The 56,079-nt window shown below is 50.8% G+C and carries 59 protein-coding genes and 1 tRNA gene (1 of these 60 only partly in view); 23 read left to right on the top strand and 37 right to left on the bottom strand.

All coding sequences use genetic code 11. The annotated features are described in order from the left end of the window. Window positions 1-123 carry the 3' portion of a pilus assembly protein PilZ gene (locus AXA67_11720; GenBank protein ID KXJ39725.1) on the top strand. Its footprint begins 228 nt before the window's first position, so only the last 123 of its 351 coding nucleotides appear in the window; the start codon falls outside the window, past its left edge; its stop codon occupies window positions 121-123. Window positions 124-152: 29 nt separating this feature from the next. Continuing rightward, window positions 153-941, top strand: coding sequence for a deoxyribonuclease (locus AXA67_11725; GenBank protein ID KXJ39726.1), 789 nt, complete (start codon window positions 153-155; stop codon window positions 939-941). Here the strand turns inward: AXA67_11725 and AXA67_11730 are convergent. The 4 genes from AXA67_11730 to AXA67_11745 all read right to left on the bottom strand — a co-directional run bounded on the left by AXA67_11730 (window position 916) and on the right by AXA67_11745 (window position 4,741). Further along, window positions 916-2,052, bottom strand: coding sequence for a class V aminotransferase (locus AXA67_11730; GenBank protein KXJ39727.1), 1,137 nt, complete (start codon window positions 2,050-2,052; stop codon window positions 916-918). The genes AXA67_11725 and AXA67_11730 overlap by 26 nt on opposite strands. After that, a complete protein-coding gene (locus AXA67_11735; protein ID KXJ39728.1) occupies window positions 2,049-3,551 on the bottom strand; it encodes a transporter in 1,503 nt (500 codons plus the stop codon). Before AXA67_11735 ends, AXA67_11730 begins: the two co-directional genes overlap by 4 nt. A gap of 196 nt (window positions 3,552-3,747) precedes the next feature. After that, a complete protein-coding gene (locus tag AXA67_11740; GenBank protein ID KXJ39729.1) occupies window positions 3,748-4,563 on the bottom strand; it encodes a hypothetical protein in 816 nt (271 codons plus the stop codon). Continuing rightward, entirely contained in the window at window positions 4,553-4,741 is a 189-nt protein-coding gene (locus AXA67_11745) for a hypothetical protein (protein KXJ39730.1), read from the bottom strand. Before AXA67_11745 ends, AXA67_11740 begins: the two co-directional genes overlap by 11 nt. Before the next feature lie 390 nt (window positions 4,742-5,131). Here AXA67_11745 and AXA67_11750 point away from each other — a divergent pair, with 390 nt between their 5' ends. The 4 genes from AXA67_11750 (at window position 5,132) to AXA67_11765 (ending at window position 7,445) form a co-directional block, all read left to right on the top strand. Then, on the top strand, window positions 5,132-5,374 hold the full coding sequence (locus AXA67_11750; protein ID KXJ39731.1) for a GTP-binding protein: 243 nt from the start codon (window positions 5,132-5,134) through the stop codon (window positions 5,372-5,374). A 113-nt stretch (window positions 5,375-5,487) separates the two neighbouring features. Next, complete coding sequence (locus tag AXA67_11755) at window positions 5,488-6,069, top strand: superoxide dismutase (GenBank protein ID KXJ39732.1); 582 nt, start codon at window positions 5,488-5,490, stop codon at window positions 6,067-6,069. A gap of 232 nt (window positions 6,070-6,301) precedes the next feature. Further along, the gene (locus tag AXA67_11760) at window positions 6,302-6,997 is read left to right on the top strand and encodes a short-chain dehydrogenase (GenBank protein KXJ40174.1); all 696 of its coding nucleotides are present in this window, start codon (window positions 6,302-6,304) and stop codon (window positions 6,995-6,997) included. A 64-nt stretch (window positions 6,998-7,061) separates the two neighbouring features. Further along, entirely contained in the window at window positions 7,062-7,445 is a 384-nt protein-coding gene (locus AXA67_11765) for a hypothetical protein (GenBank protein KXJ39733.1), read from the top strand. A gap of 27 nt (window positions 7,446-7,472) precedes the next feature. On the opposite strand, the gene AXA67_11770 is transcribed toward AXA67_11765, so the two are convergent. The 3 genes from AXA67_11770 to AXA67_11780 are packed head-to-tail and all read right to left on the bottom strand — an operon-like array spanning window position 7,473 to window position 10,412. Next, window positions 7,473-8,777 carry a hypothetical protein gene (locus AXA67_11770; GenBank protein KXJ39734.1) on the bottom strand — a complete coding sequence of 435 codons (1,305 nt, stop codon included), beginning with the start codon at window positions 8,775-8,777 and terminating at the stop codon, window positions 7,473-7,475. An 8-nt stretch (window positions 8,778-8,785) separates the two neighbouring features. Continuing rightward, window positions 8,786-9,409 (bottom strand): hypothetical protein, encoded by a 624-nt coding sequence (locus tag AXA67_11775; protein KXJ39735.1) that lies wholly within the window; start codon window positions 9,407-9,409, stop codon window positions 8,786-8,788. Then, window positions 9,348-10,412, bottom strand: a complete 1,065-nt coding sequence (locus tag AXA67_11780) for a hypothetical protein (protein KXJ39736.1) — start codon at window positions 10,410-10,412, stop codon at window positions 9,348-9,350. Before AXA67_11780 ends, AXA67_11775 begins: the two co-directional genes overlap by 62 nt. Before the next feature lie 376 nt (window positions 10,413-10,788). Here AXA67_11780 and AXA67_11785 point away from each other — a divergent pair, with 376 nt between their 5' ends. Genes AXA67_11785 through AXA67_11795 form a run of 3 tightly spaced genes read left to right on the top strand, consistent with a single transcriptional unit; the run spans window position 10,789 to window position 12,784 of the window. Next, window positions 10,789-11,544 carry a 5'/3'-nucleotidase SurE gene (locus AXA67_11785; protein ID KXJ39737.1) on the top strand — a complete coding sequence of 252 codons (756 nt, stop codon included), beginning with the start codon at window positions 10,789-10,791 and terminating at the stop codon, window positions 11,542-11,544. Continuing rightward, window positions 11,541-12,200: a protein-L-isoaspartate O-methyltransferase gene (gene pcm, locus AXA67_11790; protein ID KXJ39738.1), complete on the top strand. Its 660-nt coding sequence runs from the start codon at window positions 11,541-11,543 to the stop codon at window positions 12,198-12,200. Before AXA67_11785 ends, pcm begins: the two co-directional genes overlap by 4 nt. After that, window positions 12,200-12,784, top strand: a complete 585-nt coding sequence (locus AXA67_11795) for a hypothetical protein (GenBank protein ID KXJ39739.1) — start codon at window positions 12,200-12,202, stop codon at window positions 12,782-12,784. The genes pcm and AXA67_11795 overlap by 1 nt, the downstream gene beginning before the upstream one ends. On the opposite strand, the gene AXA67_11800 is transcribed toward AXA67_11795, so the two are convergent. From AXA67_11800 to AXA67_11820, 5 genes are read right to left on the bottom strand one after another with little or no spacing between them, the layout of a single operon-like run. After that, on the bottom strand, window positions 12,767-13,618 hold the full coding sequence (locus tag AXA67_11800) for a hypothetical protein (GenBank protein ID KXJ39740.1): 852 nt from the start codon (window positions 13,616-13,618) through the stop codon (window positions 12,767-12,769). The genes AXA67_11795 and AXA67_11800 overlap by 18 nt on opposite strands. A 17-nt stretch (window positions 13,619-13,635) precedes the next feature. Then, the gene (locus tag AXA67_11805) at window positions 13,636-14,682 is read right to left on the bottom strand and encodes a hydrogenase expression/formation protein HypE (GenBank protein ID KXJ39741.1); all 1,047 of its coding nucleotides are present in this window, start codon (window positions 14,680-14,682) and stop codon (window positions 13,636-13,638) included. Next, window positions 14,679-15,851, bottom strand: a complete 1,173-nt coding sequence (locus AXA67_11810; protein KXJ39742.1) for a hydrogenase formation protein HypD — start codon at window positions 15,849-15,851, stop codon at window positions 14,679-14,681. The genes AXA67_11805 and AXA67_11810 overlap by 4 nt, the downstream gene beginning before the upstream one ends. A 15-nt stretch (window positions 15,852-15,866) precedes the next feature. Then, the gene (locus AXA67_11815) at window positions 15,867-16,163 is read right to left on the bottom strand and encodes a hypothetical protein (protein ID KXJ39743.1); all 297 of its coding nucleotides are present in this window, start codon (window positions 16,161-16,163) and stop codon (window positions 15,867-15,869) included. Then, window positions 16,154-18,826: a hypothetical protein gene (locus AXA67_11820; GenBank protein ID KXJ39744.1), complete on the bottom strand. Its 2,673-nt coding sequence runs from the start codon at window positions 18,824-18,826 to the stop codon at window positions 16,154-16,156. Before AXA67_11820 ends, AXA67_11815 begins: the two co-directional genes overlap by 10 nt. Before the next feature lie 160 nt (window positions 18,827-18,986). Between AXA67_11820 and AXA67_11825 the strand changes: the two genes are divergently transcribed. The 4 genes from AXA67_11825 (at window position 18,987) to AXA67_11840 (ending at window position 21,871) form a co-directional block, all read left to right on the top strand. Then, entirely contained in the window at window positions 18,987-19,202 is a 216-nt protein-coding gene (locus AXA67_11825; protein ID KXJ39745.1) for a hypothetical protein, read from the top strand. A 111-nt stretch (window positions 19,203-19,313) separates the two neighbouring features. Next, window positions 19,314-21,215 (top strand): molecular chaperone HtpG, encoded by a 1,902-nt coding sequence (locus AXA67_11830; GenBank protein ID KXJ39746.1) that lies wholly within the window; start codon window positions 19,314-19,316, stop codon window positions 21,213-21,215. 268 nt (window positions 21,216-21,483) lie between these two features. Then, complete coding sequence (locus AXA67_11835) at window positions 21,484-21,699, top strand: hypothetical protein (GenBank protein ID KXJ39747.1); 216 nt, start codon at window positions 21,484-21,486, stop codon at window positions 21,697-21,699. 97 nt (window positions 21,700-21,796) lie between these two features. Beyond that, window positions 21,797-21,871 (top strand) — tRNA-Val (locus AXA67_11840). On the opposite strand, the gene AXA67_11845 is transcribed toward AXA67_11840, so the two are convergent. The 9 genes from AXA67_11845 to AXA67_11885 form a co-directional block, all read right to left on the bottom strand. After that, window positions 21,866-23,077: a hypothetical protein gene (locus tag AXA67_11845; protein ID KXJ39748.1), complete on the bottom strand. Its 1,212-nt coding sequence runs from the start codon at window positions 23,075-23,077 to the stop codon at window positions 21,866-21,868. The two genes, AXA67_11840 and AXA67_11845, sit on opposite strands and share 6 nt — an antisense overlap. A gap of 352 nt (window positions 23,078-23,429) precedes the next feature. Further along, window positions 23,430-23,633, bottom strand: a complete 204-nt coding sequence (locus AXA67_11850) for a hypothetical protein (protein KXJ39749.1) — start codon at window positions 23,631-23,633, stop codon at window positions 23,430-23,432. A 34-nt stretch (window positions 23,634-23,667) separates the two neighbouring features. Beyond that, window positions 23,668-24,105: a peptidoglycan-binding protein LysM gene (locus AXA67_11855; protein KXJ39750.1), complete on the bottom strand. Its 438-nt coding sequence runs from the start codon at window positions 24,103-24,105 to the stop codon at window positions 23,668-23,670. A 14-nt stretch (window positions 24,106-24,119) separates the two neighbouring features. Then, window positions 24,120-24,677: a hypothetical protein gene (locus AXA67_11860; GenBank protein ID KXJ39751.1), complete on the bottom strand. Its 558-nt coding sequence runs from the start codon at window positions 24,675-24,677 to the stop codon at window positions 24,120-24,122. A gap of 11 nt (window positions 24,678-24,688) precedes the next feature. Further along, window positions 24,689-25,096, bottom strand: a complete 408-nt coding sequence (locus AXA67_11865; protein KXJ39752.1) for a ferredoxin — start codon at window positions 25,094-25,096, stop codon at window positions 24,689-24,691. 39 nt (window positions 25,097-25,135) lie between these two features. Then, on the bottom strand, window positions 25,136-25,567 hold the full coding sequence (locus tag AXA67_11870) for a mechanosensitive ion channel protein MscL (protein KXJ39753.1): 432 nt from the start codon (window positions 25,565-25,567) through the stop codon (window positions 25,136-25,138). 100 nt (window positions 25,568-25,667) lie between these two features. Continuing rightward, window positions 25,668-29,567 carry a phosphoribosylformylglycinamidine synthase gene (locus AXA67_11875; protein ID KXJ39754.1) on the bottom strand — a complete coding sequence of 1,300 codons (3,900 nt, stop codon included), beginning with the start codon at window positions 29,565-29,567 and terminating at the stop codon, window positions 25,668-25,670. Window positions 29,568-29,569: 2 nt separating this feature from the next. Next, window positions 29,570-30,169: a hypothetical protein gene (locus tag AXA67_11880; protein ID KXJ39755.1), complete on the bottom strand. Its 600-nt coding sequence runs from the start codon at window positions 30,167-30,169 to the stop codon at window positions 29,570-29,572. A 6-nt stretch (window positions 30,170-30,175) separates the two neighbouring features. Next, window positions 30,176-31,054: a 4-hydroxy-tetrahydrodipicolinate synthase gene (locus AXA67_11885; protein ID KXJ39756.1), complete on the bottom strand. Its 879-nt coding sequence runs from the start codon at window positions 31,052-31,054 to the stop codon at window positions 30,176-30,178. Between the two features lie 163 nt (window positions 31,055-31,217). Here AXA67_11885 and AXA67_11890 point away from each other — a divergent pair, with 163 nt between their 5' ends. Genes AXA67_11890 through AXA67_11900 form a run of 3 tightly spaced genes read left to right on the top strand, consistent with a single transcriptional unit; the run spans window position 31,218 to window position 32,804 of the window. After that, on the top strand, window positions 31,218-31,538 hold the full coding sequence (locus AXA67_11890; protein ID KXJ39757.1) for a hypothetical protein: 321 nt from the start codon (window positions 31,218-31,220) through the stop codon (window positions 31,536-31,538). Further along, entirely contained in the window at window positions 31,535-31,960 is a 426-nt protein-coding gene (locus AXA67_11895) for a hypothetical protein (GenBank protein ID KXJ39758.1), read from the top strand. The genes AXA67_11890 and AXA67_11895 overlap by 4 nt, the downstream gene beginning before the upstream one ends. 31 nt (window positions 31,961-31,991) lie before the next feature. Further along, entirely contained in the window at window positions 31,992-32,804 is an 813-nt protein-coding gene (locus AXA67_11900; GenBank protein KXJ40175.1) for an S-adenosylmethionine decarboxylase proenzyme, read from the top strand. Here the strand turns inward: AXA67_11900 and AXA67_11905 are convergent. The 3 genes from AXA67_11905 to AXA67_11915 form a co-directional block, all read right to left on the bottom strand. Continuing rightward, the gene (locus tag AXA67_11905) at window positions 32,768-34,507 is read right to left on the bottom strand and encodes a hypothetical protein (protein KXJ39759.1); all 1,740 of its coding nucleotides are present in this window, start codon (window positions 34,505-34,507) and stop codon (window positions 32,768-32,770) included. The two genes, AXA67_11900 and AXA67_11905, sit on opposite strands and share 37 nt — an antisense overlap. Window positions 34,508-34,556: 49 nt before the next feature. Next, window positions 34,557-35,816 carry a glycosyl transferase family 1 gene (locus AXA67_11910; protein KXJ39760.1) on the bottom strand — a complete coding sequence of 420 codons (1,260 nt, stop codon included), beginning with the start codon at window positions 35,814-35,816 and terminating at the stop codon, window positions 34,557-34,559. Between the two features lie 315 nt (window positions 35,817-36,131). After that, window positions 36,132-36,797: a hypothetical protein gene (locus AXA67_11915; GenBank protein KXJ39761.1), complete on the bottom strand. Its 666-nt coding sequence runs from the start codon at window positions 36,795-36,797 to the stop codon at window positions 36,132-36,134. 420 nt (window positions 36,798-37,217) lie between these two features. On the opposite strand from AXA67_11915, the gene AXA67_11920 reads away from it, so the two are divergent. From AXA67_11920 to purH, 5 genes are all read left to right on the top strand, one after another. Beyond that, window positions 37,218-38,657, top strand: coding sequence for a hypothetical protein (locus tag AXA67_11920; protein KXJ39762.1), 1,440 nt, complete (start codon window positions 37,218-37,220; stop codon window positions 38,655-38,657). A gap of 70 nt (window positions 38,658-38,727) precedes the next feature. Continuing rightward, window positions 38,728-39,591: a hypothetical protein gene (locus AXA67_11925; protein KXJ39763.1), complete on the top strand. Its 864-nt coding sequence runs from the start codon at window positions 38,728-38,730 to the stop codon at window positions 39,589-39,591. A gap of 357 nt (window positions 39,592-39,948) precedes the next feature. Then, on the top strand, window positions 39,949-40,917 hold the full coding sequence (locus tag AXA67_11930; GenBank protein ID KXJ39764.1) for a tRNA dihydrouridine synthase DusB: 969 nt from the start codon (window positions 39,949-39,951) through the stop codon (window positions 40,915-40,917). 83 nt (window positions 40,918-41,000) lie between these two features. After that, window positions 41,001-41,261, top strand: coding sequence for a Fis family transcriptional regulator (locus AXA67_11935; protein KXJ39765.1), 261 nt, complete (start codon window positions 41,001-41,003; stop codon window positions 41,259-41,261). Between the two features lies 1 nt (window position 41,262). Further along, window positions 41,263-42,822 (top strand): bifunctional phosphoribosylaminoimidazolecarboxamide formyltransferase/inosine monophosphate cyclohydrolase, encoded by a 1,560-nt coding sequence (gene purH / locus AXA67_11940; GenBank protein KXJ39766.1) that lies wholly within the window; start codon window positions 41,263-41,265, stop codon window positions 42,820-42,822. Between the two features lie 71 nt (window positions 42,823-42,893). Here the strand turns inward: purH and AXA67_11945 are convergent, their stop codons facing one another. The 7 genes from AXA67_11945 to AXA67_11975 form a co-directional block, all read right to left on the bottom strand. Then, on the bottom strand, window positions 42,894-43,241 hold the full coding sequence (locus AXA67_11945; GenBank protein ID KXJ39767.1) for a histidine triad nucleotide-binding protein: 348 nt from the start codon (window positions 43,239-43,241) through the stop codon (window positions 42,894-42,896). Continuing rightward, complete coding sequence (locus AXA67_11950; protein KXJ39768.1) at window positions 43,238-44,320, bottom strand: methionine sulfoxide reductase; 1,083 nt, start codon at window positions 44,318-44,320, stop codon at window positions 43,238-43,240. The genes AXA67_11945 and AXA67_11950 overlap by 4 nt, the downstream gene beginning before the upstream one ends. A 108-nt stretch (window positions 44,321-44,428) precedes the next feature. Continuing rightward, the gene (locus AXA67_11955; protein ID KXJ39769.1) at window positions 44,429-45,301 is read right to left on the bottom strand and encodes an RNase adaptor protein RapZ; all 873 of its coding nucleotides are present in this window, start codon (window positions 45,299-45,301) and stop codon (window positions 44,429-44,431) included. Beyond that, window positions 45,301-46,725 (bottom strand): RNA polymerase factor sigma-54, encoded by a 1,425-nt coding sequence (locus tag AXA67_11960; protein ID KXJ39770.1) that lies wholly within the window; start codon window positions 46,723-46,725, stop codon window positions 45,301-45,303. The genes AXA67_11955 and AXA67_11960 overlap by 1 nt, the downstream gene beginning before the upstream one ends. Before the next feature lie 149 nt (window positions 46,726-46,874). Continuing rightward, complete coding sequence (locus AXA67_11965; GenBank protein ID KXJ39771.1) at window positions 46,875-47,690, bottom strand: hypothetical protein; 816 nt, start codon at window positions 47,688-47,690, stop codon at window positions 46,875-46,877. A gap of 557 nt (window positions 47,691-48,247) precedes the next feature. Continuing rightward, window positions 48,248-48,913 (bottom strand): hypothetical protein, encoded by a 666-nt coding sequence (locus tag AXA67_11970; protein KXJ39772.1) that lies wholly within the window; start codon window positions 48,911-48,913, stop codon window positions 48,248-48,250. 24 nt (window positions 48,914-48,937) lie between these two features. After that, window positions 48,938-49,468, bottom strand: a complete 531-nt coding sequence (locus AXA67_11975; protein KXJ39773.1) for a hypothetical protein — start codon at window positions 49,466-49,468, stop codon at window positions 48,938-48,940. Window positions 49,469-49,645: 177 nt separating this feature from the next. On the opposite strand from AXA67_11975, the gene AXA67_11980 reads away from it, so the two are divergent. Beyond that, entirely contained in the window at window positions 49,646-50,779 is a 1,134-nt protein-coding gene (locus AXA67_11980) for a glycosyl transferase (protein KXJ39774.1), read from the top strand. Between the two features lie 11 nt (window positions 50,780-50,790). Next, window positions 50,791-51,747 (top strand): glycosidase, encoded by a 957-nt coding sequence (locus AXA67_11985; GenBank protein KXJ39775.1) that lies wholly within the window; start codon window positions 50,791-50,793, stop codon window positions 51,745-51,747. A gap of 218 nt (window positions 51,748-51,965) precedes the next feature. On the opposite strand, the gene AXA67_11990 is transcribed toward AXA67_11985, so the two are convergent. The 6 genes from AXA67_11990 to AXA67_12015 form a co-directional block, all read right to left on the bottom strand. Next, window positions 51,966-52,352: a hypothetical protein gene (locus AXA67_11990; protein ID KXJ39776.1), complete on the bottom strand. Its 387-nt coding sequence runs from the start codon at window positions 52,350-52,352 to the stop codon at window positions 51,966-51,968. 609 nt (window positions 52,353-52,961) lie between these two features. Beyond that, a complete protein-coding gene (locus AXA67_11995; GenBank protein KXJ39777.1) occupies window positions 52,962-53,405 on the bottom strand; it encodes a hypothetical protein in 444 nt (147 codons plus the stop codon). Window positions 53,406-53,525: 120 nt separating this feature from the next. Next, window positions 53,526-53,927 (bottom strand): hypothetical protein, encoded by a 402-nt coding sequence (locus AXA67_12000; protein KXJ39778.1) that lies wholly within the window; start codon window positions 53,925-53,927, stop codon window positions 53,526-53,528. Between the two features lie 72 nt (window positions 53,928-53,999). Then, entirely contained in the window at window positions 54,000-54,410 is a 411-nt protein-coding gene (locus AXA67_12005) for a hypothetical protein (GenBank protein KXJ39779.1), read from the bottom strand. A 179-nt stretch (window positions 54,411-54,589) separates the two neighbouring features. Further along, entirely contained in the window at window positions 54,590-55,204 is a 615-nt protein-coding gene (locus tag AXA67_12010) for a hypothetical protein (GenBank protein ID KXJ39780.1), read from the bottom strand. A 38-nt stretch (window positions 55,205-55,242) separates the two neighbouring features. Next, window positions 55,243-56,013, bottom strand: coding sequence for a hypothetical protein (locus AXA67_12015; GenBank protein ID KXJ39781.1), 771 nt, complete (start codon window positions 56,011-56,013; stop codon window positions 55,243-55,245). Window positions 56,014-56,079 lie beyond the last annotated feature (66 nt).

A 56,079-nucleotide genomic window follows, 5' to 3' on the forward strand; every position in this document is an offset into this window, starting at 1 on the left:
GGCTACCGCGCGGCTGGCGTGGGGGTGGAATTTACCGATGAAGATCAAGGGAAAACCCGCAGCAAAATCGAAACTCATCTGGCCGGGGCATTGAAATCCGACCGTCCAACCCATACCATGTAGGGAGTTTTTTCCTTACTTGGTATTTCTAGATGCTGATTGATTCCCACTGCCACCTGGATCGTCTCGATCTGAAACCCTACGACAACCATTTCCATGCTTACATGGAACATGCCCGAAAAGAAGGGTTGGAACACATGCTTTGTGTATGCATCAACCTGGAAACCTATGGCCGGATGCGAACGCTTGTCGATCCCTACTGGCCGGAGATTTCCGTTTCCGTGGGCGTGCATCCCAATGATTGCCGGGGGATGGATATTCCAGCGGAAAAGCTGCTGGAACTGGGACAGGATGACCACGTGGTTGCCATTGGCGAAACTGGGTTGGATTATTACCGCACGGAAGAAAACCAGGATTGGCAGCATCGCCGCTTTAGGCAGCATGTTCAAGTGGCCAAAAACCTCAAAAAACCTTTAATTATTCATAGCCGGGCGGCCAAGGAAGATACCTTGCGGATCCTGCAGGAAGAAAATGCCGGCGAAGTGGGGGGTGTGCTCCATTGCTTTGCCGAAGACTGGGATATGGCAAAGCGGGCGTTGGATTTGAATTTCTATATTTCCTTTTCCGGCATTGTCACCTTCAAAAATGCCCAGGTGTTGCAGAATGTGGCCAAAAAGGTGCCGGAAGATCGTTTTCTGATTGAAACGGACTCTCCTTATTTAGCGCCTATTCCTCATCGTGGTAAACCCAATTATCCCCATTATGTCCGCCATGTGGCGGAGGCGATCGCCCAGCTTCGCGGTACGACTTTCGATCAGGTTGCCGAGCGCAGCAGCCGCAATTTTTATGATCTCTTTAGTTTAGTGCCTGAAACTGTCTGACAGCTTCCATAGCGCGCTCCAGCGCTTCTTTTTGGGTATAAAAATGGGGCGAAAAGCGTATCCCCCCGCCGCGATGGGCGCAGATGATGTTTTGCCGGCGTAAAGTTTGAAACAATGCCTGAGTGTCGGCATTAACAGGTTTGAAAGTCACAATGCCCGAGCGCTGTGCTGGATAAACAGGAGACAGTAGCGTTAAATCAGGGGCCGCCAGGATGGCTTCAATCAAATAATGGGTGTTGTCCAAAACCCGTTTCTCGATGGATTCCAGGCCCACTTCCAATAACAATGACAGGCTGGCACTTAGGGCGTGGATCCCCAGCATATTGGGGCTGCCGCATTCAAAGCGGCGCGCGCTTTTGGCAATTTCCCAGGCTGGATTGTCGTAATCACCCGCGTTTTCCACCATATGCCAGCCATATTGGCTAAGGGAAAGCCTATCCCTGGCATCAGGCGTTGAGTAAAACACCCCCAACCCTTCCGGGCCCAGCAGCCATTTGTGGCCGTCCGCCATGACGTAATCGGCTTGCCAGCGTTGAACATCCGATTGCAGCGCCCCCAGGCTCTGAATGGCGTCAACGCAGAAGAGCACGCTCTGTTTACGGCAAAATTCCCCGATTTGTTCCAAATTCATACGCCTGCCACTGGCATACTGTACCGAACTAACGGTAATCAGACGGGTATGATTATCCACGTGCTGGAAAAGCGCCTGTTCGGGATTGTCCGTATGGATAGCCGCCTGACGCAATTCCACGCCTTTTGTGCTGAGAGACTCCCAAGGAATGCGATTGGATGGGAACTCTTCCGAGCTGGTGACAATGTTATCCCCGGTTTTCCAATCCAGGCCATAGGCGACAAAGGAAAGGGCTTCCGAAGTATTTTTCACCAGGGCGATATCGTCGCTGGATGGTGCATTTAATACTTCTTTGAATTGCTCTCGCAATTCCCGCTCTTTTTGTTGCCAACGGGGGTAATGGGTAGCGCCCACCCGGCAATTTTCCTCGGCAAACTGTATCACCGCCTCTTTGGTGCGTTTGGGCCAAGGGGCAACCGCGGCATGATTGAGGTAGACAATTTCAGGCTCAAGCTCAAATTCCTGCGCCAGGAGGGTCATTGAAAGTCACTCCTGCCAGGCAGCTTATGGTTGTGGGTGCGCCAGGGACGATTGGCAAGAAAGAAGGCCATGATTAATGTCAGTAGCAGCCAGTCCCGGCCGATCAGAATGATGGCGGTCCAACTATAGTCACCGTAAGGTTGCCGCAGGTCCTTATAAAGATCGCCCACCAAAATAATCATCAGAACCAAGGGCACAAATCCTTTGATAAGGTATTCCCAAATTTTTCCCAGGCGCACGCTGGAGATCCGGTTAAGATGATGCCGCAGCCGGCCGATATCAAACAGCCAACCCACCACCAGACATTCAAAAATCCCCACCAGTACCAATCCGTAATGGGTAATGAAGTGATCGACAATATCCAGCCATAAAAGTCCGGCCTGGCTGGTAAACAAAATCGAGCCGAAAAATCCTACAAGGCACACCACGGTCACCAGGGTTTTGCGGGGGAAGTCGAATTTGTCCACTGCGGCGGAGACAAACGCTTCGATAATGGAAATGGCGGAAGAAAATCCGGCTACCACCAGGCACAAAAAGAATACCGCGCCAAAAAAATTGCCGCCAGGCATCAGGCTCATGGCTTTGGGGTAGACCACAAAGGCCAGGCCGATGCTTTGGCTGACCACATCGCCGATTTCCTTTTGTTCCGCCTGGGCCATGAATCCCAACACGGAAAAAACCGCAATCCCGGCAAACAGGGAATAGCCACTGTTGATAAAAGCGGTCATCAAGGCGGTGCCGGTGATATTGGCTTTCTCGGGCAAATAGCTGGCATAGACAATCATGATGCCAAACCCCAAGCTCAGGGTGAAAAAGATCTGGCTGTAGGCGTCAATCCATACTTTGGGTTCATTCAACTTGGAAAAATCCGGGGTGACATAGGCTTTCAGGCCAGCCATGGCGCCGTCCAAAGTAAGCGCCCAAAACACCAAGATGACCGTCAAGACCAGCAACATGGGCATCAGGATTTTGTTGGCCAGTTCAATCCCCTTTTGCACCCCGGAAAAGACCACCCACCAGTTGACCAGCCAGATAAAGCAAAGGCTGAAAAGAATCGGGGTGCGGATGGCGCCAATGTCCCCCGGGGAATCGGAAACCTGCAAGAATTTTTTAAAAAAATAGTGATCCGGGTCCTGGCCCCAGGTTAAGTCGAAGGCATAGACAAAGTAATCCAGACACCAGGCAATGACCACGCTGTAATACAGCACAATGCCGAACATCACAAGGCAAACCGCCCACCAGCCCAGCCATTCCCAGTGGGGGCTGATTTTCCGGTAGGCCAGCGGCGCGGAGCCAATACGTTCGTGGCCAATGGCATATTCCAGAATCAAAAGGGGGATGCCGGCGGTTAAAAGCGCTATCAAATAGGGGACAAGAAAAGCCCCGCCGCCGTGTTCGTAAGCCAAATAACTAAATCGCCAAATATTCCCAAGCCCGATGGCCGACCCCACCGCGGCGAGCAAGAAACCGAATTCACTTTTCCATTGCTCTCTAGCCATAACGAAAATCCCCCAATATTATTTGGTGCAGGGATAGACTAAGAGAGAAAGGCGGGAAAGGGCAAGTTTATGTTAGCGCGGTAAATAAAGGAGAGGATTGGGGCAGCTTTTTTGAGAGTCGGTTAAATCCACCGTAGAGCAGATTGCGGTTGGCAATCTGCTCCTAATAGGTGGTGTCGTCCAGATTTTGCAGTGATTAGGCGTGGGTGTACCGGTGACGCTTGCCAAGGCCAAATATCATCATAAATGCGCTTCCAAACAGCCATATAGCTGCCGGGACAGGTACCGCGTGGACGGTTTGCAAGGTAATGGATTCCCCTGGTGCTAATCGGATATCCCACTGGAAAGCAAATTCAACATCGCCTGAAAGTTCGTTTGGCGAAGAATCCAGGGTAGTAATGCCATCATCATCCAATTGATCCAGCAAATCTGGGGCGGTGGCAATGTCCCAGGCGCTGGGTTGAATGCCCTGGATCTTGACAGTCACCGTGGTGCCTTCTTCATCGCTTTGCTCAATGGTGCCTGGCCCAAGGTAACGGGCGGTATCATTGTCAGGAAAAAAATTCACATCCAGGTCGGTGTACTGGAAGAGGGTGAAGCTTGAAGCACCTGCCCCATTATTGGTAAGGGTAAAGTCTTGGATAAACTTGGATTGTCCGCTTGCCGGCGCGCCTCCTTTAAGCCGATAGCGGAGGATTCCCGAGAGATTTCCTGCCTTGTAGGTAAAAGTCGCAGTGTTGTCCGTCGAACCTGAAAATGACATGGCATTAGGGAGAAAAGACTCTCTTGTATCGCCTGGAAAACGAATCCACCAAGTCATTTCATTCAGGTGATTTTCCGTGGTGTCAATTTCCCCATTATCACCATCAACCCACCAGCCGGTTACCCAGCCATCGGGTGGATCACCATCAATTTCAAGTGCCGAGTTTCCATCAGCAAGGGTTATGGCGGCGTGAGCCGGGATTGAAAAGAGCAGAAACATCGAGGTCAAAAGATATAGATTATTGCGCACGGGCACTCTCCTCATTGTTGTTCAAAGCATACGAACGTCCCGGTTCAATTAGCTGGGGTAACTTATTATGGCGGTTTTGGCCTGGTGTTGAGAAATCGGTCAATTTCGTTTGCCGGAGATCATCCTTCAGGGCACTGCGCTGGATCATAAAAATCACTTCTGGAGTTGCAGATTTCATTGCAATCAACACTGGCGCCACTGTGCTTTACATAAAAATTTGGTGCAAAGGCACTGGATTTTCCTTCCGGGACATTATCCCGGGGGAAACCATAGAGCACAATTTTATCATCGGTTCTACTGGATAATTTCCCGTGGTGGTGCCAATCCAGGCTAGTACATGTCCTCCATGGCAATATTGCACAAAGGATAAATATACTTGGGCGCAACTGAATGGCTCCTGAGCAATTCTTGGAATACGTAGGAAGCGGATGTATGACCTATTTTCCTGAAAGGCTAAGCCAATATAACGTAAAAACAATGGCTTGAATTTGATGTGGATCAACTTCAGCGGAGACTCAATGCAGTAAAATTAGCTTTTGATTAAATAATGAATTGAGGTTTTTTTATAATGTATGGCGAACATCATGATTTATTGCACGAGTTTCCGGAACATAAAGACCGTATTCACGCGTTGAAGATCTCGGATCATCACTTCGCCCGCCTGTTTGACGAGTATCATGAAGTTGATAAAGAGATCCGCCGTATTGAACAACAGATTGAAACCCCACCGGATCATTATGTAGAAACCTTGAAGAGGAAACGCCTCCGTCTCAAGGACGAGCTTTACGAGATGATCCAGGCTTGTGCCTGAATCTCCTCTTTATTCCAATTCAGAGCGATGCTAAAGTAGTCCTTTCTCCTAGTGCAGGACTAGGTTTTTCTGGCGAATTATTGTGGAATAACAAATTAAAAGGAGTCGCTCACATGAAACACGAATTACCCCCTTTACCCTATGCGATGGATGCTCTGGAGCCTCATATTTCCAGAGAAACCCTGGAATACCACTACGGCAAGCACCATCAAACCTATGTGACCAATATCAACAATCTGATTGCGGGCACTGAATTTGAGAATATGTCCTTGGAAGAAATCATCTGTAAAGCTTCCGGGCCTATCTTTAACAACGCCGCTCAAGTTTGGAACCACACCTTCTACTGGAATAGCCTGTCACCCAATGGCGGTGGATCGGCCACAGGGGCTGTTGGGGATGCCATCAACCGGGATTTTGGCTCGTTTGACAGCTTCAAAGAGGCCTTTACCAAAGCCGCAGTGACTTTATTCGGTTCCGGCTGGGCCTGGCTGGTAAAGACCCCTGAAGGTAAATTGGAAATCGTCCAGACCAGCAATGCGGGCAACCCCCTCACTGAAGGCAAGACCCCGATTTTGACCTGCGATGTGTGGGAACATGCCTATTACATCGATTACCGCAATGCCCGGCCTAAATATCTGGAAGCCTTTTGGAATTTGGTGAATTGGGATTTCGCCAACCAGAATCTAGGCGCCTGATTTTCTGATTGTAACTGTTCGCCCATGCCGGAAGAAGGCCCCATGGGAGGTTTGGGCAGGACTTTTTTGCAAAGCAGGATTGCGCAGCAAGAAAGTATTCACGGCGTCTTCCGGAACTGACCACCATGGGATCCGTGCAGTTACTTCTGATTTTGTTTTATGCGCCTTCAGGGGGAACCTTGAAGGCGTTTTTCTTTGCCTGAGATTTTGCTTGTTCATGAAAATTGAGGGTATGAAAACGGTATTGGTGACAGGTGCAAATCGGGGTATCGGGCTGGAGTTCGTTCGGCAATATCTTGCGGATCATTGGCAAGTCATCGCTTGCTGCCGTCAGCCGCAACAGGCCGCGGAACTCCAGGCGTTGGCCCGGCAATTTTCAGCCTTGCAAATCCATGCCCTGGATGTGGCCAATCATGCCAGGATAGACGGGTTGGCTGAAGAACTGAGGCAGGAATCCATTGATGTGCTGATTAATAATGCTGGCGTCTATGGTGATCAATCCGGCCGGGGTTTCGGTTCTCTGGATTATCAGCGCTGGCTTGAAGTATTTCGCATCAATACCCAAGGACCGGTAAAGATGAGTGAAGCCTTTCTGCCCCATGTCACGCGGAGCCGGAAAAAATTGATTATCGCGCTAAGTAGCAAAATGGGGAGTATCGGCGATAATACCAGCGGCGGCTGTATCCTTTATCGCTCCACCAAGGCGGCATTGAACGCGGCGTTGAAAAGTATCAGCATTGACCTTCGTCCCCAAGGCGTTGGCGTGTTAATCCTTCATCCCGGTTGGGTGAAGACCGATATGGGCGGTCCCAATGCCTTGATTACCGTGGAAGAGAGTGTCAGCGGCATGCGCCGGATTATTGACCGGTTTCAACTGCCGGATAGCGGTCATTTCCTGGATTATACTGGCAAATTGATTCCTTGGTAGTTGTAAAGCGCTGAAGGTTGACTATGTTTAAAAAAGTATTCCATAGAAGCATAGGGAGAAAATTATGACGCGTTGGTTCCGGATTCTTCTCTTGGCAAGCGTAATGGCAGTGGCATCGGGCAATGCGCATGCGGGAGACAATTATGGCGTAAAAATAGGTAAGAAGCTGGGGATTGGACTGGCTAATATCGCCACCAGTTGGCTGGAAGTCCCAAAATCCATGATTAATACCTATAACCAGGCCAATTTAGTCTTCGGTTTGACGGGGGGCTTGGCGAAGGGCCTGGTCAATATGGGCGGGAGAATTGTTACCGGCGCCATTGATGTGGCCACCTTTCCCTTGCCCACCAAGCCGATCCCACAACCTGCCTTGATTTGGAAGGATTTTGACCAGGATACCCATTATGGAGAAGCGTTCCGGCTGGATTTGAACGATGACGATGAATGAGTTTTGTATCCATCTTTTTCATCAGAGCTAAGAACCGGCCAGTTGGATATTTTGATCGACCTGTAAAATCTTAGCCTTAAGCTCCAATTCCCGGCGCAGCCTCAATTGTTCACGATGGGAGTTGCGCCGTTTTTGATAGGGCCCTATGACTACCCGGTAATATCCTTGGCGCTGTATGATATGTGCCGGAAATGGCGGGCCTTGATGGTGGAGCATGGCTACCATTCGCCGGGCGCTTTCCCGAGATAACTTCTGATCCAAGACCAAATACCATCCCTGGTCCAGCGGTGGAGGGTGATAAGCATGCTGAAATGATTGGGGATGAAGAACCCAAGGTGAATCGGCCAAAAATTGTTTTAAGCCCAAGGCGTCTTTCAGAATCGGCACTGGGATGCCAAGGGCTTGTGCGATGGCCAGATTGACCTTTTCCCAGTCAACAGCCTTTCCCGAGATTTTTTCTTCCTGTTGCAGCCGTTTTTTCAGGGACTTCCATAATTTCAATAATTTATCTCGGCCCTTGGACACGGGCTTGTGGATTTGCAGGAACAATTGCCCGTCACGCCAACCGGTCAAATAGGGTTGATCGACAATGGTCACCGGTGTTCCCACTGCCACTTTGGGGAAAAGCATCGCGATATCCTCCGGATATAACCTGACGCAGCCGTGGCTGATACGCAGTCCCACCCCGTAAGGCTTGTTGGTGCCGTGAATCAAGTAACCTGGGATATTTAAGCGCAATGCATACCGGCCCAAGGGGTTGCCAGGGCCGGGTTTTACTACAGATGGAAGCGGGTCGCCTTTTAATGCGTGCTCCCGGCGAATGGAGGCGGGGACATACCAATTTGGCAGCACCTTCTTTTGAATGATTCTGGTGCGGCCATGGGGAGTTTCCCAGCCCGCACGGCCAATTCCGATGGGGAAGGAAAAAACCTGCCCCGGCGTTTCTGCTGGAAAGTAGAACGAGCGCATGGCGGCAAGGTTTAAAACCATGCCGTTTCTGGGTGCGTCGGGGAGAATAAAAGACAACGGCAAAACGATGGATTGGCCAGGTTGAGGCAGCCATGGATCAATTTCTGGGTTGGCGTCTCTGATGGCTTGAAAACCGATCCCGAAATGACGGGCCACATCTGCCAGGGTATCTCCCGGTTGAAGGGTAAGGCGGACCAGTCTCCCGATCACTGCTTGTTGTTTCGCCAGGGAAAACCTGCGGGTTTCAAGGTCCTGTTCTGGAATGGCGTTGCCATGAAACCAGAGGGGTAATGTTTGGCAGCCGCCCAATAAAAACACTATCCCCAAAACAGGCCAGACATGGAAAAAGGTTCGGATTTTCATAAGCTAAATTATTTGCCTGTTTCCAGTCTTTTCTCAATCACGAATAACCGGGGCGGGTGGCGGCGGTTAATCGGAATTTCACACTGCCAGTGAAATTGCCGGGTATTTAAAGCGTTTAACCAACTGCCGATTTGTTCGGCTTCTTCCTCGCCCCCCGGATGCCCGGTATAAGCGATAATGGTGATGCGGCCCCCTGAGGCCAATACCTGGCAGCTTTGCGCCAAGGCCGAGCGGGTGGTTTCAGGTTGGGTGATGATGCGTTTATCCCCGCCGGGGAGATATCCCAAATTAAACATGATGGCCTTGACCTTTCCATGCCATTGCCTGGGCAGCCATTGCGCCATGGTTTCATGACCCGCCAGGATCCATTCGATGGGGGCGGTATTTTTTTCCATTTCAAGACGTTGTTGGGCGGATTGCAGGGCATTGGGTTGAATATCGGCGGCGAATACCCGTCCATTGGGCGCAGTCAATTTTGCCAAAAACAAGGTGTCGTATCCATTCCCCGCTGTGGCATCGATGGCGCAGTCATCAATACCTGCGACTTCACGAATCCATTGGTGCGCGCGCTTAGTGAGCGAGCCGGTCATGGTAGCGTTCGATATCAACGTGGGTGGGTAAAGGTTGATCATGAAGAAAGAAGTCCCGCAAGCATTGGCTGTAGTAGGGTATTTGCAGCCCGCCTTTGGAGCCGAATCCATTAAATAGGACAAGCTGAGGAAAACCGGGGTGACATCCCATGATGGGTTGTTGGTCCAAGGTATTGGGGCGAATGCCGGTTTTTTGCTCGATACAATCAACCTGGATAGGTTTTTGGAACATTTGCTTTAGTTGACTGAGTAAATAATTTTTTCCGGTTTGGCTGGGCTTCTCATCCAGGGGGTGCCATTGATAGGTGGCGCCGATTCTGAATATTCCCGCCTGCAAGGGCAATAACCAGATGCCGCGACTGACGGTGAAAGGAGGGAGGGGATCGAAGCTTTGACAGGTAATAATGTCTCCCTGGCTTGGTTGCCAGGGTAGTGATTGAAACCACGGGTTTTGAGCCACCCGCCAGCCTTCGCAAAAAATAATCTTTTTGGCTTTATAAGCGTTCCATTGCACTTGATCGTGATCCTTTTTGAGCTGGTTGAATGCCAATTTTTCCCGTACCAACAGGTTTCGTTCCACAAGCCAGTGTTGCACAGCCTCACATAGTAGATGACTGGCAATATAACCGGTTTGCCTGATCCAGAGACCGCCGACATTGTCGTTCAATCCGTATCCGGCGCTGCCTGGGGGCTGAAAATCGCCGAGATAGGCGGAATAAGCTGGGTCTTGCTGCCGCTTCAATGCCTTGTTTTTATCCGATTCATCCTGGAATAACCGCAATAATGGCTTTGTAATATAAAGCTGGCGGTTTAATTGGTCGCCGAGATTTTGATAGAAGCCACAGGCGAAAGGTAATAAAGTGTCCATATGGCTGGTTTTAACCCACCGTTTCCCCGTCACCGGCGTAATCAATCCCGCCGCCACGCGGGAAGCACTGCTTAATTGCCCGTCCACCACCAAAACTTTCGCGCCAGCCTGATACAATTGCCAGGCCAAAATACTGCCTGCCAACCCTTGGCCTACAATCAGAAAATCATAAATCAAAAGTACTTCCCGTACAGAGTCAAAGTGTGCGCGAATCCATAAGCGTTAAGCCGTATTGGCAATTGTATAATAATCAGGACGATGCGATTTACATCTGGATTTTGTGTATCATTTGCAAATTTGTTCTTTTGTGATCAAAATCCTATGAGAATTAACGGGTCAGCTATCTCTAAGAACGCATTCCAATAGGCATTGTTTAGGGAGGGACATGGACCGGCTTTTGGGAATGTTGGCGGCCTGGATGGCCGCCATCAAGCCCTCAAGGATGAGTTTACGGCGTTTCCCAAAAGCCGGTCCATGTCCCGGTTGAGATGGACTCGAAGTGTCAGAGCATGCTTTTGCGTCAAGACGAAAGCTTTGAACAGGAAAATCATTGATGCAAATATTATTAAGTAATGACGACGGCTACACCGCCAAGGGATTGGTTTATCTGGCGGAGGCGCTGAGCAACCGTGCATCGGTGGTGGTCGTGGCGCCGGACAGGAATCGGAGTGGCGCCAGCAACTCGCTCACCCTGGACCGGCCCTTGCGGGCCAGCATCACTGAAAACGGGTTTATTCGCGTGGACGGCACGCCCACCGATTGCGTGCATCTGGCCATTACCGGCCTGTTGGAAGAAGAGCCGGCCATGGTTTTCGCAGGTATAAATCACGGTGCGAACCTGGGTGATGACGTCCTATATTCGGGCACGGTAGCCGCAGCGACCGAAGGCCGCTTTTTAGGATTGCCGGCGGTCGCCATATCCCTGGCGGGAGAAGACCCCAGCCATTTTGATACCGCGGCGGCGGTGGCAGTGCGGTTGTTTGACCGGATTCAGGAAAAACCCTTGCCCCGGGATACGATTTTGAATGTCAATGTGCCCGATATCCCGCTATCCATGCTCAAGGGTTTTCAATCCACTCGCCTAGGGCAAAGGCATAAGGCCGAACCTGTGATTAAAGACCAAGATCCCCGTGGCCGCACCATTTATTGGGTGGGGCCTGCCGGTCCCGAGCAAGATGCAGGTCCGGGCACGGATTTTTATGCTATCCGCGCCAATTATGTGTCGGTAACCCCACTGCAAATTGATTTGACCCGCTATGACGCCATTGACGCGATTGCTTCCTGGCTGCCAAAAGAGGAAGCGTTATGATCCAGGCGCGGCAAGGCTTTGGCATGACATCACGCCGCACCCGGGAGCGGATGATCCGGCGGCTGAAACAACAAGGAATTATGAATCCCGCAGTACTGGAGGCCATGGCCCAGGTTCCCCGCCATTTATTTGTGGAAGAAGCCCTCGCCAGCCGCGCCTATGAAGATACCGCCTTGCCCATTGGCTTCGGCCAGACCATTTCCCAGCCGTTTACCGTCGCCCGTATGACGGAATTGGCCATTGGCGGCCGTCGACCCGCCAAAGTGCTGGAGGTGGGGACGGGTTCCGGTTATCAAACCGCGGTGCTGGCCCACTTGGCGACAACCGTTTATACCGTGGAAAGAATTGAGGCGTTACAGAAAAAAGCCCGTTTCCGGCTTTATGAATTAAAAATCTACAACGTCAAATATGACCACAGCGATGGCGGATGGGGGTGGCCCAGACACGCTCCTTTTGACGCCATTGTGGTGACCGCGGCGGCGCCGGAAATTCCCGAAGCCCTGTTACAGCAGATGGCGCTGGGCGGGGTCATGGTGATTCCCGTGGGAGAAGGCCGGGATCAAGTCTTAAAGCGCATCGTCAGGAGCGCCAAGGGTTGTGAAGTGGAGGACATCGAGCGAGTCAAGTTCGTGCCCCTGATGGCAGGCAGGGGCTGATGTTTGACCGCATTTACCGCAAGGCCATGGCATGGGCCCGTCACCACCGGGCGCCTTGGTTTCTGGCCGGGTTGAGTTTTGCCGAATCTTCTTTTTTCCCCATTCCACCTGATATCATGCTCGTCCCCATGGCCTTGGCCGAGCCCAAAAAAGCCTGGCGGCTGGCGCTGCTGACCACTATTTTTTCTGTATTGGGGGGGATGCTGGGTTATGGGATTGGCTATTTCGCCATGGAAATCGTCACCCCCTGGATCCACCAATTAGGCTATTGGGAAGCGTACAGCACCGCCCGCCAATGGTTCCAGCGCTGGGGATTCTGGGCGGTGTTTTTGGCAGGTTTTTCTCCCATTCCTTACAAGGTATTCACGATTGCCGCCGGCGCGATGGCGATGAATCCCGTGCTGTTTTTACTGGCTTCCTTGATAGGCAGGGGTGGCCGGTTTTTTCTGGTCGCTGGTTTGGTGGCTTGGGGCGGAGAGCGTTTGGAACAGGGGCTCTACCGCCATATCAACCGCATAGGCTGGATCGCTGTCATAGTCGTGGCGGTTGGTTTGCTGGGCTACCGCCTACTCGCGCGCGGCTGATTGGTTTCCGGTTATTTGCTTTCGGATCCACTTATACCACTTGTCTAAACCCTCTCCTTTGGTGGCGGAAACCAGCAGAACCTGTATATCGGGATTGACCGAGCGGGCATATTGAATACATTGCGCCACATCGAAATCGACATAAGGAAGCAGGTCGATTTTATTGATGAGCATTAACCTGGCAGCCCGGAACATATGGGGGTACTTGATGGGTTTATCTTCGCCCTCCGTCACTGACAGAATCACCACCTTGCTTTGCTCGCCCAGGTCAAACAGGGCGGGGCATACTAGGTTGCCCACATTTTCAATCATCACGATGGATTTGGCAGGGGGAGCCAATTTTTCGAGAGCATTGGCAATCATTTCTGCATCCAAATGACAACCCGCGCCGGTGTTGATTTGAATCACCCGGCAACCCGTTGACCGTATCCGCTGCGCATCGTTGGCGGTTTCCTGGTCGCCTTCAATAACACTCAAGGAAAGTGTGTCGCCCAAATCCCGGAGCGTGCGCTCCAGTAACGTGGTCTTACCGGCACCCGGGGAGCTGACTAAATTCAGCGCCAGAATATGCTGTTCCTGGAGCCAGTCGCGGTTTTGCCTGGCCAACTGATCGTTTTTTGCCAGTAGCGCTGCTTCCAAATTGATGGTGCGTTCCTGGGGCGGTGAATGATGATGGTTATGTCCGGACGGATGGCAGTGGTGATGGTGGTGTTCATGTCCATGACCATGACTTATCTTCGGTGAGGCAGTCAGATAGATAGTCGCCGTATTGGCGTTATCCAGGCGGGCTATCCTGACATTGTTATGATCGCTGCATCCGCAAGTGGCGCACATGATAATACCTCCTCAATTTAACAGATTCTGGGCAACGGATCGCCTACCATCATATCCACAATTCTGTCCCCTCCGAACCGGGTAGTCAAAATTACTGTGGCTTTGGGCGAGGCTTTCACTTCCCCGATGATGGCACTGTGACGGCCTGCTGGGTGACGTTGCATGACGTTTAGCACCTCGGCTGATTTTTCCGCCGGCACCACCGCAACAATTTTCCCTTCATTCGCCAAGTATAAAGGGTCCAGGCCAAGAATTTCACAAAGACCGCGGACTTCTTGCCGCACCGGAATCACGCTTTCATCCAGGTGGATACCCACTTCGCTGGCTTGGGCGAATTCATTCAAAACGGTGGCGATCCCTCCCCGGGTGGCGTCGCGCAGGCAGTGAATATCGGGGCAGGCTTTAAGCATGGCGGCAATCAAGTCATTGAGAGGGCGGCAATCAGAAGCGATGGTATATTCCAGAGCCATTTCACCCCGGGCATCGGCAATGGCGGCGCCATGATCCCCGACAAAACCATTGATAAGCACTTTATCGCCAGGTTGGGCGCGATTGGCGCCGATTTGAAACCGGGAAGGAATAATTCCGATGCCGGTGGTATTGATAAAAAGCTTATCCGCGGCGCCGCGGTTGACTACCTTGGTATCACCGGTGACGATGGCCACCCCGGCTTCGTCGGCGGTGGCCTTCATGGAATCGGCAATCCGTTTGAGATCGCTTACCGACATCCCTTCCTCAATAATCATGCCGCAGCTCAAATACAGGGGTTTCGCACCGCCGACGGCCAGGTCATTGACGGTGCCGGCCACAGCCAATCGGCCGATATCGCCACCGGGAAAAAACAGGGGATCCACCACATAAGAATCCGTGGTCAAAGCCAGCTTATCGCCTTCATCCATGGGTTTGGCCAGCAATAATCGGGCTTGGTCTTCCATCTGGGATAAATATGGGTTGGCAAAGCTGGCGACAAAAATTCCACTGATTAATTCCCGCATGGCCCGGCCGCCACTGCCGTGGGCCAGGGTAACGGTGTCGGCGTGGATTGCGGTGTTTTTGGGCTTCATGATGCTTTACCCATCAAGGAGATGCTGGGCTGAACGGTTTTTTCCCGGCGGTCGATTTTTTCCCGTCGGCCAAAATTATAAAAAGCCGCGCAAGCCCCTTCGGAGGATACCATCAGCGCGCCTTGGGGGGTTTCTGGCGTACACTGGCGCCCAAACAAGGGGCATTGCCACGGGTGGAGAACGCCTTTGAGTACATCTGCGCACTGATGAGGTTCCTCTGAAACCGGTTTCAGGACGGCGAGGGGAAATTTGCGCTCGGCGTCGAAAGCGGCATATTTTTCCCTTATGCGAACCCCGGAATTTTGAATCATGCCAAGCCCGCGTAGGGCAGCGTGTACATTCGCTTCGAATACCTCCGCCATGGCTTTCAGCCCGGTCGGATTGCCTTGCTCGCTGACGACCCGGGTATATTGATTTTCCACCGCTGCGCGCCCTTCATGGAATTGCTTGAGCAGCATCCAAAGGGACTGGAGGATATCCAGGGGTTCAAAGCCGGTAATGACAATGGGTTTTTGGTAACGGTTGGCAACGATGTCAAAAGGCCTTTCGCCAATCACCATGCTGACGTGGCCCGGGGCGATAAAACCGTCGATCTCGAAATCTTCCGAGTCCAACAGGGTTTTGAGCGTGGGGATGGTGGTCACGTGGTTGCAAAACAGGGAGAAATTACCAATATTTTCAGCCCTCGCCTGCAACACCGTCAGAGCTGTGCTGGGCATGGTGGTTTCAAACCCAAGGGCAAAGAATATCACTTCCCGGTTTGGGTGCTTTCTTGCCAGAGTCAATGCATCGAGAGGCGAGTACACCATGCGGATGTCCGCGCCTTCGGCTTTGGCCTGAAGCAAGCTTTTCTCACTGCCCGGTACCCGCATGGCGTCGCCAAAGGTGGTGAAAATTACTTCCGGGCGTTGGGCAAGCGCAATACAGGCATCCACCCGATCCCTAGGCAAAATACAAACCGGGCAGCCGGGTCCGTGAATGAGTTCGATTGAATCGGGGAGCATGGGTTCGATCCCATAGCGGAAAATAGTATGGGTATGCCCGCCGCAAAATTCCATCAAGCGGATGGGACGAGTTTGACCGTGGGATAGTTGTTCGGCCAGGCGATGAATTTCCCGGATCAGGGCCTTGGCTTTTTGGGGCTCCCGGAATTCGTCAATGTATTTCATGCCGCAGCCTTGCAATTATTGTCTGCCGGGAATTGGAGAAGTTGGGGCGGTAATGTTATCCGCTTCTGCTTGAAATTCCCCCAGCTCATCGAGCAATCTCAAGGTGGATTGTGCCTCCACTTCGTCAATCCGGCTCATGGCGAAGCCGACATGAACCAATACCCAATCACCGAGACACGCTTCCACAGGATGATCTTCATCGACGATACAGGCGATGTTGACGGGTCTTTTCACACCGCCGATATTGACCGTGGCAAGGTTGTTTTCTTTATCGATGATGGCGACGATTTGACCGGGGATGCCTAGACACATGTTTTGTCCTCCGCGCCAGATAAATTACGAGCCGCGCCAATGACAGCTTGCCCCAGCGCAATGCCACCGTCATTGGCGGGAATTTGCCGGTGGGTAAAAACTTTATAATGCGCTTGTTTGAGGCGCGCCACAACCTGTTCCAGCAAATGTTTATTTTGAAAAACTCCGCCGCTAAGGACAACTTTTTCGAATAATGATGGCTGGACTACGTCATCTAAACACGTAAAGGATTGATTGAAGGGGCGGGTGGTCTGATTCGAAAGCCTCGCCGGCAGGGAGGCCGGCGTGGAGCCTACAGGGGCGAGCCGGACCAAAAGTCCAGTGGACTTTCGCAGCCGGGCGAGCGCCCAAACAGGGATATTTGGGCTGGACTTTCTTGCACAGCAGGATTGCGCAGCAAGAAAGTATTCACGGCGTTTTTCGAAACAGACCACCCGCCCCGGAATGAATAGATCACGGAGCCCTGATAATGATGGGTGATGACCGGCCAGGGTTTCCACCATGGTGACGATAGCCATGGCCAATCCTTTGTGGAAACGCGCGGCAATGACGGGAGCGGGCAGGTTGGATTTGAGATCTTGCAGCAATTGCCGCCACATCGGGTGAGGATCAATATGGGGAAGGGTATCAGGTGGGGTCAGGATGGCAAAAGGATAGGCGTGGGTATCTGCTTCCTCCCATAACACCTTTCTATCAGTGATCGCTTCCAATTCCATGGCCGCTTGGCCTTCATAACTAATGTTTTCCCGGCAAATACCAAGGGCAGCAGCCACCGCATCAAACCAGCGCCCGCAAGAGGAAGTCAGCGGCGAATAAGCAGGGGTGTCGAGCACGGTCTGATAGGTTGCCAAGGGTTTGGTCAAAAGATACCGGGTAAGTTCGAGATCGCGGTATTTGCTGACATAAGCCGCCCAATCCATCCCCGCCAGCAAATGGGCGTAGGTGTTACGCCAGGGTTGGCGGATAGCCTGAATGCCGCCCATCAAGGGGAAGGGCTTGAAGATGCCCAAGCGCCGGGCGTTGCAATAATCGGCGAGTAAAAATTCTCCTCCCCATAAAGTATTGTCTTCGCCATACCCCAGCCCGTCCAAAACGATGCCCAGCACTGGCTTTGCCGATAACGGCACCTGATGTTCAGCAAGACACGCGGCAATGTGGGCATGATGATGCTGTACTTTGCGTAACGGAATATCTTCGCTCTGAGCCAGCTGCTCTCCCACTTTGCTGGAAAGATATTCAGGGTGGGCGTCCACGATGATTTGAACGGGATGATGCTGGTAAAGCTGTTGGTAGAGGGCAAGTTGGCGTTGATAATCGGCTAGGGTTGCCGCGTTTTCCAGGTCACCAATATGTTGGGACAAAATCGCTTGACCCTTCTTCACCACGCAAAATGTGTTTTTGAGCTCGCTACCCATGGCTAATAGATCGGGACAGGGCTCAAATCCTTCCGGCAATGTCAGAGAAGTAGGCGCGTAACCCCTTGCCCGCCGCAGTACCCGGGGTTCCCCATCCATCACACGGACGACTGAATCATCCACCCGGTTGATGATTTCCCGGTTGTGATGCAGAAAATGGGATGCAATTCTCTTAAGGCTAGTAGTTGCTTCATCATTATCGATACACTGAGGCTCATTACTCATGTTCCCCGAAGTGAGTACGATTGGACTATCCAAGGGTTTGAGCAGGAGATGATGCAGTGGAGAATAGGGAAGCATGAAGCCCAGGGTGGTTTGTCCGGGCGCAATGGTATCTGGCAACAGCCCTGGCCTGGCTTCCAGAAGCACGATGGGCGCTGCCGGGCTGGTCAGCAACTGTGCTTCTGCTTCCGAAACCAAGCAATAGCGGCGAATGACATCCAGATCCCGGGCCATCAGGGCGAAAGGTTTGGCGTCTCGATGCTTGTGTCGCCTGAGCCAGGAAATGGCCACAGGGTTGGTGGCGTCACAAGCCAGGTGATAGCCGCCAATGCCTTTGATAGCGACGATTTCTCCTTGGCGTAACAAGGTGCGGGCAAGTTCGATGGCCTCATAGTGATTGCTGGAAATCACCTTTTCCGGCTTTTCCAACCAAACTCTGGGGCCACATTCCGGGCAAGCATTGGGTTGGGCATGGTAACGGCGGTCCGCCGGGTTGTCATATTCTTGTTGACAGGACGGGCACAGGGTAAAAGCCGCCATGCTGGTATTGGCCCGGTCATAAGGAATGGCTTTGATAATGGAGAGGCGCGGGCCGCATTGAGTGCAATTGGTGAAAGGATAATGGAAGTGCCGGTTATGGGGATCGAACACTTCTTCAAGACAAGCCGGGCAAGTGGCGGCATCGGGTGTGATGCCGGTTAAGGCAGCTTCGCTTTGGCTGGCGACAATCTGGAAGTCATCCGGATGATTGGTACTATTAAGCTTTTGGCTTTCTATTGCCTCAATGTTTGCCAGCAAAGGTTTTTCCATCAACAGCCGCTGAATTAAAACATCGATTGCGCGCTGGCCTGCCCAAGCCTGAATCACCACGCCTTCGCCGTCGTTGAACACCCGGCCTTTGATGCCAATTTCCTTGGCCAATCGCCAAACCAGGGGACGGAAACCGACGCCTTGCACCGTGCCCCGGATTCTGATTTGTTCGCCTGCCAAGGAAGTGGTTGAACTTGGAGCTGAATAATCAATCATAAACCTAGATTACCGGAAAAAGTGAAATGAGGTCTAACTGGCTAGGACTACCTCCCCCGGCTTGAGTAGATGACGGGGCCCTGTCTAACCGGCCTATTTGACTTAAATGGTAAGCAAGCGTAAATTTTAAAAGTCAATGGCTGAAAATAGGTAAATACCCATGTTTGAGTTCTTTGATGCCTTCAATGCCTATGCCGCGACCCACCCAGAGGTGCTTAAGGTCATGCACATTTTGTTCTGGCTGCGTTGGTGGGTATTCGTGATTATGATGGGCGTGTTTGTGTATATGATTTTTCAATACAACCGACCCATGGTGGCGATTCGTAAAAAGGAAGAAGCGCTGAAAAAAGCAAGGCGGCATCGATTTATCGCTTGAAAAAGCCCTTTCCAGTCCCCATTTAGCCGGAAGTATTCAGTGGAGTATTTCCGGCTTTTTCGTGATTCCATTTTTGAACGTCGACAATAACATACCAAGATTTGACCGAAAATGAGTACGAATTCTTCATCCAGACAAACCATTGGCTTTCAGGCCGAAGTCAAACAACTGCTGCAATTAATGATCCACTCCTTATACAGCAATAAGGAGATTTTTCTGCGGGAGTTGATTTCCAACGCCGCCGACGCCGCCGAGAAACTGCGGTTCCAGTCATTGTCCGATGAAACCCTGCTGGAAGGGGATAGCGATCTGAAAATCCGGGTGGATTATGACAAAGCGGCCCGTATCCTTACCGTCAGTGACAATGGCATCGGCATGAGCCGGGAGGAAGTGATCGAGAATATCGGCACCATAGCCCGCTCGGGCACCCGGCAGTTTTTCGAATCCATGACCGGTGATACGGCCAAAGACAGCCAATTGATTGGCCAATTCGGGGTGGGGTTCTATTCTTCTTTTATCGTCGCCGACCGGGTGACGCTCGAGACTCGCAGGGCAGGCGTGCCGCCTTCGGAAGGCGTGCGCTGGGAATCCGCCGGGGAAGGTGAATTTACGCTTGAGGCGATTGAAAGGCCCCAGCGCGGGACAAGCGTTACGCTTCATTTGCGGGAAGGGGAGGATGAATTCCTCGATGGTTTCCGGTTGCGGCAAATCATCAAAAAGTTCTCAGACCACATTGCCTTGCCCATTGTCATGAAAAAAGAGGGGCCAGATGGCAAGAAGCTCGATGAAGACGAGGTGGTCAACAGTGCTTCTGCCCTTTGGGCGAGATCCAAGGAAGAAATTTCCAATCAGGATTACGAAGAATTCTATAAGCACGTCGCCCACGATTTTCAGCCGCCGCTGGCCCATGTCCATAGCCGGGTGGAAGGCACCAACGAATACACCTTGTTGCTATATATTCCCTCCCATGCCCCATTTGATCTTTGGGACCGCGAGCCCCGGCATGGGGTCAAGCTCTATGTGCGGCGGGTCTTCATTATGGAAGATCCCAAACTGATGCCCCGTTACCTGCGTTTTGTCCGTGGGGTGATTGATTCCGACAGTTTGCCGCTGAATGTTTCCCGGGAAATCCTTCAGGAAAACAAAGCCTTGGATCGGATTCGCGCCGGCGCGGTGAAAAAGGTGCTCGGTCTTTTGGAAGATCTGGTCCGCAATCATCCGGAAAAATTCCGTACCTTCTGGCAAGCATTTGGTACGGTCTTGAAGGAAGGGGTTATTGAGGATGTCCAAAACCAGGGCAGAATTGCCAAGCTCCTGCGTTTTGCTTCCACCTATGATGAATCGGAAGAGCAAAATGTGTCTTTGGCCGACTATGTTTCGCGAATGAAAGAAGGCCAGGAGAAGATCTATTATCTGGTGGCGGAAAATCCTCAAGCCGCCAAAAACAGTCCTCATTTGGAGGTTTTTCGGGAAAAAGACATCGAGGTGCTGTTGCTCTGGGAACCCGTGGATGAGTGGCTGGTGGCCCATCTGACGGAGTTTGACGGCAAGCCATTGCAATCGGTTGCCAAGGGCGAACTGGATTTGGGCAAGCTCAGCGATGAAGGGGAGAAAAAGGCCCACGAGTTGGTGGAACAGGCGTTTGCTTCCACCCTGGAGAAAATCAAGAAGGTGTTGGGCGACAAGGTGGCCGAGGTCAAGCTCAGCCAACGTTTGAAAGATTCTCCGGCTTGTCTGGTACTGGATGCTTACGGTTTAAGCCGGCGCATGGAAACCATTCTCAAATCCTCCGGTCAGCCGGGATTGCCTACGAGTAAACCTATTTTTGAAATCAATGCGAAACATCCCTTGGTCAAGCAATTGCAAGATGAAGTAGATTCAAGCCGGTTTGAGGATTTGGTATGGCTTTTGTATGACCAGGCTATACTGGCGGAAGGCGGGCAACTGGATGATCCGGCCGCCTTTGTTAAACGGCTGAACCAAATTCTTCAGCAAACATTAGAAAAGCACTGAACAATTTATTATGTAAATTCCCATCGTACAAGAAACGAAAATTCCATTTTTCGTTTCTTGTACGAAATCAATTGATTGACGTAACTGATTTTAGCGGTACATCTCTGTAGCTCACAGGGTTGAGAATGAATCGAGATTCTTCTGAGAAAATTGAAGAATCGAATCTTTCCTTAGCAAATCTTAATGAATTGGGTGATAATCTCTATTGCCACTCGCTGCAAATTTGCGGCGAGCCATTCAATAATAAGGCAAAAAGAGGAGGTTTATTATGCTTAAACTGCAACCGAATATCGGTAAGACCGACCGGATGATCAGAATTTTCGCCGGCGTGGTTATCGTCGGCTTGGGTCTTTATTTTAAAAGCTGGTGGGGGGTTGTAGGACTCATCCCCATTGCTACTGCGGTGCTGCGCTGGTGTCCAGCTTATGAACCGTTGAAAATTAGCACAGTGGAAGACGAAGAAAAGGCGGAACAAAGCAGCTAATTGCTTCGAGCCAACAGGGAAATTGCAGAAAGCCGTTTCCCTGTTGGTTATTTTTTCTTGCAGTCTCTCTGAAAACGAATACAATATCCCTTCCCTCAGGCGCGTAGCTCAGTGGGAGAGCGCTGCCTTCACACGGCAGAGGTCGGCAGTTCAATCCTGCCCGCGCCTACCAATTCCAATCCTTCAGCATTTTTTTCCAATAAAGCCCCATCAAAAGACTGCGCAGGGTCATGAAGGTTGTAAAAGCAATCCACAGTCCGTCATTGCCCAGATCCCGCAGCCACCACCAAACCGGCAGATAACCTAGCAGGACGCTCAAGAATATGGCATTGCGCATTTCTCTGGCGCGGGTCAGGCCCACAAAAACCCCGTCGAAGAGAAAGCTCCATACCGATATGAGCGGCAGCAGGGCAACAAAAAGTTGATAGGATTTTGCTGTTTCGCGTACCGCCATTTGGGTCGTCATCAGGGCGATTAACCGGTCACCGGCAAAAATATAGGCGATACAAAATAAAATCGCCCCGCCCAAAGACCATTGTGCCGCGGCTATTACCGTTTGCCGCAGTTTACGAACGTTTCCGGCGCCGTGAAATTTTCCTACCAGCGCTTCGCAAGCGTGGGCAAAACCATCCAGTACATAGGCCATCAAGCTTTGAAAATTTAACAATACGGTGTTAGCGGCCAGTATTACATCTCCCAAGCGGGCGCTTTGGGCGGTGAAAAAGGCGAAGCTGAATATCAACAATAAGGTACGAATAAACAGGTTGAAGTTGATGGCTATCAATGGCCGAAAGCCCGCCCAGGATATCAACTGCCGCCAATCAAAAGCCGTGGGGAAATAGCGCAGTTTGCGGGCGGCAAATACTAAACCGCACAACAAGCTGCTATATTCAGCAGTCACCGAAGCGGCGGCCACGCCTGCCACCTGCCACTGCCAATGGAGAACAAACACAATGTCCAAGACGATATTGGTGAGGTTTGCCAGTACCGTCAGAAACAGGGGGATCTTGGTGTTTTGCAGACCAATGAACCAGCCAATCAGCACGTAATTCAGTAAAGTGGCCGGAGCGCTGAAAATACGAATCTCGTAATATCGGTAAGCCAGACTTTCTGCTGATTGGCTCGCGTGAATCCATTGAAAAGCCAGATCGGCAATTGGTTGCCTTAGCAGTATCAAAAGGGCTGCCAATAACAGCGCTAAAACAATGGCGCGGGCAAGAACCAGTCTAATCTCTCCATACCTTTCTCCTCCCAACGCCTGGGCGGTTAGACCGCTGGTGCCCATGCGCAAAAATCCAAATCCCCAGTAGAGAAAGCTGAAAATGACCCCGCCCAAGGCAATCGCGCCAATAAAAGCCGGATGATCCAGCCGCCCCATCACCGCGGTATCCACCATGCCTAAAAGGGGGACTGACAAATTAGAAATAATCAGGGGGAAAGAGAGTTGCCAGATTCTCTGGTGAGTTGAAAGATAGCGCACAACACCCGGGGAATTAAAAAAGCCACCATATCGATGGTGGCCAGGGCTCCGTCATCTATTTAAGCTGGGGCAGGTGGTCTGATTCGAAAAACGCCGTAAATACGTCCCTGTAGGCTCCACGCCGGCCTCCCTGCCGGCGAGGTTTTAGAATCAGACCACCTGCCCCGGCAATCAATACCTTGCGTGTTTGAATGACACGGTCCTGCGATGGTGGCTTTTGGGTTTTAACCTCAAACGGGATGGATTAAAGTTAATCTTTTAATACAAAGGTTACTTTCAGTCTGACACGATATTCGACAATTTTGCCATTGTCCAGGACTACCTTATGGTCGCTGACCCAAGCGCCTTTAACGTTTTCCAGGGTTTTATTGGCGCGTTCCACGCCTTCTTTGACAGCTTCGTCAAAGCTGACGGGGGAGGAAGCAATGATTTCTGTGACTTTAGCTACTGACATATTCAGCTCCTTGTTTTGTGTTTAACTCCGCGGATTAAGAAAGTGGAATGCGGATTTTTTGTCCAGGAAAAATTTTGTCAGGGTCCTGGATGACTTCACGGTTGGCCTCGAAAATCTTGGTGTAGGCCATAGGGTCACCATAGTAACGCTTGGCAATCAAGGAAAGGGAATCTCCCTTTTGAATCACATAATATTCCACGTTGGCCTCAGCGGGGGCGGCTTCTTCAACCTGAATTTCATTGACCACATTGGCGACGCCTTTGATGTTGCCCGCCATCAAAATTGCTTTTTCCACCGCCTCGTAGGAATTTGCTTTACCTTTGAGGAACGCAGACTCATCCTGATAACCAACTTCCAGATTCTCAATACCCGGATTGTTGGCTTCGATATGTTGTTTGATTTTTTCCGCGGCTTCCGCGTCACTGGTGAAAAGTTTTTGGCCGACATCGGCAATAAAATCAAATAGTCCCATAGTGATCTCCTTTTTTATAAAAATTTCCGTGCAATATTAAAAATATCATCCACAACGCTGCCGTCATCGTCCATATCCAGAAATTCCATGAAAGTGGCGGTTATACTGGTTTCTTCAACCACAGCAGTAGGATTGTTGGGGTTGATGGCCCCCCGTTTTTGGCCTTCCTTGCCTAACGCACCCATGGCTAACGTTGCTACCATTGGCAGCAGTTGTTTAATGATGCTAGGATCGGTGCCAGCTTTTTCCGCTACCTGGGAAGCCACCGCGCGGCTAACATCCTTGCTGCCGAACAGCTGACCAAGGATGGAATTGCCTTCCTGAATTGTTTCGTCTTGGGCTAGCACTTCAGGTTTGTCCAAAACTTCCTGGACATTACCTTGGGCCATCTTGTTTACCAGGTTGCCAAGTTGGGAAGGGTCGTTCAGATTGCGTTTCAGGCCTTGGCCCAATGCCGGCACCAGCATGGAAAGCACTTGGCTGGCCTGGTTTTCCGGCAGGCCGACTTTTTTGGCCATTTGGCTGATGATAGCGTCACCGCCATTTTCCAGAATTAAATTGAGTAAATTCATGGGCTAATCTCCTAATATTCCAAAATCTTGGGCAATTGTTTTGCCTGTTTAATCCAGTCTTCCACTTGGGACTGGGTAGGAGTCTGCTTTACAAGATGCTCCTTTTCGTTAATTTCTTCAATCTTTTTATGAAGATTGTCGGCGCGGCGGGTTGCCAACTCCTTGACAGTATCGACGCCGGCTTTTTCCAGCAGATTGGAATAGGCCGAGCCTATCCCCTTGATTCTCGCCAGATCAGCGCGGTTGGCCAGTTCTAAAATATCCCGGGCGGAAACCCCGCACCGTTGAGCTAAAGCTTGCCTTTGCTTAGGGGTTTTCGCGGCCTCGAGTAGCTGATCACTGTTGCTGATTCCGGCTTCCTTGAGCTTTTCTTCTAAATCTGGCGTCATGCCAATCAGTTCGTTTAACGCTATCGCCATAACTCAGTCTCCTTATGAGTAGTTAAATAATTATGTCAGTTAATCAAAGGTTGAAGTGCAGAATTTGCATCGTTTGGCTTCAATGGGGATTTCCGACAAGCACTCTGGGCATGTTTTCGTGGAGGGTGCTGCTTCAGGTGCCGGCCTTTGCAATTTGTTGATGAATCTGATCATCATGAAAATAGCAAAGGAGACGATCAAAAACTCTATCACCGTGTTAGCAAACACGCCATATTTGATAATGGGTGCGCCGGCTGCTTCCGCTGCCTTCAAGGTGGCATAGCCCTTGCCGGACAAATCAATAAATAAATCGCTGAAATCCATGCCTCCCATGAGCAATCCAATAGGTGGCATGATGACATCGTTGACTAAAGATGAAACGATTTTCCCGAATGCAGCGCCAATGATGATCCCCACCGCCATGTCAATGACATTGCCGCGCATGATGAATTTTTTGAATTCTTCCAACATGGTTCTCCCCCTTTCCATGTCGTTAAAACCCTTCACCCTAGCCTTGGGTGGCTGAATATGGGCTTAATGTAAGGCTAAGTTTGACTATGGAAAAAAGAATTCAAGCTATCCAGCGCCTTGCATTTCGGAACATTCTAAGCCAAGGCCCATCTGGTCCCCAATCGGGGGGATGCCAGGAAAGTTGTACTGTACGGAAACAGCGTTCCGGATGGGGCATCATAATGGTAAAGCGGCCATCTTTGGTAGTGAGCCCTGTAATGCCGCCAGCAGAGCCATTGGGGTTGAATGGGTAGGTTTCCGTGCGGTTACCGTAGTGATCCACATAGCGCAGGGCGACCAGACGTTGATCAATCAGGGAAGCGGGGTCGTCGGCGATGTCGGCGCGGCCTTCCCCGTGGGCGACGGCCACGGGCAGCACAGAGCCTGCCATGTCGTTTAACAAGATTGAAGGAGAGGGGAGGATTTCCACCAGAGATAGTCTGGCCTCGAATTGTTCGGAAAGATTGCGCACAAAGCGTGGCCAGTGGTCCGCGCCAGGAATCAAGGTTTTGATTTGAGACAGCATTTGACAGCCGTTGCAAACTCCCAGGCCGAAAGTCTCTTCCCGGGCGAAGAAGCGTTCAAACTGATCCCGGGCCCGGCGGTTGAATAAAATGGCGTTGGCCCAGCCGCTGCCGGCGCCTAAAACATCCCCGTAAGAGAAGCCGCCACAAGCCGCCAGTCCAATAAAATCTTCCAGCGTTGCCTGGCCGTTGAGGATGTCGCTCATGTGAAGATCAATGGCGTCAAAGCCAGCACGGTCGAAAGCCGCCGCCATTTCCACGTGGCCGTTTACCCCTTGTTCCCGCAAAATGGCTACTTTGGGGCGTTGGGTGTGAACGAAAGGGGCGGTGATATCCTCTTGCGGGTCAAACGTTAATGTGGCGCTGAGGCCGGGATCTTGATCATCTCGCAGGGTTTGGAATTCTTGCCCGGCGCAGTCAGGGTTGTCCCGCAGCGCTTGCATGCGGAAACTTACTTGGGACCAGGTTTGTTCCAGCTTTGCGCGGGTGGCGGAAAATAAACGTTGCTGATGATGGTGGATACGGATTTCCTGGCTCAGGTTGATGGCGCCGATGACATGGCTGCATTCTCCCAGTCCCGCGCTGGCAAGCTGCTCCATGACAACCGCTTCATCTTGCCGCCGGATTTGCAGCACGGCGCCCAACTCTTCGCAAAAAAGCGGGGCAATTGGGTTCTCTTCTCCCAAAGCGGTGAGATCAATATCCACGCCCACCCGGCCGGCAAAGGCCATTTCACAAACCGTGGCCAGCAAGCCGCCGTCGGAGCGGTCGTGATAGGCGAGAATCAAATTGCTTTGGTTGAGGTTTTGGATGGTTTGGAAAAATGCTGCAAATTGTTCCGGGTTGTCCAGGTCCGGGGTGGTGTGGGCAGCATCCAAGCCTGTCAAGGTTAAAGCATCATGGACTTGAGCCAGAACCGATCCTCCCAGGCGGTTTTTGCCTTGTCCCAGGTCAATCAATAGCAATAATGTGTCGCTATCTCGTTGGAGCTGTGGGGTCAGGGTGCGGCGCACGTCGGTCACCGGCGCGAAGGCCGAGACAATCAAGGACAAGGGCGCGGTCATCTGCTTCTCCCCCTGCCGGTCGCGCCAAATGGTGGTCATGGATAGTGAGTCCTTGCCTACGGGAATGGCAATGCCCAAAGCAGGACACAGTTCCATCCCCACGGCTTTGACGGTATCGAACAGGGCGGCGTCTTCCCCGGGTTGGCCGCAGGCCGCCATCCAGTTGGCGGACAGTTTGATATCGCTCAAACGGGCGATGGGGGCCGCGGCGATATTGGTGAGCGCCTCTCCCACAGCCAAACGCCCCGAAGCCGGCGCATCGAGAATGGCCACCGGTGTGCGTTCTCCCACGGCCATGGCTTCCCCGGTCAAGGATTGAAATCCGGAGGCGGTGACCGCCACGTTGCTGACTGGCACCTGCCAGGGGCCGACCATTTGGTCCCGGCAAACCAAACCGGTGATGGATCGGTCGCCGATGGTGATCAAAAACTTTTTGCTGGCCACGGCGGGAAAGCGCAGCACTCTTTCCACCGCTTCTTGCAATGACAATTGATTGAAATCGAACGACGGCGGATTGGCGGGTAAATGTTTGACCTTGCGGTGCATTTTGGGGGCCTTGCCAAACAGCAGCGACATGGGAATGTCCACTGGGTAATTCTCGAACAATTTATCGTGGACCCGCAGAATCTCCTTGCCCGTGGCGCAGCCGATCACCGCCATGGGGCAGCGCTCCCGCTCGCACAAACGGGAAAACAGGGACAAGGAATCTGGATGGATGGCGACCACATAGCGTTCCTGGGATTCGTTGCACCAGATTTGCATGGGGGAAAGGCTGGAATCGGCGCAGGGAATCTGCCGCAATTCGAATTTGCCGCCCTTGAGGCAATCGTGGATGATTTCCGGTACCGCATTGGAAAGCCCGCCGGCGCCCACGTCGTGGACCGAGAGGATAGGATTGTCCGGTCCCAACGCCCGGCAGTGTTCGATGACTTCCTGACAGCGTCGCTGCATTTCCGGGTTGGCCCGCTGCACCGAAGCAAACTCCAGCTCTTCCGCCGATTCTCCGGAAGCTTGCGAGGATGCCGCGCCGCCGCCCAGACCAATCAGCATGGCGGGGCCGCCAAGCACGATAATCAACGCGCCGGGCGGAATGTCCTGTTTTTGCACGTGGGAGGCGCGGATATTCCCCATCCCTCCGGCGAGCATGATGGGTTTGTGGTAACCCCTAAGTTCCCGCTCGTTGGTGCCGGGAACCGCTTGCTCGAAGGTGCGGAAATAGCCGCACAGATTGGGGCGGCCGAATTCGTTGTTGAACCGGGCCGCGCCGATGGGACCTTCCAGCATGATATCCAGGGCGGAGACGATCCGGCCCGGTTTGCCGAAATCCTGTTCCCAGGGTTGCCTGTATCCTGGAATCTTGAGATGGGAGACGGAAAATCCGGTGAGTCCGGCTTTGGGATAACCGCCCCGGCCGGTAGCCCCTTCATCGCGGATTTCTCCACCGGCACCGGTGGCCGCGCCAGGATCGGGAGAAATGGCGGTGGGATGATTGTGGGTCTCCACCTTCATCAAAATATGGGCCGCCTCCGGGGTGTAGCCATAAAGACCGTTAGCCTGGCGCAAAAAAATGGGCGCCTTCGGCCCTTCCATCACAGCGGCATTGTCTTTATAAGCGGATAAAATTCCCGCCGGGCTTTGCCTGGCTGTGTGGCGAATCATCTCGAACAGCGACTGGGGCTGAGACTTGCCGTCGATAGTCCACTGGGCATTGAAGATTTTATGACGGCAGTGCTCCGAGTTGGCCTGGGCGAACATCATCAGCTCGGTATCGCTGGGATTGCGGCCCAGTTCGGTAAAGCTGCGGAACAAATACTCGATTTCATCGGCGCTCAAGGCCAGTCCCAATGCCAGGTTGGCCTGCTCCAGGGCCTGAATGCCTTCATTCAAAATCGGAATGGTGACCAGAGGCGCGGGGGGGCGGTGACTGAATAGATCGACATGCTCGTCTTCGGCGTAAAGCACCTCCGTCATCCGGTCATAAAGAGGATGCAGCAGATCCCGATGTTTGCGCAGGGATTCCCCATCGTGGGCGGCAATCCGGTACTCTATGCCCCGCTCAATACGCTCAACCATTGCCAGCCCACAGTGATGCAGAATATCGGTAGCCTTGCTCGACCAGGGCGAAATCGTTCCCGGGCGGGGCAGGGCCCAGAAATGTTCGCCATCAAAATCCGCTGTGGCGGCCGGGCCATAGTCAAGGAGATTTGAGAGGGCCTGTTGTTGATCTGCCGTCAGTGGTTGATTTACTTCCAAATAATGGACATACCGGGCGGCCAGGCGGGAGATTCCCGGAAGCTGTGTTTGTAAATTGGCAAGAAGTTTGTCGAGGCGGAAACTCGAAAAAGCCGCAGGACCTGGCAATTGTAAAATCATAATTATTCGGTTTCGGTGGAAAGTTCGGTCAGTTTGTCCCGAATGTGATTAAGTAACTGGAGGGATGCGGAATCTGATAAGGGGTTTCCTTTATCGTCAAGCAGATACAGTCGGGTTATGCCGTCGGCAGGAATAAGCCGAAGCATGTATTCCTGTTCCCTGAGCTTCCCTTCCCCGGTAAAAAAATACATCAGATCTTCCCCCCAACCGCGGTCTTCTGCCAATTCCTGCTCCATGGAACTATGGATAAAGCGGAAAATGCCTTGTTTACGGTTGCGGTTGAAGACCTCCAGCTTCAACCGGTTTAGGGCTTTCAATGTCATGACCCAGGCTTTGGCGAAAGGTTGATTAAGCTGAATCATGCCACCTTCGGAAACCGGGGGCATAGACTGGTGATCTGGTTCAGGTTCAAGGCTCTCTTTTTCTGGAGTCTCCGGTGCTGGAACAGCATCGGCAACTGGCGCGTTGGCTAGATCAGAAGGCAGCTTGAGAGGCGGCAATTCACTTGCAGTGAGGTAGTCTTTGTCATGATCGGGAACCAGCCAACTACAACCCGGCAAAAAGCAAAAAAACAGAGATAGAACAATCCCGCGAATTGCCATGAATATTTAAAGGACGCCAGCGCTGTGCATTGCCGACCGCACCTCGCCATGACAGGATTCGGAGAGCCTGGTCAGCGGCAGGCGAATGCCATTGGGAATCAAGCCCATGGCATGCACGGCCCACTTGACTGGAATGGGGTTGGACTCGAGAAATAAAGTCCGGTGCAATGCTGCCAGCCTGGAATCCAGAGATTGTGCCAACTCCCGATTACCGGCAATGGCGGCGGCAATCATGTCATGCATGAGTTTGGGCGCCACGTTGGCGGTGACGGAAATGACCCCCGCGCCTCCCTGCAGACAAAGTTGGCAAGCGGCGGCATCGTCACCGGAATAAATGGGAAAATCAGGGCCACACAATTCTCTGATTTGCCGGGCGCGTTCAACTGGGGTGTTACAAGCTTCTTTGATGCCCACAATATTCTCGATAGGGGCAAGGCGAGCGACGGTTTCCGGGAGTAGATCGCAGGCGGTCCTTCCCGGCACGTTGTAGAGAATCTGGGGAATGGCGACTGCTTCGGCAACTGCCTTGTAATGCCGATACAGGCCTTCCTGGGTGGGTTTATTGTAATAAGGGGTGACCAAAAGACACGCGTCGGCGCCGGCCTTGGCTGCGGCAGCGGTCAATTCGATGGCCTCCTGAGTGGAATTGGAGCCAGTGCCGGCAATGATGGGGATTCTTCCTTTGGCCTGGTCGATTACCCATTCAATGACTAGGCAGTGTTCTTCATGGTCCAAGGTGGCCGATTCGCCGGTAGTGCCGACGGCGACAATAGCGTCGGTGCCTTGCTCGATATGGAAATCCACCAGTTTGCGTAATGAACTTTCGTCCAATTTGCCATCGGGAAACATGGGCGTTACTAACGCCACGATACTGCCTTGAATCATTGATTTCTTGTGCCCATATTAACTTTAATCGGATAATGTTACTGACGGGTCTGATAAAAAACAAGGTCAACGGTTTCCGTCTGTGTTACCCGCGCGAAAACCAGAACCTTATTGTCCGGGTCAGAGGAAGAGCGTGAATACTACAGGGCTACGTCATCTATTTATGCCGGGGGGGGTGGTTTGCTTCGAAAAACGCCGTGAATACTTTCTTGCTGCGCAATCCTGCTACGCAAGAAAGTCCTGCCCAAACCTCCCTGTTTGGGCGCTCGTACGGCTGCGAAAGTCCACTGGACTTTCGGTCCGGCTCGCCCTTGTAAGCGCCGGCTTCCCTGCCGGCGTGGCTTTCGAATCAGACCACCCGCCCCTCCAATCAATCCTTTACGCTTTAAATAACGTGGTCCAGGTGAATACTATTTTTGTATGGTCGCCCAGCCGCATTTGTGGTATTTTTATGCACCTTTTTAAGTTGGGTAAGACAGCATGAAAGCTCGGATCAAGTGGGTGGAAGATGTTCTGTTTCTGGGCGAGTCGGGCAGTGGCCACGGCATTGTCATTGATGGGCCGCCAGATCACGGAGGCAGGAATCTGGGGGTTCGTCCCATGGAATTGTTGTTGATGGGCGTGGGAAGTTGTTCGGCCTTCGATGTGGTGCATATTCTCAAAAAAGGCCGTCACCCGGTGGAAGATTGCGAAGTGGAGGTCAGCGCTAAGCGGGCTGAAACCGTGCCGAAGGTTTTCACCAAGATTCATCTGCATTTTATTGTCAAAGGCCATGGTCTGAGTGAAAATGCGGTGGAGCGGGCGGTAAAACTGTCTGCCGAGAAATACTGTTCGGCTTCCATTATGTTGGGCAAGGCTGCTGAAATCAGCCACGACTTTCAAGTGATTGATCTGTCCAGTGATTAAAGCGTTCATTTTTAGGAGTTAGACAGGATTGATAGATAAACTGAAACTTCATGGTTTCAACAATCTCACCAAGAGCCTGAGTTTCAATATTTACGATATCTGCTACACCAGCCCGGCCAATCAGCAAAGATATATCGAATATATTGATGAGGCTTACAATGCCAAGCGCCTCACGCAAATTTTGACCGACGTGGCCAATATCATTGGCGCCCATATTCTGAATATTGCCCATCAAGATTACGATCCTCAAGGCGCCAGCGTGACCATGCTGATTTCCGAGGATGCGGTCAGTCACGCCGGGATATCGAACTCCCAATCCCCGGGGCCGCTGCCGGAAACTGTGCTGGCCCATCTGGACAAGAGTCATATCACGGTGCATACCTATCCGGAAAGCCATCCTCATTTTGGCATCAGCACCTTCCGCGCCGACATTGATGTTGCCACCTGTGGCAGGATTTCGCCCCTCAAGGCCTTGAATTATCTGATCCACAGCTTCGAATCCGATATTGTGATCATGGATTACCGGGTCCGCGGTTTCACCCGGGATGTGAATGGCAGGAAGCTGTATATCGATCATGAGATCACTTCCATTCAAAATTTCATCGCCGAAGATACCAAGTCCCGCTACCAGATGATTGACGTCAACGTCTATCAGGAAAATATCTTCCACACCAAAATGATGCTCAAGGAATTTGATCTGGATGATTATCTTTTCTCTCCCGATGACGTGCTGTTGACGCCTGAAGAGCGGGCAGTGGTTGAAAATAAGGTTAGGCAAGAAATGGCCGAGATTTTTTATGGCCGCAATTATGAGGGAATGGAAGCGGCCACCCAAATGGTTTGATAAGGTTCCAAAAGAAAATCCCGGTTTTCTCTTCCTTCCAGTGGTTGACCGCTGAGCAGTTCTTGCTTTTCAGGATAATGGATCAGGTCGGGAATCAAGGAATCAGGTTTTATCGGGCGGACATCCGCGGTGAAATTGCCAACGACAGCAATGGTTTGGTGGCCGTCAAGGGCAACCCGGCGGAAACCGAAAAGTCCTTTGTTCAGGTGCAAGGGATGCTGGGGAGCATCGGGGTGAAAAGCCGGTTGCCGGCGGCGTATCTCAATGCGCCGCAGTAGCTCAGTAAAGATTTGTGCCGGGGCAGTGGCCGGGTCTTCCAATTGAGGGATCAGGTCATTCCATTGCCAACGGGGGCGGTTGGCGGCTCGGGGGTTGTTCGTCACCTCACAACGTTGATGATCGCTATGGGCCGCCACCAAACTTGGAAAATGGATGCCGGGAATACCCTTCAATGCCAGAGTCAAGGTTTGCGCACCGAGTAACCGGGCCATGGCCAGTGCCGTTGCCGGCTGGTTGGACTCGCTCAAGGCATCAAAAAAACTGATATTTGCCTCAAAAGGCGGCAAATGGCCGCCGCCCTGACCGGGAAAACAGGCGCCCCGCTCTTTTAGCCAGTGCACAAGCTGATCGAATTCGGCAGGGGGCAATAATCCCTGTAGGGGCTTGAGAGCGATGCCGTTGGGGTCATCGGTTTGATTGACAAAGGTACATCCAGGTGGCGGTGTGGGCAGGTTCTCCAACCACTGATGCAAGAATTCCGCCCTGCCGCTGAGCAATCCATGAATCAACAGACCACCCAGGGCGTGGGTATAGAGCAGGTGGCTTTCGTCACCTTCGCCAAAATAACCCAAGGCACGGTTTTGAGAGATTGGCGCTTCAGCTAACAACAAAACTTCGGGTGCGCTCATGGAGAGGACATCGCGGAAGATTTTGACCAGTTCATGATCTTCTTCCAAATCCACAGAACACCTGTCCGGATCTTTCCAAAGGAAAGGGACCGAATCCAGTTGCAGAATAGAGGCGCCATGACTGACGTAGCCCAGCATGATGTCAAGCAATTCGAAAAGTACGTCGGGGTTGGAAAAATCCAGATCGAACTGATCGCCGCCGAAGGTATTCCAAAGATACCGTTGTCCCCGACGGGTTTGGATGCAGGAAAGCGCAGGCGTACCGAAAGGGCTTTCCACCTTTGATAAATTGGTATCCGATTCCAGGGAAACAAAATACCCCCGGGCCGGGAAAATACCATCCACATAATCCCGGAACCAGACGTTGTTCCGGGAAACCTGATTCAGTACCAGATCGAACATCAAGGCATAGTTGGGCTTCAATGCCTCGACATCGCCCCATTCTCCCAGTCTGGGATCCACGCGGCGATGATCCACAATGGCAAATTCTTCCCCTTCGTCTGCCTCGAAGAATGGCTGTAAATGCAAGCAAGAAAAGCGATCGCCGATATAATCCCGCAGAAATGCCCGCAGGGTGTGCAGGGGTGTTTCTTTGGGTCTTAAGATACTATCGGCAAAGAGCGTCAGGATGGCGTCGGTTTGGTTCCAAGCAGGCAGCGGCGGTTTTTCCGAGCAGGGGTAACGGCTAAGTAGTTGCGCCAGGCGGGCGCTGAGTCTGGGTGCGTGATGACTGCCGTAAAGACGGGCGAAGCGCTGCTCGATGCGGTGGAGAATTTCGCTGGGCAGAATTTTCATGGTCACCGGCAATGATTTCAGTTCTCATAGCAAAGTACCACAAAACCATTCACATGGCATGGATGATGTTGCTCATCAGGGTCTGTAAGCCATACCTTAGCACCGGATAGCTGTAATATTCCCGCGCCAGCGCAAAGTTATGATCCACCATTTGCTGGCGGTAATCAGCGTCGTTAATCACTTTGCGCACTTCTTCCACCACATGCCGGTCCACAAAGCCGTCCATCATGGGGAGGCGGAAACCTTTGGGCTCGATATCCCGGGCAAACACGGAATAACGGTTGACGACAATCGGCACCCGGTAGTACACCGCTTCCAGAAAGGCGTTGCCAAAACCCTCGTACAAGCTGGGATAAGTGACCAGATCGGCGTGGAGATAAAGGTCGTCCAGGGTATAAATTTTCCGCCCCTGGTCGTCGAGATGACGCTTGTCATTGATTCTATCGCCGAAATAGCGGGCGTCGATGCCTTCGTCTTGGGCCAGTTGCATGATCCGTTGGAAGTATTCCACCCCTTCATCTCCAACGCCGTGGGATAAAATCAACTTGCAGCGGGGGTCGCCCAGCATGCGCAGCAGGGTAATGGTATGCTCGATTCCCTTGCGGGGAACCACCCGGGTGGGTTGAAGAATGAGAATATCCTTGTCATCCAGGCCCAGTTCCCGGCGGATATCAGCGTTATAATCGTCGATGGTTGGGGCTGGTTTGTCGAAGTTCAGAACATTGGGAATCAAAATGGAGGACAGCCCCTTGCGCCAGGAAAGCTCTTCCCGCGCCGCTTGATTGATGACCACGTGTTGCATGCCCGGCAGGCGGGGCGGGAAGGCCATTTCCAGATAATCGGCTATGGGGGAAATCTGAAACCGCACCCGTTCCCAATAAAAGTCGTGGTGATGGCAAATGGTCGGGAGCCCGGTTTCCATCAAGAATTCGGTAATGGCGACGCCTAAGGGGACGTGCATGGGAATGGTCAGGGCGTTTTGCACAATCAGGCGGGTGATCTCGAAGCGGTTGACAAATTCATACAGGGTTTCCTTGAGGTATTCCGCCAGATCGCGAATCCGCCGGCTCACTTCCGGCAGGCGCCGGGTGTTGCCCCATAATTTTTGGTTGATCCACTCATTATCGGGGTGGTGAAAATAGGCCTCCGGAATGCACAGACTGATCTCCGGCGCCCGGTCCAAACGGCCACCGTACCAAAAGCTGATATGCTCATCTTCCCACAGTACCTCGGCCCACTTGGCCGATTCTAGGGAAACCCCGTCAGTGCCGGCAAAACGGGTGGAGACAAAGCCGATATTTTCCGCCATAGGACTGAATAAATTTTATCTTTATAGGATGCTACTAAAGCGTAGTGCAATTGGCTTTCATTGACTATGTCTGGGCAGTGTTAATTCATTTAATTCAGAATTTATTGTTTGTGGGCTAACTCTACAAACAGGCCAAGTAGGGTGCATTTTATGCGCTACTCTATGGTGCGCCAAGCGCACCCTACTTACTTTGGTGTGAGTTTTGTCAGGCAATCAAGGATCAAATATAAAAAGCCGGCATTCCAGTTAGGAACACCGGCTTTTCCGTCTTGGAGGGGAAAGTTTGGGAAAACCTAACCCCAATATAACGCTGGTTTAGGCGCTGCGACGGCGGCGTGCGCCAAACATGCCAATCAAGCCTGCGCCCATCAGGAACAGGATGCCTGGCTCAGGAGCTGGAGTTGGAGTTTGTTGCTGCCCAGTGGTTTCAAACAAATCCAGAGTGAGATCCGCATTTGTATCAGCGATAACGGTTAATTTGAGCTCATTAACATTCCCAAAATCGACTCCACCGAAATCACTAAATGGAATAGTTTGGGTACCAGCAGTTAAGCCTGATTTGGCTACGTCTGCACCGTTGACAGTAAATTTTAAGTCAACATTATTTGGATCAATTGAAATGATGTTTAAAAGAAAAGCACCGGTTCCAGGAACAATTCCAGCAAGCAAATCTGCACCACTTACACTCCAGCTTACAACGCTAGTGGAAGCGATACCAGAACCATTGCTGTGAGAATAATTACCTTGGTCAACTACGGCTGACGCATTGGTAAACTGTGTTGGAGTACCTTGGGTAACAGTAAGGCTAATACTGCGATCCCCAATTGCTTGGCCTGGAGCTGCCGGCGTTTGAGGACCGACAGAACCTGTATTGATAACTCCCATGGGGGTACCATCATCAAAATTATCGATTAAAACTGCTTGCGCACTGCCAATCCCCATTCCCAGGGTGATAGCCGCAGCTAAAAGTTTCTTTTTCATTCGAAAATCTCCTTAAAAAAATACAGAGAGCTTTGGTTGTAAATTTTGGGAATTAAATTTGCCTCCCAGAGAATAAAAGCAACAGCCATGCCATAAAAAACAAACAACCAAATATCAATTACTTAGTGCTGTTCTGCCTGCAAGGGTTCGCCGTTAAGGCATATTTTGTAAAAAAAACTGACTATTTGCCTTGACTTTTGTAAGGGGAAAACAAGCCTACTGAGATAGGCCTTAAATTTCTCAAGATTGCACTTAGACATCTACTTTAAAACCATAAGCACACTATATTGCAGACTTTATGGTTTCGATAGTAAACAGGATGAAAGTGGATATCAAATCCTTTTGAGTCCCCTATTTATGGCATATTAGTGTCAGGTAATTTTACACACCAAGGCTTATAGAGACGGTACAATCTTCGTTATGATGCGTGTGGTTATTGTGCACTATCACTTGCGCCCTGGCGGAGTGACTCGGGTGATTGCCCATGCAGCCACGGAATTGATGGTCCATGGGGCTTCTGTGGTTGTGTTGGCGAGCGGTGATTTGCCACAGGATTTTCCCTGCCCGGTCCGGCAAGTGCCGGCACTGGCTTATGATGAGGGAGGCGCGGCGGTTTCGCCGGATCAGCTGCAGCGGCAAATGGATATGGCGGTTAGGGATGCCTTGGGCGGCGAGGCGGATTTGTGGCACATTCATAATCACAGCCTGGGCAAGAATCTCGCCTTGCCGGTGACGGTAGCGAATATGGCCCGGGCCGGGCGGCGGATATTGCTGCAGATTCATGATTTCCCCGAGGACTTTCGTAGCTACAATTACCGGCGCTTGCGGGATTTTATTCCGCTGGATCAATTTGCCGAGACCTTATATCCCCAGGCTCCCCAGGTTCAATACTGTGTTTTAAACGGCCGCGACCGGCGCTTTTTGGCCAAGGCGGGGGTGGCGGAGGAAAGACTGCATACGCTTGCCAATCCGGTTTGGATGCCGCAAGCCGCCACGGAAGACATACCCAACTGGCCTTACCGGCTGTGGCTGTATCCCACCCGCGCGATCCGCCGCAAGAATATTGGGGAGTGGCTGCTGTGGTCGGCGCTGGCAGGGCCGGAGGATCGGTTTGCCACTTCCCTGGCGCCGGAAAACCCCCGTGAACAACAGCGTTATCGCCAATGGGTGGGATTGGCAAAAGCATTAAATCTGCCGGTCAGTTTTGATTTGGCGACACAGACTCAATTGTCTTTTGCCACGTTGCTGCGCAGTGCCTATTGTTTGGGGACCACCAGCGTTGCTGAGGGATTCGGAATGGCATTTCTGGAGCCATGGCTCTTGGATCGGCCTGTGGCAGGCCGGAATTTGCCTGAAATCACCCAGGACTTTGATGCTTTGGGGGTGGCGCTTTCTCATTTATATACCCGCCTGCCCATTCCTTTGGATTTCTTTGAGGTTGGGGAAATCGCCAGCCGGTTGCGCAGGGCGTTGACCCAATTGTATGGGGATTACAGGCTTCCACCGCCGGGAGAGGCTGAATTGCAACGGGCCTGGGATGCCTGGGTGCAGGAGGATCAAGTTGATTTCGGCTGTCTGGACGAAGACCTGCAAGCCAAGGTGATTCGCCATCTTTGCCACCATCCGCATTCCCGCAACGCGTTGTCCATGACGCAATTGACCGTTGCGGCTAATGAAGTGATTAGCCATAACCGGCGGGTCATCCAGGAAAATTACAGCCTGTCCGCTTATGGTGAACGGCTGATGGCCATCTACCAAGGGCTGTTGGCAGCTTCGCCTGGCCCGGTTTCCGGGTTGGATTGCGATACCCTGCTGCGTTGTTTCCTGCAACCTGAACGCCTGAATTTATTGCGGTTATGAGTATGGAGTGTTTGAAATCCATGAGCCCGAAGGAGACCGGCACACCTGGTAAAAATCAAGCAACCAAATCATGACAGGCATGTTGAAAAAAACCATTCTGGCACTATCACGGCCAATGACGCCCAAGCCAACCCACATTCAGCCTCGTTTACAGTCATTACCCAATATAAAGTCCGTGCTGTTTGATATCTATGGCACCTTGTTTATTTCCGCCGCTGGCGATATCGGCGTGGATACTGCGGTGGATAACCATCAGGCCTTTCAGGCGGCGCTACATGCGGTGGGATTGCCGGCACTAGGAGGTGCTGAACTACTGAAAGAAGCCATCGAGGCGGAGCACCGGCGCAAGCGGGCACAAGGCATAGACTTTCCGGAAGTGGATATCGTGGCTATTTGGCGGCAAGTGTTGGTTGGCCTTATGCCGGAGACTACGTTGACCGACGAGCGGTTGCAGCAGCTCGCTCTGGAATATGAATTGCGCAGCAATCCTGTTTGGCCCATGCCCGGGTTGGCGGCGTTGCTTGCAGGCTTGAAAAGCAAAGGAATGACAATGGGGTTGATTTCCAATGCCCAATTTTATACCCCGCTGTTGCTGGAAGCCTTTCTCCAAAAGCCGCTCCAGACAATCGGGTTTGACGAAGATTTATGTATCTTTTCTTATCAAGTGGGAGAAGCAAAGCCTTCTCCGCGTCTTTTTGAGTTGGCCGTCACCCGCTTGGCCAGGTTCGGCATAAAGACGGATGAAATCCTGTATATCGGTAATGATATGTTGAAGGATGTTTGGCCAGCATCCCAAGTTGGCCTGCGCACCGCGTTGTTTGCTGGCGATGCCAGATCTTTGCGTTTGCGGGAGGATGATCCCCGTTGCCAAGGGCTGCAGCCTGACCTGATTGTTAAAAATTTGCCGGATCTGCTGCAGGTTTGTGGTAATTAGCCCGGATATTTCACCAGCATCCCGGATGATGGCGCAGGACAGGTGCGGCTGGGCGCCGGGCTGGACTGAAAGGCATAGCCGTAGCTATGGCTTGAAGGAAGGCCAAGCCCAGGCGTGCCTGGACAAGCCAGGGCCGGGATAGGGTTCGGGCTGAATCCAAATTGGATTTTGAAGAAATCATCAAACCTAAGCGCTTTATGTTTAAAAAATCAGTTAATTACAAAAAAGCCCGAATCCGGCTGGTGAAATATCCGGGCTAGACTATTGTACAGATCAATAAAACGCAGAAAATTCTTGGGAATCATTTCAGGGTTGCGCTAAACTGTTCGCCCCCTGAAGATTGCGCCCCATAATTTAATGCAAATTGGCCCCTATTCATTATCGTCCCCGGTGATTTTGGCGCCCATGGCGGGGGTGACGGATTTGCCGTTCAGGCGGTTGTGCCGGCAATTTGGCGCTGGCTTGGCGGTGTCGGAAATGATTACCAGCCGCCCCCAACTGCAAAATCATCACCGCACCCGGCAGCGGGCGGATCATAGCGGTGAGCCTCATCCCCGGTCGATCCAGATTTTGGGGGTAAACCCAAAGGAAATGGCCGAATGTGCCCGCCGCAATGTGGATCTTGGGGCGCAGATCATTGATATTAATATGGGCTGTCCGGCCAAGAAAGTTTGTCGGGTAGCGGCAGGTTCCGCGCTGCTTAGGGATGAAAAGAAAGTCGCCGCCATTTTGGAAGCGGTGGTGGGCGCGGTTCCGGTGCCGGTGACGTTGAAAATCCGCACTGGTTGGGACCGGCAAAATAAAAATGCGGTTAACATCGCCAAAATTGCTGAAAATAGCGGTATTCAAGCATTGGCTATTCATGGGCGGACTAGGGCTTGCGGTTTTCAAGGCAAGGCTGAATATGACACCATTGCTGCGGTAAAATGTTCGGTAACCATTCCTGTAATTGCCAATGGGGATATCGATTCGGCCGCCAAGGCCAAGCAAGTTCTGGCAACGACAGGGGCCGATGCGGTGATGATAGGGCGGGCGGCCCAGGGACGTCCCTGGCTGTTTCGGGAAATCAGCGGGATTATGGCTAACCGGGAGTCATCGATGGCGCTGAAAAGGGAGGCGCTTTTGACCACCATCCTTGAGCACGTCGCCATGCTGCATGATTTTTATGGGCCGGAGCAGGGGGTTCGCATAGCTCGAAAACATATCGGCTGGTATTTGGCGAATCTGGCTTTAGCGAAGGAATGCTGGCGTTATCTTCTCGACCTTAAAGACCCGGCGCTTCAGCTACAACAACTGGAAGAGACGCTCAAAGACCATTTGTCCTGAAAGAAGGGGGATCCATTTTTGAAGAAAAATCAACAAAACAAGATGTTTCCCAGAGCCAAAGAAGAAAGTCGAGGAAGGGGTGGATGAACAAGCAATGGGAGAAGCCTGGATTGGAAGGTATCGTTTTAAAGGAACAAGTTCGTGCTGCGGTGGAGCAATACTTCTATCATCTTGATGGTCATGCGGTGGTAGGACTTTATGCCATGGTGATAGCGGAGGTTGAAAAACCGCTATTGGAAGCGGTGCTGGCCCACACTGGCGGCAATCAAAGCAAGGCCGCCAAGGTATTGGGGATGAGCCGCAGTACTTTGCGGAAGAAAATGCAACAATACGAGATTGAATAAAATGCACAAGGTTCAGCGGGCGCTGGTGAGCGTATCGGACAAAACGGGGATCGTGGAATTCTGCGAAGGGCTCAAGGCGTTGGGGATAGAGATTTTATCCACCGGCGGAACGGCCAAATTACTGCAAGAAAACGGCATTGAGGTGAGAGAAGTTTCCGAAGTGACCGATTTCCCGGAAATCATGGGGGGGCGGGTAAAAACCCTTCACCCTAAAATTCATGGCGGCATTCTTGGGCGCCGGGGCATCGATGAGACGGTGATGGCAGAGCACGGCATTGAACCCATTGATTTGGTGGTCGTCAACCTGTATCCATTCACCAAAGTCATTCAGCAACCAGAGTGTGATCTAAACAAGGCCATCGAAAATATCGACATCGGTGGCCCTGCCATGATCCGCGCCGCCGCCAAAAATTATAATGCCGTCGGGGTCATCGTCGATCCCGAGGATTATGGTGGGGTTTTAGAGGCTTTGCGCTTGAATCTAAATGTCTTGCCCGACGTATTACGGCTTGAGTTGGCCACCAAAGCCTTTCAACATACTGCCGGTTACGATAGCGCTATTGCGGCTTATCTGGAAAAGGTCCACAACCCCGATGCCGACCTGCCGGTGGTGGCCAACTTGAGTTTGAAAAAGGTCAGGGATTTGCGCTACGGCGAAAACCCCCATCAAAAGGCCGCCCTTTATCGGGATGGTGAACCGCCCGTCGGAAGCTTGGGGCATGCTCGGCAGATACAAGGCAAGCCTTTGTCATACAATAACTTGGCCGATGCTGATGCGGCATTGGAATGCGTCAAAACATTCCGTGACGAGCCTGCTTGCGTGATTGTCAAACATGCCAATCCTTGTGGGGTGGCACAAGCCCCGACTTTAATGGAAGCCTATGATCGGGCTTACGCAACAGATCCCACTTCTGCCTTTGGCGGCATTATTGCCTTTAATCAGGCTTTGGATGGCGAGACGGCCCAGGCGATTGTCGAACGTCAGTTTGTAGAAGTCATCATCGCTCCCAGCATTACCCAGGAGGCGGAAGGCGCGCTGGCAAGCAAAGCCAATCTCCGGGTACTTGCTTGTGGCATGTGGGAGCAGCCTAAACCGGAACTGGAATTCAAGCGGATTTCCGGGGCCATGTTGGCGCAAGAAAAGGATATCGCCATGTTGGGTCGGGAGGCTATGAAAGCCGTCAGCAGGCGCGCGCCATCCGAAGCGGAGTGGCAAGATCTGCTGTTCGCCTGGAAGGTAGTGAAATATGTCAAATCCAATGCCATTGTTTATGCTCGGGATGGGCGTACTATGGGCATTGGCGCCGGGCAGATGAGCCGGGTGTATTCGGCCAAAATCGCCATTATGAAGGCCCAGGAAGAGGGTTTGCAGATTGCCGGATCGGTCATGGCGTCCGATGCTTTCTTTCCTTTCCGTGACAGTGTCGATTCCGCGGCGGAGGCGGGGGTGACCGCCATCATTCAGCCGGGCGGATCCATTCGGGATGAAGAAGTCATCGCCGCCGCCGATGAGTTTGGCATTGCCATGGTGTTTACCGGCATGCGGCATTTTCGGCATTGAGAATTTGCCTGTGAATTCTGTTCTTCGGAGGTTCAATCGCGCCCGTTCAGGGCGCGAACGCAGAAAAGAAACTATTTTCTGACTACCATTGGCCCCAGCGGGCGGCCGCCAATCAAGTGCAGGTGCAGGTGAAAGACTTCCTGGCCGCCGTTTTTATTGCAGTTGATAATCAACCGGTAGCCATCCTCGGCGATGCCTTCCTTTTCCGCCAATAATTTAGCCACATAGATCATGTGTCCCACGAGAGGTTCGTCTTCCGGCTGGATATCATTGACCGTGGGGATGGCTTTGTTGGGGACAACCAAGATATGGGTAGGCGCCGCGGGGTTGATATCGCGAAAAGCGGTTACCTGGTCATCCTGGTAAACGATATCGGCGGGCAGTTCACCAGCGATGATTTTTTCGAAAATCGTGGTCATGGGGCAGACTCCTTGTTGCTTTTTTCTGTGGATTGAAAGAGCTTAAGATATTGCCCATAGCCTTCTTTTTCCAGTGATTCCTTGGGGATAAAACGTAGGGCCGCGGAATTGATGCAATAACGCAGCCCGGTGGGAGGTGGCCCATCGTTAAAGACATGACCCAGATGGGAATCGGCGTGCTTGCTGCGTACCTCGGTCCGGCGCATAAACCAGCTATTATCTTGCTTTTCCACGATATTGGAAGGTTCCAATGGTTGGCTGAAGCTGGGCCAGCCGGTGCCGGAATCAAATTTGTCCAGGGAGCTGAACAAGGGCTCTCCCGAGACAATGTCCACATAAATCCCTGCCTGTTTGTTATCCCAGTATTCGTTTTTGAACGGCGGTTCGGTGCCATTTTCCTGGGTAACCTGATATTGCAAAGGCGTGAGCTTTTGCTTGAGAGTATTAGGATCGGGTTTTTGGAAACTGGTTTTATCCATCTCTTTCCACACTTTTTGGATGAATTGATCCCGGCCTGAGCCTAGCCGGTAAAACTTATATTTTACCGGATGATGCTGGTAATAATCCTGGTGATAGCCCTCGGCCGGGTAGAATTTCTTTAAAGGCAGGATTTCCGTGACAATGGGGCCGTCGAACTTCCCCGACTGTTGTAAAGCCTGTTTGGACGCTTGGGCCAATTGCTTTTGATTGTTATCGTGATAGAAGATGGTGGTTCGGTATTGTGGGCCCCGGTCCACGAATTGCCCCCCGGGATCGGTGGGATTGACGTGGCCCCAGAAGACGTCAACCAGTTGTTGGTAGGTAATTTGCCTGGGATCGAAAGTTACCTGAACGGCTTCCAGGTGGCCAGTGGTTCCGGAAGAAACTTGTTCGTAGGTTGGATTTTCAACGTCTCCGCCGGTATAGCCGGAAACGGCTTCAATCACCCCGGGCACTTTTTCAAAGTCTGCTTCCAGGCACCAGAAGCACCCTCCGGCAAAAGTGGCTCGTTGCAGGCGTTGGGAATCATTCATTGCGTTAGCCCCGTAAACGGCTTGTGGTAGGTAAAAACCTAGTATAAAGGTAAGGAATAGGCGCATCAATCACTCCTGGTTTGCAACATAAAACAACTCGTGCTTATTTTATAGCGCTGGCCATCCTTGTCGCCAGCGCCCGCAGAGAGATTTGCAGTACCCCTAGGGTGAATATTATTGCAATTCCCGGTGGCGTACCAGAACGGGGTAGGGGGAGTCGCTAAAGCGTTGGCCGAGTTTTTCAGCCAGATAGACCGAACGGTGTTGCCCACCGGTACAGCCGATGGCAATGGTCAAATAACTGCGGTTTTGATTGAGGAACTGGGGAATCCAGGTATCCAGGAAAGACTGAATCGAGCTCAAATACTTTTGGGTTTCCGGCAGATTTTCCAGAAAATCGGCAACAGGTTGGTCGCGGCCGGATAAATTTCTGAGGCTGGGTTCCCAATGAGGGTTGGAAAGGCAGCGGGCATCAAAGACGAAATCGGCATCCAGGGGCAGGCCGTATTTGAATCCGAAAGACTCGAAGCACAGGGAAAGTTGGAAAACATCCCGTTGCCTGATACGTTCGCGAACAAGCTCGCGAAGCTGATGAATATTGAGGCGGGAGGTGTCAACCAAAAGGTCGGCGAGGACGGTAATGGGTTCCAGTAGTTTGCGTTCTTCCTCAATAGCGTCCGCCAAGGGGAGTCCCGCGCCGTCCAGGGTTGCATGGCTTAAAGGGTGTTTACGCCGGGTTTCGCTATAACGCTTCAACAAAGTGTTGGAGTCAGCGCTTAGAAAAAGCAACTGATAATCAATGGAAAACTGTTTCAGGGTTTCCAGCGTGTGCTGAAATAATTCGGCATCGCTACTGAGGTTGCGGTAATCGATGCTGATGGCGGTTTTTTCGTACAGCCGAGGATTTTTCTGGCAGGTGTCACGGATGAAGGTTTCAATCAAGCGGACCGGCAAATTATCGATACAATAGTAGCCGCAGTCTTCCAGAGTGCTAAGGGCGATACTCTTGCCAGACCCGGACAAGCCGCTGACGAATACCAGGTGCATCACAAAAGCCGCTTGCGTTGACTTGATGATGGGATACCCTGAGCCTCCCGGTATTTGGCGACCGTGCGCCGGGCGACGTTGATGCCCTTTTCCTGCAGCAGTTTGGAAATTTTAAGATCGCTCAAGGGTTTGGCGGGGTTTTCGTGATCCACCAGTTCTTTGATAAAAGCCTTGATCGCAGTAGCGGAACATTCGCCGCCGGATTGGGTGGATACGTGGCTGGAAAAGAAATACTTGAATTCGTAGATGCCGTTAGGGGTGTGCATGTACTTTTTGTTGGTCACCCTGGAAACCGTGGATTCGTGAATATTCAAGGTTTCCGCCACATCCCTGAGCACCATGGGTTTCATGGCGATTTCTCCGTGCTCGAGAAATTCCTGCTGGCGCTCGACAATGCAATGGGCCACCCTGAGCAGTGTGTCGGTACGGCTTTGCAGGCTTCTGAGGAACCAGCGCGCCTCTTGAAGATGGTTCTTCATGCTTTGGTTATCGTCACTGGTATCAGCCCTTTTGATCATGTTGGAGTAAAAAGGGTTGATACGCAGTTTGGGAGCGATTTCTGGATTTAGCGACACTTCCCATTTGCCGTTTTTTTTGAAGACGAAAACATCAGGAATAACGTATTCGGTTTCGTTGGCCGAGAATTCACTGCCCGGATAAGGATTCAAGCTTCTGATGAGAGAGATGATTTGTTCCAGCTCAGCATCGTTTACATGCAGTGCTTTCTTCATCACCGTGATATTTTGTTCCCCCAAGGCTTTTAAATGATCCGTAACCAGTAAGAAAGCTTCCCGCCGCCAGGGCGTTTCAGGAGGCAACTGGCGTAGCTGAATGGCGAGACACTCGCCAAGATTTTGGGCCGCGATACCAGGAGGATCAAAATTTTGCACTTGATGCAAAACCGCCTCGACTTCATCCAATTCCAAGTCTTCCAGTTGGCTTTTCAGATCATCACTGAGTTCAGTCAAAGGAATGGATAGATAGCCCTCATCGTTAATGGCATCAATAATGGCTGAGGCGATGGTCCTGTCCCGATCGCTGAAACGGGTCAGTTCCAGTTGCTGTTGAAGGTGTTCGTGCAAGCTTTCAGGCTTAGCATTTTGTTGTGCGTATTCTGAATCCGAATCGGCGGGCCCCAAGGTCGTGTAGACATTGTCATATACGTCATCCCAGTTGGCATCGACGGGGAGTTCTTCCGGGATTTCAGTGCTGTTGGCGGTGACGGACTGATCTTCGCTGGGTGTGGTTTTGACTTCAGCCGTGGCGTTGTCTTCCGCTACTTCCAGCATGATGTTGGATTCCAAGACTTCTTGAATTTCCTGCTTGAGTTCGATGGAAGAAAGCTGCAGCAAACGAATCGCTTGCTGAAGCTGGGGCGTCATCGTGAGTTGTTGCCCTAAACGAAGTTGCAGGCTTTGTTTCATAGGTCTCTTGTTGGATAGCTATTTTTTAACATTGTTAAAGTTATTCTAGCCTATATCGTCATTGGTCAAGTTCACAGCTTATGTGAACTTGTAAACAGGTTTTCTTTAAAAGTTTTTAATCAATCTTGTTGCTTTTGCGTGCAAAAGATTCAGCCATGAAATTCCGCTTCCAGCCCAAGCATCTGGAAAATAATCAATGAGGCGATGACCAAAATAGCCCCGGCCCCTACCCGTTGGAGCAAAACTTTTCCCGATTGTTCTTTCTTTATCTTCGACAATACATCCACGGTAGCCACGTAAAGGAAAGTCCCGCCGGAAAGAAGCAGCATCAAGCCAATCCACTCGTGGGGCAGTTGCCGTAGAAATAAGAAGGTGATTAAGAGTCCCATGGGCGTTGCGGCGCTGAATAATAACAGGGTGCGCAGAGGGTTTATGTGGACATCGCCCTCCTTTTGCCATAAAAACACGCCCAAGCCGAAAGCTACGGGAATTTTATGCACCATCACTGCTGCCAGAATGGGTAAGGTTAATGCCAGCAATCCAGTCGCCAGGCTAGCGCCGATAGCCAGACCGTCTGTCAAGGCATGTAGCCCGAGGCCAATAGAGAGGATTTGTACCGTCCCTTGTTCTTCAGGCATTTCATGGCCTAGCCCAAAGGTTTCCAAACCGAGCATAAGCAAAAACCCCCCGAGAATGGCCAGTCCTGAAGCCAATACAGGCGGCAGTCCCAGAAAAGAGTCAGAGTGAAGCTGCTGTCCGGATTCGTGGGAAAGAAAGAGGACTTCAAACCCTTCGGGAATAACGATGACCATTGCCGACGCCAGCAATAACCCTGCGGCTACGGCAGAAACCATTGTCCACAGACTAGGTTTGGCAGTGGGTAGATAGCGGGGGACAAACCCGGCGGCCAAAGCGCCGAGAAAAGCAACGCTGGCAATGGCAAAAGCAGCAAACCATCCTGACATTCATGCCTCCTCTTTTAGCATGGGAATTGATATGCAGGAATTATACCAGTCCAGGTATCAGATGAAAAAAGTCTTAAGTCAGGCGGTGTTGTCAGAAAATGAGCTGAAAATTTTAGTGATTAGAAAAGACGGGGTAGGGAAGGGGGCATGAAAAACCATCATCGAAACGGCAAACGGTCCCGATGATGGCATAAGATGAAAAAGGCAAATTTTAAAGATGCGAATTTCTTTTGGTAGCTTTCTCAATGAGGGTAGATTTATCCATTAATTTCAATATGGCAAAGCCGATGGCAAAACCGGTGAATGAAGCAACCACAATGGGTGCGGCAAAAGGAATGGCGTGAGGACTCATAAGATTGACACCGATGATGCTGGATAGAAAATTCATAGTCTTCTCCTGTTGTGAATTTAGCTTTTATTTGCATCCATGGAATCGCGATACGGATCAGTGATTCAAAAATAGATGCATCCTCTGGGACGATATCCATCATAAAGAAAAAGAAAAGGGGGTTTCAGTGACTAAGTCACATAATCCGTAGTGGCACAATATGAAAGGATTATTTTGAGTCAGCAATCCTTTGTAAGGCCTGTGGATTTTGCACGGCAATAACACCCCGGTTGAGTGTAATCCAGCCGTAACGCTCGAAACGCTTCAAATTTCTTGAAACTACTTCCCGTGCCGTTCCTAGCTCAGACGCTAAAGATTGGTGAGTTTTGTTCAATTGTCCGCCGGGAGCGGCAAGCAATACTTTGGCTAGACGCTGTTCCAATGCTTCAAAAACGACTTCTTCCATTCGAGTGATTACCGAAGCCAAGCGCAAGGAGAAATTGTCAAAAACAAACTCACGGAAAAACTCGGAATGATGGAGTGCGTGTTGAAACTTATCACGGGTGATCACAAAAGCGCTGACTTCATCTTCGGTAATCCCTTCTGCAGGGTAGGCTTTTTGCCCCAGTAAACAAGATGTGGTCAAGACGCAGGAATCCCCAGGCTTGACTTGATATAGTAGAATTTCGCGGCCTGATTCGGCAATTAATTGCACGCGGATGGTTCCATTGACCACCAAGACATAGTTTTGGCATGGAGCACCTGGATAAAATAGCGTTTTCCCAGCGGGTAGATTCACCAAAGTAGCCGTTTCCATCAAGGAACGGACCTCGGGGTCGGGATTATTGAAAAATTGTGGGAAATGATGTTTCCACAAGTGAGTGATTTGTTCCATTTGGCAAATTTATACGAAATTGGATTAGTAATACCAATATGGCGGATAATACATGCCCCACCAGGGATCATACCACCAATAAGGGTACACTAGCGTTCTGACCGCTTCTTGCTTGGGCCACAACCGCCAACTATCTGCTTCAACCACTGGCAATTGGATTTTTCGTTTGCCAACGGTTCGTTCCGCCATGCCATTTATGGTGCCGACCACCGTGATTTCTTTACCCTGGGTATAGATAGCCGGGTCGAGAAAGGTTGTGGTATGCATTAAAAATCTGCCTCGGGGCTGGGCGGAATCTTTTGGGCGTCCCGAACGGTTGAGAGGCTTTTCAAGGATCTGCACCCAAGTCTCTTTTGCTTCGTTTTCCACGGTCAGGATCACGCCCCCCCAGCGGACCTTTTCACCCTGAAAAGCTACCGGTTCTTCAACTACTTGTGGTAAATATACGGGTGCCACATCAGGGGCTTCCAGTTCAGGCGGCAGGCTAGCACAAGCGGACAAGAAAGCAGGTAAAACCCAGAAAAACCGAAATAAAGCGTGAAAGCGGTGTGTCATCACGATTCTCCTTCATTGATGCATACATCAGCCACAGTTTGGCAGAGCAGGGGAAGTTTGGAAAGTGCTTTCTTAGACTTTGGAAAATGAAGAATAATCCCCATATTTCTCGGGAGATTGGCAAGAAAATCGATTTCAAAAACTAACGTGTAAAGTCATTTTCCAGCAGGAGGTGCCATGCGTATTGGGTATATTTCCAGCTATCCTCCCATCGAGTGCGGCATAGCCACCTACTCATCCTATTTGATTGACGCTTTGCGGGAGCAAGGGGCCGATGTTTACGTGGTCAGCCACATGGGCGCGAGTGGAACTCAAGTCTTTCCGGCATTCAATGAGAATGATTTGGACGACAAGGCCTATACCGTCGCGCTGCGGTTCACCCCCGACATCGTCCACATTCAGCACGAATTCGGTCTTTACGGGCCCCATTATGGGGTGAATATCTTGCCGGTCATTGTCAAATTTCGCTTGATCGGCGTGCCGGTGGTGACCACGCTGCATACGGTTTACGAACAACCGGAGCGGAGCCATTTGCTGTTGATTGAGAATATTCTCGCCAATTCCAGTCGGATTATCGTGCATCAGGACTATCAACGGGAAAGCTTGCGTCGCCATTTCCCGGAGAACCTGACGCAAAAAGTGACGGTGATTCCTCATGGGGCAAGAGTGGTGGCACCCATCCCCGATGCCAAGAACAAATTGGGACTGCCGGCGGATAAGAAGATTATCTTGATGATTGGCTATTTTCGTCCGAGCAAAAATTTTGAATTGATTATCGATCAATTGCCGGAAATTCTAAAAAAATACCCGGATGCCCTCTTGGTGTTGGCCGGCAAAATCCGTAACCAAGAGTATTCACAATATCAGCATGTGCTATTTGACCGTATCCGCCAATCGCCGGTAAAGGATCACATTCGCGTGATTCTCGGACAACTGTCCCAGCAAACCTTCGACACCATTTTATCCGCTGCGGATGTGGTTGTGCTGCCTTATAAACTCAGCTCCCAAAGCGGTATTCTGGCTCACTGCATGGCATTTGGACGGCCCGTCGTCACCAGCGCCAGCAAGGCGATGACGCAATTAATCGAGGAATCTGGCGCTGGCGTGATTGTGCCTTCGGAACCAGAATTCAGTAATGCCATAGCATCGCTTTTGGCCGATGAACAACGGGCCCGGCAAATGTCTGAAAGCGCCCGTGAATATGTGCGAAGTAAACTGGCCTGGCCCAAGATTGCCGCCGCCCACAGGCAAGTCTATGAAAGTTTGCATAATATTCCCGATATTGGATCTCAGGTAATCGTGGTGGATTAAGGAGAAGAACGATGAAAAAGCTGCATCCTTTTACGCGCTACCCGGGCAATCCCATTCTCACTCGGGAAGATATTCCCTATTGGAGCAATACGGTATTCAATGCCGCGGCCTGTAAATTTGGGAACCAATATTTACTATTACTGCGGGTGGAAGACCTCAATGGCCACAGTCACTTAACCCTGGCCCGTTCTCAAGACGGTTACCAATTTAAGGTGGATGAGAAGCCCTGGATCACCCCGTCCACTGCTCCTGACTATGAAGTTTATGAGCGCTACGGGATTGAAGATCCCAGAATTACCTATGTGCCGGAAGACGATAGCTATTACATCACCTATACCGCCTTTGGTCCCCATGGTCCCCGGGTGGGCATTGGCAAAACCCGGGATTTCAAAAGCTTCGAGCGAATCGCCCTGATTACCGAAGTGCCCAACAAAGATGCCATCTTGTTCCCGGATAAATTCAACAATCAATACGTAATGCTGGATCGTCCGGGCGGATTTGCCGGTTCCACGGGCGCGATCTGGGTGCAATATTCTCCGGATTTGGTTTACTGGGGGCGGGCCCAGGCGATGCTGGCACCCCAACCAGGTTGGGGCAATTCCAAACTGGGCAGCTCCACGCCGCCCATCAAGACCGAAGCCGGCTGGCTGGTCCTTTATCACGGGGTTCGTGAAACCCCCAGTGGCCGCATTTACCGTGTAGGCGCCATGTTATTGGACCTCGAAAACCCAGCGCAAGTTATCGGTTATACCCCCAACTTTATTTTCGGTCCGGAAGAACTTTACGAGCGGGTCGGCGATGTTCCCAATGTTGTCTTCCCCTGTGGGGTGATTGTGGAAGATGGCCACATTAAAATGTATTACGGCGCCGCCGACAGCGCCATTGCCTTGGCTCAGGCCCGTTTGGAAGATATTTTGGAACTGTGTTTTATGACTAAAAGCACGGAGACCCATATCCGTTTTCAGTAATTATTCCTTCATGGTGGAAGAATAAGGATAAGAAGCGTCACATTTTTGTTTATCAATAAATGTGACGCTTTTTACCTCATTTAGATGTTTGTGGGCAGGCGCGGCCTGACACACGATTAAAATGACGGCAGTAGGTACGGCATAACGTATATTTAATAAATCTGAATATTTCGGAAAAAAATCGTATTGCCTATTGACAAGAGGCGGTCATATAGATGTTATATGATAAATTCTTTACCATCTCTGAACAGCTTAATTAAAGAGTTAATGAACAGGCCTGAATCTTCGCCATTGATTGAAAAAATACCTTCTAAATGTAACTTCCCAGGGAATTCCCCCGATGATTCAGTGGCAAAGATAAACTGACAAGCCCCTGTTTCTTTTACCTCAATAACGGCATTGAATCTAAATCCACCTTGTAGTTCTACAGATCCTGTTCTTTCTTTATTTAGGGTTTCCAACCGAACAATAATCTCATCTAATTTATCAAAATAGATATCATCAACTTCTATTTTACAACCTTCGTAATTTAGTTTGACGATGAAATGTGGCGTGTCTGTGACTTCCGGCCAATATTCTTTTTTGATGCTGAGAGTATTTTTCATCATTTCATATGATCAAGCTCACTGGCGCCAATGGAGTGCAGCGGAATTGGCGTCCACTACAACGCCTTGGTACGCCCGGCATGGGCCTGAACTGATGGGGTGCAAGTCCCCTGTAGGAGTACCTGTCATGTTCACGATGTGGACCACTATAACTACTAGCCGGCGGCAAGGGCAAACCCGCGAGTGTCTGTCTGAAGGAAGCCCGAGTGCAAACGTGCGAGCCGACGGACAGACAAAATCGCCGGGAGCCATTTTGAACAGCCATAGGCTGGCCAAAAGGGCGACCTGTAGGGAAGTAGGTCGTAATATGTGCACCAAGGTCCGCAACTTCCTGGCCCTGGGAACGGGCAAACGCCAAGCCATCCTGACTACCATGAGCAGCAAAGGCTACTGGCATCTGTCCAGGACCCTGGCAACCCAGACAGGCATGACCACTGACAGGCTCAAACGCCAAGGGCTTGATCTCCGTGCGTGACCTCTGGTTGAAAGCGCATGGGTATGTCTGATATCGTCTTGTGCTCCCTTCTTGTGAACCGCTTGAGTAGCGGACCCGCATGCTAGGTGGTGTGGGGAAGGCGAGTTAGAGCCCCACCCGTACCCGATTATGCGTTAATGTGGCTGACCCACCCATTCGTCGCCTTGTTTTGGCAAATATGGCCAATCGGTCTTATTCTCAAGCTGGTCTCGTGCCTTAGCGTACTCGTTCTCGGTCAAAATTACGCCTACGAGATCGTTACCGCCATTTATCGCATACAAGCGTATATCCGATTCTTGTAACTGCGAATTCACAATATCGAATAACGCAACTGTGGCATTTGCCCAACTATCTTTATCATCGATATCTGCATATATACAGTATGTTTTTCCACCATAGTTTACGTGATACGTCCCATTCTCGTTATCAATAATTTCTTCTATCGGGGATAGATCGATACCACGTTTCTGGAATTCAGCTTTAATTTCTTCGTAGGCTCGCGCAATACCCTGTTCCGCTAAGTCCTCGGCATCGAGAAATAGCATTTCATCGTAATTGATCAGGTCTTCCGAGCTCATATCGAACCTCGTCGTTTCCTATTACGCATAACGTTGCAAATCACCGGCGGCAAAAAACAGAGCGGGTAACGAGCGGCGCTTTTTGGCGTCTGAGTGAATTCGCTTTGTTATACGATTTATTCATCTTGTTGCCTTCCAGATTTTAAAAGGTACCCACACAATAGCTCTTGCAAATAAATATATTAGCGTGACAGGAAAAAATATGATGGCAAGAATAATCCATGCCTTTTCCATTGGGCTGGCTTCATCAACTACTTCACCATCTTCTTCACTCCACTCTTCGCCTTCATAGAACAGCTTTCCATCGAATTGGCCTTTCACCTTAATCAGAGCAGAAAACACCGAATCGGGAATATTTCCTTCGCATCGTATCTCATGAGCAGATTCATCGTAAAAAATCATGAATTCGTGTTCTGCAGATTTATTGTAACCGCGCCTATCTGCAGTCTTCATTTCTTTTCGAAACTCAGCACAAGCCTCTTCATAGTGTGAAGGCACTTTAATGGATATGACTTGACTCATATATCTAGTTTACGCATAACGCCAACATCAGCACAAGCAAAAAGATGTGCAACTTTTGTCCGTCCACTGGTGCTATTTATTAAGTTCTTCTGTGTCATTAGACAATTTACCGCGTTTCATGAAAACCGATAGCGTAATCTTTGCTTGTTTTTTAAATAAAGGCCACCATGGCATTTTAAATATTTCATTAATGTCGTAAGTTATATTTGGTAAGTTTTTACATGCATAGTTAATAATAGCTTCAAATGCTAATGCTGCTTGTAATTCTTCTTCTGTATAGGTAGGAGGTGAGTACCAACCTTTAACATAACCATCCATATCAAATGAATCAGACCATTGCTCAATTAATTCGATGGGTACTTGAGCAATTGGCGCATTTTTTTGATATTCCAATAATCTTTCTTCGGAACATGCATATTCCAAATACTCAATAAGATGATTCCTTATCCTTTGAGATATTACGATGTCTGATTCTTTTTCCATATGAACTTAATGCCTGAGTTAACTTGACAAAAAAAGCAGAGTGCAGCAAAGCGCAACGCCGCTTTTTGTGATCAGGTGGAATGATTTGTTGGAGGAAGCTACTTCGCGGCAGAAGCGGCTTCCTCCAACAAACGGTTCAGGTCGTGGCTCGCTCAGCGATCACGACCTAACCTTATCCGTTATGTGAAGGTTTTTACGATTAAGCCTTTATTATCATGCATCTCTTCAATCCACCATTGATCCATAGGATCATTCTCAGTAAAAGTCATGTGTGATGCCATATCCGTCAAAAGCTCTGAGTCCGGTTTAAGAGCTTTTCTAATGAATTCTTCAACGCTTGAGCCGTATTCCTTAAATTCATAACCATCGTGCTCAAACTCAAAAACATGGCCTTTCTTATCGCCACTGAGCGGGACTAATAAATAGTTACCAGACTCAGGTATCTCACCAATAGCGATACAGTTACCAACCCAATAGGGTAGCCACTCGGGATTATCATCAGTGACATCTTCCATCCAGTTATTAAAACATTCCAATAAACCGCCCCATTCTTCAGGCTTGGCAATATAAAATGCAGCATCCCCGCTTTTTTCATCATAATAAAGAGTCAGGCTGCCAAAAGTACTATAGAAATCTCGTAAATCCCCAATATCAAGAACACAAGAAGTATACCCAGGTTTTTGATAAACATGTTTAAAGTTGATATGTTTATTTTCATTATGGTGTGAACGCCCACGACAATAAAATATTCCCGTATGCTTTTCTATCAATTGTCTTAATTCAGCAAGTATCATGGCTTATCTTGTTTTTCTATATCAAATAACCTTATTCGTTAGGCAACATACTCGAGTAATTTAAACTTTTCAATGTTCTGATCTCTCCAGATCTCCAGAAGCGCATCAACGCTTTTTACTTCCGAATTTGGCTTAGGTAATTGAGTTAGTGCTTGAAGTATTTGACTATTCCCTGCCGAGTCGGTTTTCATCTCAAAAAAACTTTCTGCTTCACTCGCATCAAGATATTGCTGACAGGCCCTTTTATGTAACCGTATTTCTTCTTTTTCGTCATCACCGATTTCTTCATCTTCCTCCTCATCATTTACCAGGTCACTACATATCCACCAGGCACGATTACGCTTCCCACCTTCAGCAAAGGCAATGGCACTTTCCAAGGAGGAAAACCCTTTATTGTTATGCTGTGATACAATTTCGAATATATACTCAGGTATCGTGCTAACCGCGCTGAACCACGGCCTTATTGTCTTATTGTATGCATTTATAACACTCTCTATGGCTAATTTTGCCTGCTCTTCCTCAAATCCGCACCACTCAGTTTCATCCCCATTAAGACGATTATCTGACAAACGGTTACCAACTGTATATGAGTTAATATCTAAAAACGGATATGCAATCAAATTTTTGTAGTAGTGAATATGAAAACACTTGTCTCCGTACTGGCTTACTTGAAATGAAATTGTGTCAACAAAGGGTCCTTTCACCCGCATAAAAACCTTTGGTTTATATAGTGCGAATCCGTCTTTATCCACGACAGTCAGGAGAAGCTGCTTTATATATTTATTTAGATAATCAGGATTTCTAGCCATGTTTTTCTAATACGCCTAATGCTTATGCTCACCTGACGCTTTGAAGCAAAACGGAAAGTAATCAGG

The organism is Methylothermaceae bacteria B42, assembly GCA_001566965.1.
GTDB lineage: Bacteria > Pseudomonadota > Gammaproteobacteria > Methylococcales > Methylothermaceae > Methylohalobius.

Excerpts from the sequence above, each read along its gene's own strand:
- AXA67_11725 (KXJ39726.1), top strand. The coding sequence starts at position 153 with ATGCTGATTGATTCCCACTGCCACCTGGATCGTCTCGATCTGAAACCC.
- AXA67_11730 (KXJ39727.1), bottom strand. The coding sequence starts at position 2,052 with ATGACCCTCCTGGCGCAGGAATTTGAGCTTGAGCCTGAAATTGTCTAC.
- AXA67_11735 (KXJ39728.1), bottom strand. The coding sequence starts at position 3,551 with ATGGCTAGAGAGCAATGGAAAAGTGAATTCGGTTTCTTGCTCGCCGCG.
- AXA67_11745 (KXJ39730.1), bottom strand. The coding sequence starts at position 4,741 with ATGAAATCTGCAACTCCAGAAGTGATTTTTATGATCCAGCGCAGTGCC.
- AXA67_11750 (KXJ39731.1), top strand. The coding sequence starts at position 5,132 with ATGTATGGCGAACATCATGATTTATTGCACGAGTTTCCGGAACATAAA.
- AXA67_11755 (KXJ39732.1), top strand. The coding sequence starts at position 5,488 with ATGAAACACGAATTACCCCCTTTACCCTATGCGATGGATGCTCTGGAG.
- AXA67_11760 (KXJ40174.1), top strand. The coding sequence starts at position 6,302 with ATGAAAACGGTATTGGTGACAGGTGCAAATCGGGGTATCGGGCTGGAG.
- AXA67_11765 (KXJ39733.1), top strand. The coding sequence starts at position 7,062 with ATGACGCGTTGGTTCCGGATTCTTCTCTTGGCAAGCGTAATGGCAGTG.
- AXA67_11770 (KXJ39734.1), bottom strand. The coding sequence starts at position 8,777 with ATGAAAATCCGAACCTTTTTCCATGTCTGGCCTGTTTTGGGGATAGTG.
- AXA67_11775 (KXJ39735.1), bottom strand. The coding sequence starts at position 9,409 with ATGATCAACCTTTACCCACCCACGTTGATATCGAACGCTACCATGACC.
- AXA67_11785 (KXJ39737.1), top strand. The coding sequence starts at position 10,789 with ATGCAAATATTATTAAGTAATGACGACGGCTACACCGCCAAGGGATTG.
- pcm (KXJ39738.1), top strand. The coding sequence starts at position 11,541 with ATGATCCAGGCGCGGCAAGGCTTTGGCATGACATCACGCCGCACCCGG.
- AXA67_11795 (KXJ39739.1), top strand. The coding sequence starts at position 12,200 with ATGTTTGACCGCATTTACCGCAAGGCCATGGCATGGGCCCGTCACCAC.
- AXA67_11800 (KXJ39740.1), bottom strand. The coding sequence starts at position 13,618 with ATGTGCGCCACTTGCGGATGCAGCGATCATAACAATGTCAGGATAGCC.
- AXA67_11805 (KXJ39741.1), bottom strand. The coding sequence starts at position 14,682 with ATGAAGCCCAAAAACACCGCAATCCACGCCGACACCGTTACCCTGGCC.
- AXA67_11810 (KXJ39742.1), bottom strand. The coding sequence starts at position 15,851 with ATGAAATACATTGACGAATTCCGGGAGCCCCAAAAAGCCAAGGCCCTG.
- AXA67_11815 (KXJ39743.1), bottom strand. The coding sequence starts at position 16,163 with ATGTGTCTAGGCATCCCCGGTCAAATCGTCGCCATCATCGATAAAGAA.
- AXA67_11820 (KXJ39744.1), bottom strand. The coding sequence starts at position 18,826 with ATGATTGATTATTCAGCTCCAAGTTCAACCACTTCCTTGGCAGGCGAA.
- AXA67_11825 (KXJ39745.1), top strand. The coding sequence starts at position 18,987 with ATGTTTGAGTTCTTTGATGCCTTCAATGCCTATGCCGCGACCCACCCA.
- AXA67_11830 (KXJ39746.1), top strand. The coding sequence starts at position 19,314 with ATGAGTACGAATTCTTCATCCAGACAAACCATTGGCTTTCAGGCCGAA.
- AXA67_11835 (KXJ39747.1), top strand. The coding sequence starts at position 21,484 with ATGCTTAAACTGCAACCGAATATCGGTAAGACCGACCGGATGATCAGA.
- AXA67_11845 (KXJ39748.1), bottom strand. The coding sequence starts at position 23,077 with ATGGGGCGGCTGGATCATCCGGCTTTTATTGGCGCGATTGCCTTGGGC.
- AXA67_11850 (KXJ39749.1), bottom strand. The coding sequence starts at position 23,633 with ATGTCAGTAGCTAAAGTCACAGAAATCATTGCTTCCTCCCCCGTCAGC.
- AXA67_11855 (KXJ39750.1), bottom strand. The coding sequence starts at position 24,105 with ATGGGACTATTTGATTTTATTGCCGATGTCGGCCAAAAACTTTTCACC.
- AXA67_11860 (KXJ39751.1), bottom strand. The coding sequence starts at position 24,677 with ATGAATTTACTCAATTTAATTCTGGAAAATGGCGGTGACGCTATCATC.
- AXA67_11865 (KXJ39752.1), bottom strand. The coding sequence starts at position 25,096 with ATGGCGATAGCGTTAAACGAACTGATTGGCATGACGCCAGATTTAGAA.
- AXA67_11870 (KXJ39753.1), bottom strand. The coding sequence starts at position 25,567 with ATGTTGGAAGAATTCAAAAAATTCATCATGCGCGGCAATGTCATTGAC.
- AXA67_11875 (KXJ39754.1), bottom strand. The coding sequence starts at position 29,567 with ATGATTTTACAATTGCCAGGTCCTGCGGCTTTTTCGAGTTTCCGCCTC.
- AXA67_11880 (KXJ39755.1), bottom strand. The coding sequence starts at position 30,169 with ATGGCAATTCGCGGGATTGTTCTATCTCTGTTTTTTTGCTTTTTGCCG.
- AXA67_11885 (KXJ39756.1), bottom strand. The coding sequence starts at position 31,054 with ATGATTCAAGGCAGTATCGTGGCGTTAGTAACGCCCATGTTTCCCGAT.
- AXA67_11890 (KXJ39757.1), top strand. The coding sequence starts at position 31,218 with ATGCCGGGGGGGGTGGTTTGCTTCGAAAAACGCCGTGAATACTTTCTT.
- AXA67_11895 (KXJ39758.1), top strand. The coding sequence starts at position 31,535 with ATGAAAGCTCGGATCAAGTGGGTGGAAGATGTTCTGTTTCTGGGCGAG.
- AXA67_11905 (KXJ39759.1), bottom strand. The coding sequence starts at position 34,507 with ATGAAAATTCTGCCCAGCGAAATTCTCCACCGCATCGAGCAGCGCTTC.
- AXA67_11910 (KXJ39760.1), bottom strand. The coding sequence starts at position 35,816 with ATGGCGGAAAATATCGGCTTTGTCTCCACCCGTTTTGCCGGCACTGAC.
- AXA67_11915 (KXJ39761.1), bottom strand. The coding sequence starts at position 36,797 with ATGAAAAAGAAACTTTTAGCTGCGGCTATCACCCTGGGAATGGGGATT.
- AXA67_11920 (KXJ39762.1), top strand. The coding sequence starts at position 37,218 with ATGATGCGTGTGGTTATTGTGCACTATCACTTGCGCCCTGGCGGAGTG.
- AXA67_11925 (KXJ39763.1), top strand. The coding sequence starts at position 38,728 with ATGACAGGCATGTTGAAAAAAACCATTCTGGCACTATCACGGCCAATG.
- AXA67_11930 (KXJ39764.1), top strand. The coding sequence starts at position 39,949 with ATGCAAATTGGCCCCTATTCATTATCGTCCCCGGTGATTTTGGCGCCC.
- AXA67_11935 (KXJ39765.1), top strand. The coding sequence starts at position 41,001 with ATGAACAAGCAATGGGAGAAGCCTGGATTGGAAGGTATCGTTTTAAAG.
- purH (KXJ39766.1), top strand. The coding sequence starts at position 41,263 with ATGCACAAGGTTCAGCGGGCGCTGGTGAGCGTATCGGACAAAACGGGG.
- AXA67_11945 (KXJ39767.1), bottom strand. The coding sequence starts at position 43,241 with ATGACCACGATTTTCGAAAAAATCATCGCTGGTGAACTGCCCGCCGAT.
- AXA67_11950 (KXJ39768.1), bottom strand. The coding sequence starts at position 44,320 with ATGCGCCTATTCCTTACCTTTATACTAGGTTTTTACCTACCACAAGCC.
- AXA67_11955 (KXJ39769.1), bottom strand. The coding sequence starts at position 45,301 with ATGCACCTGGTATTCGTCAGCGGCTTGTCCGGGTCTGGCAAGAGTATC.
- AXA67_11960 (KXJ39770.1), bottom strand. The coding sequence starts at position 46,725 with ATGAAACAAAGCCTGCAACTTCGTTTAGGGCAACAACTCACGATGACG.
- AXA67_11965 (KXJ39771.1), bottom strand. The coding sequence starts at position 47,690 with ATGTCAGGATGGTTTGCTGCTTTTGCCATTGCCAGCGTTGCTTTTCTC.
- AXA67_11970 (KXJ39772.1), bottom strand. The coding sequence starts at position 48,913 with ATGGAACAAATCACTCACTTGTGGAAACATCATTTCCCACAATTTTTC.
- AXA67_11975 (KXJ39773.1), bottom strand. The coding sequence starts at position 49,468 with ATGACACACCGCTTTCACGCTTTATTTCGGTTTTTCTGGGTTTTACCT.
- AXA67_11980 (KXJ39774.1), top strand. The coding sequence starts at position 49,646 with ATGCGTATTGGGTATATTTCCAGCTATCCTCCCATCGAGTGCGGCATA.
- AXA67_11985 (KXJ39775.1), top strand. The coding sequence starts at position 50,791 with ATGAAAAAGCTGCATCCTTTTACGCGCTACCCGGGCAATCCCATTCTC.
- AXA67_11990 (KXJ39776.1), bottom strand. The coding sequence starts at position 52,352 with ATGAAAAATACTCTCAGCATCAAAAAAGAATATTGGCCGGAAGTCACA.
- AXA67_11995 (KXJ39777.1), bottom strand. The coding sequence starts at position 53,405 with ATGAGCTCGGAAGACCTGATCAATTACGATGAAATGCTATTTCTCGAT.
- AXA67_12000 (KXJ39778.1), bottom strand. The coding sequence starts at position 53,927 with ATGAGTCAAGTCATATCCATTAAAGTGCCTTCACACTATGAAGAGGCT.
- AXA67_12005 (KXJ39779.1), bottom strand. The coding sequence starts at position 54,410 with ATGGAAAAAGAATCAGACATCGTAATATCTCAAAGGATAAGGAATCAT.
- AXA67_12010 (KXJ39780.1), bottom strand. The coding sequence starts at position 55,204 with ATGATACTTGCTGAATTAAGACAATTGATAGAAAAGCATACGGGAATA.
- AXA67_12015 (KXJ39781.1), bottom strand. The coding sequence starts at position 56,013 with ATGGCTAGAAATCCTGATTATCTAAATAAATATATAAAGCAGCTTCTC.